General features: G+C 39.9%; 73 protein-coding genes and 2 pseudogenes (1 of these 75 cut by a window edge). 46 read left to right on the top strand and 29 right to left on the bottom strand.

The window, feature by feature from the left end:
• Positions 1–136: 136 nt before the first annotated feature.
• The 6 genes from def to mscL all read left to right on the top strand — a co-directional run bounded on the left by def (position 137) and on the right by mscL (position 5653).
• The gene (gene def / locus O3746_RS08615; RefSeq protein ID WP_049357210.1) at positions 137–646 is read left to right on the top strand and encodes a peptide deformylase; all 510 of its coding nucleotides are present in this window, start codon (positions 137–139) and stop codon (positions 644–646) included.
• Between the two features lie 59 nt (positions 647–705).
• Complete coding sequence (gene fmt, locus O3746_RS08610; RefSeq protein ID WP_371448639.1) at positions 706–1662, top strand: methionyl-tRNA formyltransferase; 957 nt, start codon at positions 706–708, stop codon at positions 1660–1662.
• On the top strand, positions 1662–2999 hold the full coding sequence (gene rsmB, locus O3746_RS08605; RefSeq protein ID WP_371448637.1) for a 16S rRNA (cytosine(967)-C(5))-methyltransferase RsmB: 1338 nt from the start codon (positions 1662–1664) through the stop codon (positions 2997–2999). Before fmt ends, rsmB begins: the two co-directional genes overlap by 1 nt.
• Positions 3000–3815, top strand: a complete 816-nt coding sequence (locus O3746_RS08600; RefSeq protein WP_197560799.1) for a glycosyltransferase family A protein — start codon at positions 3000–3002, stop codon at positions 3813–3815.
• Positions 3812–5188, top strand: a complete 1377-nt coding sequence (trkA, locus tag O3746_RS08595) for a Trk system potassium transporter TrkA (RefSeq protein WP_371448634.1) — start codon at positions 3812–3814, stop codon at positions 5186–5188. Before O3746_RS08600 ends, trkA begins: the two co-directional genes overlap by 4 nt.
• A gap of 78 nt (positions 5189–5266) precedes the next feature.
• Positions 5267–5653: a large-conductance mechanosensitive channel protein MscL gene (mscL, locus tag O3746_RS08590; protein WP_371448632.1), complete on the top strand. Its 387-nt coding sequence runs from the start codon at positions 5267–5269 to the stop codon at positions 5651–5653.
• 58 nt (positions 5654–5711) lie between these two features.
• Here the strand turns inward: mscL and ispF are convergent, their stop codons facing one another.
• From ispF to ftsB, 3 genes are read right to left on the bottom strand one after another with little or no spacing between them, the layout of a single operon-like run.
• Entirely contained in the window at positions 5712–6188 is a 477-nt protein-coding gene (ispF, locus tag O3746_RS08585) for a 2-C-methyl-D-erythritol 2,4-cyclodiphosphate synthase (protein ID WP_049369923.1), read from the bottom strand.
• On the bottom strand, positions 6185–6868 hold the full coding sequence (gene ispD / locus O3746_RS08580; protein ID WP_371448629.1) for a 2-C-methyl-D-erythritol 4-phosphate cytidylyltransferase: 684 nt from the start codon (positions 6866–6868) through the stop codon (positions 6185–6187). Before ispD ends, ispF begins: the two co-directional genes overlap by 4 nt.
• Positions 6868–7146: a cell division protein FtsB gene (gene ftsB, locus O3746_RS08575; protein ID WP_014064556.1), complete on the bottom strand. Its 279-nt coding sequence runs from the start codon at positions 7144–7146 to the stop codon at positions 6868–6870. Before ftsB ends, ispD begins: the two co-directional genes overlap by 1 nt.
• A 250-nt stretch (positions 7147–7396) precedes the next feature.
• Here ftsB and O3746_RS08570 point away from each other — a divergent pair, with 250 nt between their 5' ends.
• Complete coding sequence (locus O3746_RS08570; RefSeq protein WP_371448627.1) at positions 7397–8215, top strand: 5'-nucleotidase, lipoprotein e(P4) family; 819 nt, start codon at positions 7397–7399, stop codon at positions 8213–8215.
• Between the two features lie 67 nt (positions 8216–8282).
• Here the strand turns inward: O3746_RS08570 and fabR are convergent, their stop codons facing one another.
• Complete coding sequence (gene fabR, locus O3746_RS08565) at positions 8283–8906, bottom strand: HTH-type transcriptional repressor FabR (protein WP_014064558.1); 624 nt, start codon at positions 8904–8906, stop codon at positions 8283–8285.
• 25 nt (positions 8907–8931) lie between these two features.
• Positions 8932–9837 (bottom strand): DNA-binding transcriptional regulator OxyR, encoded by a 906-nt coding sequence (gene oxyR, locus O3746_RS08560; protein WP_049364684.1) that lies wholly within the window; start codon positions 9835–9837, stop codon positions 8932–8934.
• Positions 9838–9968: 131 nt separating this feature from the next.
• Here oxyR and pgdx point away from each other — a divergent pair, with 131 nt between their 5' ends.
• Positions 9969–10694, top strand: coding sequence for a hybrid peroxiredoxin PGdx (gene pgdx, locus O3746_RS08555; RefSeq protein WP_049364685.1), 726 nt, complete (start codon positions 9969–9971; stop codon positions 10692–10694).
• Between the two features lie 100 nt (positions 10695–10794).
• On the opposite strand, the gene O3746_RS08550 is transcribed toward pgdx, so the two are convergent.
• Positions 10795–11112: a DUF5389 domain-containing protein gene (locus O3746_RS08550; protein ID WP_371448623.1), complete on the bottom strand. Its 318-nt coding sequence runs from the start codon at positions 11110–11112 to the stop codon at positions 10795–10797.
• Between the two features lie 49 nt (positions 11113–11161).
• Here O3746_RS08550 and O3746_RS08545 point away from each other — a divergent pair, with 49 nt between their 5' ends.
• The gene (locus tag O3746_RS08545; RefSeq protein WP_371448621.1) at positions 11162–11788 is read left to right on the top strand and encodes a rhomboid family intramembrane serine protease; all 627 of its coding nucleotides are present in this window, start codon (positions 11162–11164) and stop codon (positions 11786–11788) included.
• Between the two features lie 21 nt (positions 11789–11809).
• On the top strand, positions 11810–12565 hold the full coding sequence (locus O3746_RS08540; protein ID WP_049373094.1) for a DeoR/GlpR family transcriptional regulator: 756 nt from the start codon (positions 11810–11812) through the stop codon (positions 12563–12565).
• 415 nt (positions 12566–12980) lie between these two features.
• Here the strand turns inward: O3746_RS08540 and trmL are convergent, their stop codons facing one another.
• Together trmL and rsmD are read right to left on the bottom strand one after the other, a co-directional pair.
• Positions 12981–13457, bottom strand: a complete 477-nt coding sequence (gene trmL / locus O3746_RS08535) for a tRNA (uridine(34)/cytosine(34)/5-carboxymethylaminomethyluridine(34)-2'-O)-methyltransferase TrmL (protein WP_005695079.1) — start codon at positions 13455–13457, stop codon at positions 12981–12983.
• Positions 13458–13466: 9 nt separating this feature from the next.
• On the bottom strand, positions 13467–14051 hold the full coding sequence (rsmD, locus tag O3746_RS08530; protein WP_371448617.1) for a 16S rRNA (guanine(966)-N(2))-methyltransferase RsmD: 585 nt from the start codon (positions 14049–14051) through the stop codon (positions 13467–13469).
• Between the two features lie 98 nt (positions 14052–14149).
• Here rsmD and ftsY point away from each other — a divergent pair, with 98 nt between their 5' ends.
• The 31 genes from ftsY to rplQ all read left to right on the top strand — a co-directional run bounded on the left by ftsY (position 14150) and on the right by rplQ (position 31258).
• The gene (gene ftsY / locus O3746_RS08525) at positions 14150–15607 is read left to right on the top strand and encodes a signal recognition particle-docking protein FtsY (protein WP_371448615.1); all 1458 of its coding nucleotides are present in this window, start codon (positions 14150–14152) and stop codon (positions 15605–15607) included.
• A gap of 14 nt (positions 15608–15621) precedes the next feature.
• Positions 15622–16278, top strand: a complete 657-nt coding sequence (gene ftsE, locus O3746_RS08520) for a cell division ATP-binding protein FtsE (protein ID WP_005695082.1) — start codon at positions 15622–15624, stop codon at positions 16276–16278.
• A 9-nt stretch (positions 16279–16287) separates the two neighbouring features.
• Positions 16288–17220: a permease-like cell division protein FtsX gene (ftsX, locus tag O3746_RS08515; RefSeq protein ID WP_371448613.1), complete on the top strand. Its 933-nt coding sequence runs from the start codon at positions 16288–16290 to the stop codon at positions 17218–17220.
• A 320-nt stretch (positions 17221–17540) separates the two neighbouring features.
• Positions 17541–17852, top strand: coding sequence for a 30S ribosomal protein S10 (gene rpsJ, locus O3746_RS08510; RefSeq protein WP_001181005.1), 312 nt, complete (start codon positions 17541–17543; stop codon positions 17850–17852).
• Positions 17853–17868: 16 nt separating this feature from the next.
• Positions 17869–18495: a 50S ribosomal protein L3 gene (rplC, locus tag O3746_RS08505; protein WP_005632753.1), complete on the top strand. Its 627-nt coding sequence runs from the start codon at positions 17869–17871 to the stop codon at positions 18493–18495.
• 15 nt (positions 18496–18510) lie between these two features.
• Positions 18511–19113, top strand: coding sequence for a 50S ribosomal protein L4 (gene rplD / locus O3746_RS08500; RefSeq protein WP_005695085.1), 603 nt, complete (start codon positions 18511–18513; stop codon positions 19111–19113).
• Entirely contained in the window at positions 19110–19409 is a 300-nt protein-coding gene (rplW, locus tag O3746_RS08495; RefSeq protein WP_005632756.1) for a 50S ribosomal protein L23, read from the top strand. Before rplD ends, rplW begins: the two co-directional genes overlap by 4 nt.
• A gap of 17 nt (positions 19410–19426) precedes the next feature.
• The gene (gene rplB, locus O3746_RS08490) at positions 19427–20248 is read left to right on the top strand and encodes a 50S ribosomal protein L2 (protein ID WP_005640979.1); all 822 of its coding nucleotides are present in this window, start codon (positions 19427–19429) and stop codon (positions 20246–20248) included.
• Positions 20249–20272: 24 nt separating this feature from the next.
• A complete protein-coding gene (gene rpsS / locus O3746_RS08485; RefSeq protein WP_005539416.1) occupies positions 20273–20548 on the top strand; it encodes a 30S ribosomal protein S19 in 276 nt (91 codons plus the stop codon).
• An 11-nt stretch (positions 20549–20559) separates the two neighbouring features.
• Positions 20560–20892, top strand: coding sequence for a 50S ribosomal protein L22 (gene rplV / locus O3746_RS08480; protein WP_005625897.1), 333 nt, complete (start codon positions 20560–20562; stop codon positions 20890–20892).
• 17 nt (positions 20893–20909) lie between these two features.
• Positions 20910–21617, top strand: a complete 708-nt coding sequence (gene rpsC, locus O3746_RS08475) for a 30S ribosomal protein S3 (protein WP_371448596.1) — start codon at positions 20910–20912, stop codon at positions 21615–21617.
• 13 nt (positions 21618–21630) lie between these two features.
• Complete coding sequence (gene rplP, locus O3746_RS08470; protein ID WP_005695088.1) at positions 21631–22041, top strand: 50S ribosomal protein L16; 411 nt, start codon at positions 21631–21633, stop codon at positions 22039–22041.
• On the top strand, positions 22041–22232 hold the full coding sequence (gene rpmC / locus O3746_RS08465; protein WP_014064571.1) for a 50S ribosomal protein L29: 192 nt from the start codon (positions 22041–22043) through the stop codon (positions 22230–22232). The genes rplP and rpmC overlap by 1 nt, the downstream gene beginning before the upstream one ends.
• Positions 22232–22489, top strand: a complete 258-nt coding sequence (gene rpsQ / locus O3746_RS08460) for a 30S ribosomal protein S17 (RefSeq protein ID WP_005695091.1) — start codon at positions 22232–22234, stop codon at positions 22487–22489. Before rpmC ends, rpsQ begins: the two co-directional genes overlap by 1 nt.
• 239 nt (positions 22490–22728) lie before the next feature.
• On the top strand, positions 22729–23100 hold the full coding sequence (rplN, locus tag O3746_RS08455; protein ID WP_005619403.1) for a 50S ribosomal protein L14: 372 nt from the start codon (positions 22729–22731) through the stop codon (positions 23098–23100).
• Positions 23101–23113: 13 nt separating this feature from the next.
• Complete coding sequence (rplX, locus tag O3746_RS08450; RefSeq protein WP_005695092.1) at positions 23114–23425, top strand: 50S ribosomal protein L24; 312 nt, start codon at positions 23114–23116, stop codon at positions 23423–23425.
• Positions 23426–23442: 17 nt separating this feature from the next.
• Positions 23443–23982, top strand: a complete 540-nt coding sequence (rplE, locus tag O3746_RS08445) for a 50S ribosomal protein L5 (protein ID WP_005695093.1) — start codon at positions 23443–23445, stop codon at positions 23980–23982.
• Between the two features lie 11 nt (positions 23983–23993).
• Positions 23994–24299 carry a 30S ribosomal protein S14 gene (gene rpsN / locus O3746_RS08440; protein WP_014064572.1) on the top strand — a complete coding sequence of 102 codons (306 nt, stop codon included), beginning with the start codon at positions 23994–23996 and terminating at the stop codon, positions 24297–24299.
• Positions 24300–24335: 36 nt separating this feature from the next.
• Entirely contained in the window at positions 24336–24728 is a 393-nt protein-coding gene (rpsH, locus tag O3746_RS08435; protein ID WP_288329324.1) for a 30S ribosomal protein S8, read from the top strand.
• 15 nt (positions 24729–24743) lie between these two features.
• The gene (gene rplF / locus O3746_RS08430; protein ID WP_054418440.1) at positions 24744–25277 is read left to right on the top strand and encodes a 50S ribosomal protein L6; all 534 of its coding nucleotides are present in this window, start codon (positions 24744–24746) and stop codon (positions 25275–25277) included.
• A 13-nt stretch (positions 25278–25290) separates the two neighbouring features.
• A complete protein-coding gene (gene rplR / locus O3746_RS08425) occupies positions 25291–25644 on the top strand; it encodes a 50S ribosomal protein L18 (RefSeq protein WP_005695097.1) in 354 nt (117 codons plus the stop codon).
• A 14-nt stretch (positions 25645–25658) separates the two neighbouring features.
• Positions 25659–26159, top strand: coding sequence for a 30S ribosomal protein S5 (rpsE, locus tag O3746_RS08420; protein ID WP_371448592.1), 501 nt, complete (start codon positions 25659–25661; stop codon positions 26157–26159).
• Between the two features lie 6 nt (positions 26160–26165).
• The gene (gene rpmD / locus O3746_RS08415) at positions 26166–26345 is read left to right on the top strand and encodes a 50S ribosomal protein L30 (RefSeq protein WP_046339253.1); all 180 of its coding nucleotides are present in this window, start codon (positions 26166–26168) and stop codon (positions 26343–26345) included.
• A gap of 4 nt (positions 26346–26349) precedes the next feature.
• Positions 26350–26784, top strand: a complete 435-nt coding sequence (rplO, locus tag O3746_RS08410; protein ID WP_005695100.1) for a 50S ribosomal protein L15 — start codon at positions 26350–26352, stop codon at positions 26782–26784.
• A 7-nt stretch (positions 26785–26791) separates the two neighbouring features.
• On the top strand, positions 26792–28117 hold the full coding sequence (gene secY, locus O3746_RS08405) for a preprotein translocase subunit SecY (protein ID WP_005695101.1): 1326 nt from the start codon (positions 26792–26794) through the stop codon (positions 28115–28117).
• Positions 28118–28145: 28 nt separating this feature from the next.
• A complete protein-coding gene (gene rpmJ, locus O3746_RS08400) occupies positions 28146–28259 on the top strand; it encodes a 50S ribosomal protein L36 (protein WP_005625868.1) in 114 nt (37 codons plus the stop codon).
• A 141-nt stretch (positions 28260–28400) separates the two neighbouring features.
• Positions 28401–28757 (top strand): 30S ribosomal protein S13, encoded by a 357-nt coding sequence (gene rpsM / locus O3746_RS08395; protein ID WP_005548758.1) that lies wholly within the window; start codon positions 28401–28403, stop codon positions 28755–28757.
• A 16-nt stretch (positions 28758–28773) separates the two neighbouring features.
• Positions 28774–29163, top strand: coding sequence for a 30S ribosomal protein S11 (gene rpsK, locus O3746_RS08390; protein WP_005543603.1), 390 nt, complete (start codon positions 28774–28776; stop codon positions 29161–29163).
• Positions 29164–29192: 29 nt separating this feature from the next.
• Complete coding sequence (gene rpsD, locus O3746_RS08385) at positions 29193–29813, top strand: 30S ribosomal protein S4 (protein WP_005625866.1); 621 nt, start codon at positions 29193–29195, stop codon at positions 29811–29813.
• Between the two features lie 31 nt (positions 29814–29844).
• On the top strand, positions 29845–30834 hold the full coding sequence (rpoA, locus tag O3746_RS08380; RefSeq protein ID WP_005695102.1) for a DNA-directed RNA polymerase subunit alpha: 990 nt from the start codon (positions 29845–29847) through the stop codon (positions 30832–30834).
• 40 nt (positions 30835–30874) lie between these two features.
• Positions 30875–31258 carry a 50S ribosomal protein L17 gene (gene rplQ / locus O3746_RS08375; RefSeq protein WP_005695104.1) on the top strand — a complete coding sequence of 128 codons (384 nt, stop codon included), beginning with the start codon at positions 30875–30877 and terminating at the stop codon, positions 31256–31258.
• A 57-nt stretch (positions 31259–31315) separates the two neighbouring features.
• Here the strand turns inward: rplQ and rluA are convergent, their stop codons facing one another.
• The gene (rluA, locus tag O3746_RS08370) at positions 31316–31975 is read right to left on the bottom strand and encodes a bifunctional tRNA pseudouridine(32) synthase/23S rRNA pseudouridine(746) synthase RluA (RefSeq protein ID WP_005695105.1); all 660 of its coding nucleotides are present in this window, start codon (positions 31973–31975) and stop codon (positions 31316–31318) included.
• Position 31976: 1 nt separating this feature from the next.
• The gene (gene rapA, locus O3746_RS08365; RefSeq protein WP_371448644.1) at positions 31977–34739 is read right to left on the bottom strand and encodes an RNA polymerase-associated protein RapA; all 2763 of its coding nucleotides are present in this window, start codon (positions 34737–34739) and stop codon (positions 31977–31979) included.
• Positions 34740–34937: 198 nt separating this feature from the next.
• Here rapA and pnuC point away from each other — a divergent pair, with 198 nt between their 5' ends.
• Complete coding sequence (pnuC, locus tag O3746_RS08360; protein ID WP_294792597.1) at positions 34938–35621, top strand: nicotinamide riboside transporter PnuC; 684 nt, start codon at positions 34938–34940, stop codon at positions 35619–35621.
• Between the two features lie 34 nt (positions 35622–35655).
• Here the strand turns inward: pnuC and O3746_RS08355 are convergent, their stop codons facing one another.
• Positions 35656–36354, bottom strand: a complete 699-nt coding sequence (locus O3746_RS08355) for a tRNA1(Val) (adenine(37)-N6)-methyltransferase (protein WP_371448581.1) — start codon at positions 36352–36354, stop codon at positions 35656–35658.
• 70 nt (positions 36355–36424) lie between these two features.
• Here O3746_RS08355 and srmB point away from each other — a divergent pair, with 70 nt between their 5' ends.
• Positions 36425–37753 (top strand): ATP-dependent RNA helicase SrmB, encoded by a 1329-nt coding sequence (srmB, locus tag O3746_RS08350; protein ID WP_371448579.1) that lies wholly within the window; start codon positions 36425–36427, stop codon positions 37751–37753.
• Between the two features lie 41 nt (positions 37754–37794).
• Here the strand turns inward: srmB and O3746_RS08345 are convergent, their stop codons facing one another.
• From O3746_RS08345 to nudE, 14 genes and pseudogenes are all read right to left on the bottom strand, one after another.
• Positions 37795–37998, bottom strand: coding sequence for a surface antigen (locus tag O3746_RS08345; protein WP_049373078.1), 204 nt, complete (start codon positions 37996–37998; stop codon positions 37795–37797).
• A 129-nt stretch (positions 37999–38127) separates the two neighbouring features.
• Entirely contained in the window at positions 38128–38448 is a 321-nt protein-coding gene (locus tag O3746_RS08340) for a DUF4298 domain-containing protein (protein WP_070712503.1), read from the bottom strand.
• Between the two features lie 79 nt (positions 38449–38527).
• Positions 38528–39982 carry a decarboxylating NADP(+)-dependent phosphogluconate dehydrogenase gene (gnd, locus tag O3746_RS08335; RefSeq protein ID WP_197560787.1) on the bottom strand — a complete coding sequence of 485 codons (1455 nt, stop codon included), beginning with the start codon at positions 39980–39982 and terminating at the stop codon, positions 38528–38530.
• Between the two features lie 85 nt (positions 39983–40067).
• Entirely contained in the window at positions 40068–40457 is a 390-nt protein-coding gene (locus tag O3746_RS08330; protein WP_197560786.1) for a hypothetical protein, read from the bottom strand.
• 24 nt (positions 40458–40481) lie between these two features.
• Positions 40482–40638: pseudogene (locus O3746_RS08325) on the bottom strand (GNAT family N-acetyltransferase); the annotation flags it as partial.
• A 16-nt stretch (positions 40639–40654) separates the two neighbouring features.
• Positions 40655–40987: a n-acetylglutamate synthase gene (locus O3746_RS08320; protein ID WP_197544995.1), complete on the bottom strand. Its 333-nt coding sequence runs from the start codon at positions 40985–40987 to the stop codon at positions 40655–40657.
• 32 nt (positions 40988–41019) lie between these two features.
• On the bottom strand, positions 41020–41436 hold the full coding sequence (locus tag O3746_RS08315; RefSeq protein ID WP_232086146.1) for a hypothetical protein: 417 nt from the start codon (positions 41434–41436) through the stop codon (positions 41020–41022).
• A gap of 26 nt (positions 41437–41462) precedes the next feature.
• Complete coding sequence (locus O3746_RS08310) at positions 41463–41855, bottom strand: GNAT family N-acetyltransferase (RefSeq protein ID WP_049373071.1); 393 nt, start codon at positions 41853–41855, stop codon at positions 41463–41465.
• A 33-nt stretch (positions 41856–41888) separates the two neighbouring features.
• Positions 41889–42587, bottom strand: a complete 699-nt coding sequence (gene pgl, locus O3746_RS08305; protein ID WP_371448574.1) for a 6-phosphogluconolactonase — start codon at positions 42585–42587, stop codon at positions 41889–41891.
• A 61-nt stretch (positions 42588–42648) separates the two neighbouring features.
• Complete coding sequence (gene zwf, locus O3746_RS08300) at positions 42649–44130, bottom strand: glucose-6-phosphate dehydrogenase (RefSeq protein ID WP_049364703.1); 1482 nt, start codon at positions 44128–44130, stop codon at positions 42649–42651.
• Positions 44131–44202: 72 nt separating this feature from the next.
• Positions 44203–45009 carry a 3'(2'),5'-bisphosphate nucleotidase CysQ gene (gene cysQ / locus O3746_RS08295; RefSeq protein ID WP_049364704.1) on the bottom strand — a complete coding sequence of 269 codons (807 nt, stop codon included), beginning with the start codon at positions 45007–45009 and terminating at the stop codon, positions 44203–44205.
• 9 nt (positions 45010–45018) lie between these two features.
• Positions 45019–45423 carry a hypothetical protein gene (locus tag O3746_RS08290; protein ID WP_049364705.1) on the bottom strand — a complete coding sequence of 135 codons (405 nt, stop codon included), beginning with the start codon at positions 45421–45423 and terminating at the stop codon, positions 45019–45021.
• A gap of 50 nt (positions 45424–45473) precedes the next feature.
• A complete protein-coding gene (locus tag O3746_RS08285) occupies positions 45474–47474 on the bottom strand; it encodes an OPT family oligopeptide transporter (RefSeq protein WP_080970223.1) in 2001 nt (666 codons plus the stop codon).
• Positions 47475–47589: 115 nt separating this feature from the next.
• Complete coding sequence (nudE, locus tag O3746_RS08280) at positions 47590–48138, bottom strand: ADP compounds hydrolase NudE (protein ID WP_049364706.1); 549 nt, start codon at positions 48136–48138, stop codon at positions 47590–47592.
• A 64-nt stretch (positions 48139–48202) separates the two neighbouring features.
• Between nudE and hslR the strand changes: the two genes are divergently transcribed.
• Positions 48203–48598 carry a ribosome-associated heat shock protein Hsp15 gene (gene hslR, locus O3746_RS08275; protein ID WP_049364707.1) on the top strand — a complete coding sequence of 132 codons (396 nt, stop codon included), beginning with the start codon at positions 48203–48205 and terminating at the stop codon, positions 48596–48598.
• A gap of 38 nt (positions 48599–48636) precedes the next feature.
• Here the strand turns inward: hslR and O3746_RS08270 are convergent.
• From O3746_RS08270 to aphA, 3 genes and pseudogenes are all read right to left on the bottom strand, one after another.
• Positions 48637–49194 (bottom strand): annotated as a pseudogene (locus O3746_RS08270) (TIGR00645 family protein).
• 82 nt (positions 49195–49276) lie between these two features.
• Positions 49277–50887 carry a DNA recombination protein RmuC gene (rmuC, locus tag O3746_RS08265; protein WP_049364708.1) on the bottom strand — a complete coding sequence of 537 codons (1611 nt, stop codon included), beginning with the start codon at positions 50885–50887 and terminating at the stop codon, positions 49277–49279.
• A gap of 115 nt (positions 50888–51002) precedes the next feature.
• Positions 51003–51710: an acid phosphatase AphA gene (aphA, locus tag O3746_RS08260; RefSeq protein WP_014064597.1), complete on the bottom strand. Its 708-nt coding sequence runs from the start codon at positions 51708–51710 to the stop codon at positions 51003–51005.
• A gap of 221 nt (positions 51711–51931) precedes the next feature.
• On the opposite strand from aphA, the gene hslV reads away from it, so the two are divergent.
• Together hslV and hslU are read left to right on the top strand one after the other, a co-directional pair.
• Positions 51932–52462: an ATP-dependent protease subunit HslV gene (gene hslV / locus O3746_RS08255; protein WP_049364709.1), complete on the top strand. Its 531-nt coding sequence runs from the start codon at positions 51932–51934 to the stop codon at positions 52460–52462.
• Between the two features lie 9 nt (positions 52463–52471).
• Positions 52472–53806 carry an HslU--HslV peptidase ATPase subunit gene (gene hslU, locus O3746_RS08250; RefSeq protein WP_049364710.1) on the top strand — a complete coding sequence of 445 codons (1335 nt, stop codon included), beginning with the start codon at positions 52472–52474 and terminating at the stop codon, positions 53804–53806.
• 78 nt (positions 53807–53884) lie between these two features.
• On the opposite strand, the gene slyD is transcribed toward hslU, so the two are convergent.
• Positions 53885–54351: the 3' portion of a peptidylprolyl isomerase gene (gene slyD, locus O3746_RS08245; protein WP_049364711.1), read on the bottom strand. The gene runs 172 nt beyond the window's last position; 467 of the gene's 639 nt are visible here — the last part of the coding sequence; the start codon falls outside the window, past its right edge; the stop codon is at positions 53885–53887.

Here is a 54351-nt window from a genome sequence, read left to right as displayed (position 1 = left end):
GGACACCGCCAGGTACTGAATGTGAACCCCGAGCTGAATGGCTTGGGGTTTTTGTTTATGGAATTTTCAATATTTTAGCAAAGCGTTGATTCTATGATACAATCACCGCTGTAATTTTAATAAAACAAGAGAAAATATGACCGCACTTAATGTATTAATTTATCCAGATGATCACCTTAAGGTTGTTTGTGAGCCAGTTGCAGAAGTCAATGATGACATTCGCAAAATTGTAGATGATATGTTTGATACGATGTACCAAGAAGAAGGCATTGGTCTTGCAGCACCGCAGGTAGATATCTTGCAGCGTATTATTACGATTGATATTGAAGGCGACAAACAAAATCAATTAGTGTTGATCAATCCAGAAATTTTAGCGTCTGAAGGTGAAACAGGTATTGAAGAGGGTTGTTTATCTATTCCTGGATTCCGTGCCTTAGTGCCCCGTAAAGAAAAAATCACGGTAAAAGCCTTAGATCGTCATGGAAAAGAATTTACGCTTGATGCAGATGGTTTATTAGCGATCTGTATTCAGCATGAAATCGATCATTTAAACGGTATTTTATTTGTGGATTATCTTTCACCGTTGAAACGTCAACGTATCAAAGAAAAATTAGTGAAATATAAAAAACAAATTGCAAAACAATAATCAAAAGTGCGGTATAAAATGACCGCACTTTTCCTATCAACGCCATAACGTAGAACATTATGAAATCATTGAATATCATCTTTGCCGGTACGCCGGACTTCGCAGCACAACATCTTGCTGCACTCTTAAACTCTCATCACAATATTATTGCTGTTTATACACAGCCTGATAAACCGGCTGGTCGCGGTAAAAAATTACAGGCGAGTCCTGTAAAGCAATTAGCTGAACAGCATCAAATCCCTGTTTATCAACCAAAATCCTTGCGTAAAGAAGAAGCACAAGCAGAGCTTAAAGCGTTAAATGCTGATGTAATGGTTGTTGTTGCTTATGGTTTGATTTTACCTCAAGCAGTGTTGGATATGCCTCGTTTAGGTTGTTTAAATGTGCATGGTTCTCTGTTGCCACGTTGGCGTGGCGCTGCACCTATTCAGCGGTCCATTTGGGCAGGGGATCAACAAACTGGTGTGACGATTATGCAAATGGATGCAGGCTTAGATACTGGCGATATGTTACACAAAGTGTATTGTGATATTGATGCACAAGAAACCTCAACCTCGCTTTACCATAAATTAGCTGAAATTGCGCCAGCTGCATTGATTGATGTTTTGGATCATTTGGAAGAAGGGAAATTCATTGCAGAAAAACAAGATGATAGCCAAAGTAACTATGCAGAGAAACTTTCCAAAGAAGAGGCTAAATTAGATTGGTCGCTATCGGCAGTCCAGCTTGAACGCAATATCCGCGCGTTTAATCCTTGGCCGATTAGTTTCCTACAGTTAACTGATGAGCAAGGTAATGAACAAACCTTAAAAATTTATGCTGCAGCGGTATTGCCACATGTGGATAAACCGGCAGGAACAATTTTAAGTGTCGATAAAAAAGGTATCCAAATTGCCACGAAAGAAGGCGTTTTAAATTTATTGCAACTTCAGCCCGCAGGCAAGAAACCTATGTCTGTGCAAGACTTCCTCAATGGTCGAGCAGATTGGTTCCAGGTTGGTAAGGTTCTAAACTAATGGTATTTCAACGCAAAAAAACGGGAAAATCGACCGCACTTTCGGTACGCGCTATTGCTGCTCAAGTGATTTTACAGGTTTTAGATCAGGGTAAGTCCTTATCAACGTTACTTCCAGAAGTGCAATCGCAAGTAAAACCACAGGATTTACCTTTATTACAGGAAATCACCTTTGGTATTTGTCGCGTATTGCCTCGTTTAGAAAATATTATAAAAAAACTATTAGATAAGCCATTGAAGGGCAAGCCCCGTATTGTACATTGCTTGTTATTAGTAGGGTTATACCAGTTACTTTATATGCGCGTGCCCGCTCATGCTGCAGTGGATGAAGTGGTGAACGCCACAAAATCATTAAAATCGGATAGTTTCCGTGGTTTGGTTAATGGTGTACTGCGTCGCTTCTTACGGGAACAAGATGATATTCTTGCTGTAGTAGATAAACATTGGCAAACGCTTCATCCTGAATGGTTTGTGAATAAACTCAAAAAAGCTTATCCGAATTGGCGTGAAATTATTGAGGCGAATAACCAAAAGCCACCAATGTGGTTGCGGGTCAATCAACAGCAAAATAACACGAAAACTTACCGCACTTTGTTGGAAGAGCAAGAGATAGCAGCGTTTGAATGTGATAATCCACATGCTTTGCGCTTAGCTCAACCACTTTCGGTCACAAAGTTGCCAAATTTTGCACAAGGTGCGGTGACAGTTCAGGATCTCAATGCACAATGGTCTGCTTTGTTGCTTGAGCCACAAAATGATGAATTAATTTTAGATGCTTGCGCGGCGCCAGGTGGGAAGACTACACATATTTTAGAGATGGCACCGCAAGCGAAAGTGATTGCGCTTGATGTCGAGGCTCATCGCTTAAAACGCGTCGAAGAAAATCTTGCCCGTTTGAATCAACAGGCGACGGTTGTTTGTGGTGATGCGACCGAGCCTGAAAAGTGGCTTTCAGAAATAGGTTTAAGTGGTGCATCCTTTGATCGTATTTTATTAGATGCACCTTGCTCAGCAACGGGCGTGATTCGTCGTCATCCAGATATTAAATGGTTACGTCAAGAAACGGATATTGCTCAATTGGTTGCTTTGCAAGGACAAATTCTAAAAGCGCTGTGGGCAAAATTAAAACCTAATGGTATTTTGCTTTATGCGACTTGCTCGGTGCTTCCTGATGAGAACAGTCAGCAAATACAGCATTTTTTAGCTGAAACACCCGATGCAGAATTAATGCCATTGCCGTTTGAACAAACGGAAAATACGATTGGAATCCAATTCCTGCCACAAGAGAATGGCGGTGATGGGTTCTATTATGCAAAATTGAGAAAACGGTCGGCTTAAATGAATTTGCCTTTAATTGATGTCGTCATTCCTTGCTATAACACTGAACACACGCTTGTTCGTGCAGTAGAGTCTGTGTTGCAGCAAAATAATCTTGGTCACCTTTGGCTGATTGATGATGCATCGACAGATAATACATTTGCATTAGCCTTACAGCTTGCAGAACAATATCCTGACAGAATCTCTATCGAGCAAATGCCGAAAAATAGTGGTGTTGCAATGGCTCGAAATTGGGGTGCGATGCTCTCGGCTAAAAGTGCGGTCGATTTTGTCGCGTTTTTAGATGCAGATGATGCATATGAACCTGGTGCATTAGAAGTAGCTGCGGCAACCTTTCATTTTCAGCCAGATACTTCAGTCGTGAGATTAGCATTAAAACCGATAAATTTAGCCCAACGTTATGCGGAACACCCTAATTTTGATCAGGCATGGCAATATATGCGCATGACCTGCGGGGGAAATATCGTTTTCAATAAAGCTTTTTTCTTAGCGTGTGGCGGATTTCCAACACATCAATTATTCCGAGAGCTCGGCGGTGAAGATGGAGCCTTGGGCATTGCAACCACTAAAACGGCAAAAGTGGCGACCTTATTTGAAGATGTGGGTGTGTTGCATTTTTGTCGTGAAGGCATGCATGCGGAGCGTTTACTCGATGGCCTGTTATTTAGTAAACAAGATCCAGCGATTACAGCCGAAAAAATGGCAGAAGCTGAACAAGTCACATCGACTATTTGTCGCCGTATTGAGGCATTAAAGTGCGGTCTAAATTCAGCTGAAATTGGCATCCGACCTTTGGTTGTGGAGAGAACAGAATGAAAATAATCATCTTAGGTGCAGGGCAAGTAGGCACAACACTTGCGGCAAATTTAGTGAGTGAAGATAACGACATCACACTGGTAGATAATGAATCTCAACATTTGCAGAATTTGCAAGATAAGCATGATTTACGCGTAGTTAAAGGTTCCCCTTCTTCACCCAAGGTTTTACGTGATGCGGGCGCCGCTGATGCAGATTTGATGATTGCCGTAACAGCATCAGATGAAATCAATATGATTGCTTGCCAGTTGGGATATACCCTTTTCAATACCCCAACACGTATTGCACGTATTCGTAATGCGGAATATTTGCGCGAGAAAGATAAATTATTTAATAATGAAAACGTGCCTATCGATCATCTGATTTCACCAGAAAATTTAGTTACGGATGAGATTACGCGTTTAATTGCTTATCCAGGCGCGTTGCAAGTGGCACATTTTGCCAATAATCGAATTAGCATTGTGGTTGTAAAAGCCTATTACGGTGGCCCGTTAGTGGGCTATGCACTATCTGCTTTTAAAGAGCATATGCCACACATTGATTGCCGAATCATTTCGATTTTACGTAATGATAGATTAATTCGTCCGCAAGGCTCGACCATTATTGAGGCAGGCGATGAAATTACCTTTATTTGTGCGACGGAACACATTAAAGCGGTGATGAGTGAGTTGCAACGCCTTGAGAAAATCTACAAACGTATCATGATCGTTGGCAGTGGGAATATTGCCTCAGGTGTAGCAAAACAGTTAGAAGATAAGTATCAAGTAAAACTCATTGAGCGCGATGGAGAAAAAGCGAAAGTTTTAGCTGAAAGACTCTCTAAAACCCTGGTTTTCCATGGGGATGCTTCTGACCAAAATTTGCTTTTTGAAGAGCATATTGAGAGCGTCGATGTCTTTTTATCTCTAAGTGCGGATGATGAAGCCAATATTATGTCGGCGTTACTGGCAAAACGCCTAGGGGCTAAAAAAGCCATGGTGCTTATTCAACGCATGGCGTATATCAATTTGATTCAAGGCGGAACCATTGATATTGCGGTTTCACCACAACAAGCGACAATCTCAGCTTTATTAGGACATGTGCGTAAAGGGGATATCAAAAATGTGGCCTCTTTGCGTCATGGTACTGCGGAAGCCATTGAACTTGTGGTACATGGAGATTCGACCACATCCAATGTGGTTGGAAGACAGATTGGCGATATTAAACTTCCAGTTGGTGCAATGATTGCGGCAATTTTACGTAAAAATGAGGTTATCATTGCACGTCGTCAGGTGACCATTGAAGAAGGTGATAGTGTCATTGTTTATATTAATGACAAGAAATCTGTGTCAGAAATAGAAAAATTATTCCAACCAAGTGCATTTTTTATTTAAATAACAGTTTACTTTTTAATCTAAAAATCTATAATACGCACTCTTTTAATTTTTTAAACCAACACAAAAGGAAATTTTATGAGCTTTCTTAAAGAATTCCGCGAATTCGCAGTACGCGGCAACGTAGTAGACATGGCAGTCGGTGTGATCATCGGTGGTGCTTTTGGTAAAATCGTAAGTTCACTTGTCGGCGACGTAGTAATGCCTGTATTAGGTATCTTAACTGGTGGCGTAGATTTCAAAGATTTAAAAATCACGTTAGCACAAGCAGTAGGTGACACTCCAGCAGTAACTTTAAACTACGGTGCATTTATTCAAAACGTATTTGACTTCATCATCATTGCATTCGCAATCTTCATGATGATCAAAGGTATCAACAAAGTGAAAAAACCAGTAGAAGAAGTAAAAGGTCCTTCACAAGAAGAATTACTTACTGAAATTCGCGATTTATTAAAAAAACAATAAGAATTTAATTCAAATAAAAAAGGTTGGTATTTTACCAACCTTTTTTTTTACCTAAAATTTAAGCTTTTAATAATAATGCGACGGCCTCGCAAGCAATGCCTTCACTTCGGCCTGTAAAGCCAAGTTTTTCTGTTGTGGTTGCTTTCACGTTGACTTGCTCAATATCACAATGTAAATCTTCCGCAATTTTCGCTCGCATTGCATCGATATGAGGACGCATTTTAGGGGCTTGAGCAATAATGGTTACATCCACATTACCGACCTTATAGCCTTTTGCTTGTACTTGGCGGAATGCTTCTCGTAATAAAACACGGCTATCTGCATTCTTGTATTGCATATCGGTATCAGGGAAGAGTTTACCAATATCACCTAATGCTACTGCACCTAATAAAGCATCTGTTAAGGCATGTAAGGCGACATCACCATCAGAATGGGCAATAAACCCAGTGTGGTAAGGCACTTCAACGCCACCAATAATTAAAGGGCGGTCTTCACCAAAGGCATGAACATCAAACCCATGTCCAATTCGTATCATAGAATTTTCCTTGTTAAATAAAATTCGGCTAAAGCTAAATCTTCTGGACGTGTCACTTTAATATTATCACTTCGTCCTGCAACTAAGTGCGGTTGAAATCCGGCAAGTTCCATCGCAGAGGCTTCATCTGTAATATTGGCGCCTTGAGAAAGCCCCTGTTTAAGTGCATTTCTTAATAAATCGCAACGGAAAAATTGAGGCGTTTGTGCAAGCCAAAGTTCGGAGCGATCTTCTGTTTTAATAATATTTTGTTGTTTATTCGCGCGTTTAATCGTATCGACCGCTGGAATAGCTAAAATAGCACCTTGCTCATCATCGATTTGGAGCAATTTATCTAAATCTTGATGTGTTAAACAAGGTCTGGCTGCATCATGCACCAACACCCAAGCATGGTCATTTTTGATCGCGTTGAGTCCATTTAGAACTGACTCAGCTCGTGTTTCACCACCTTCAACGAGGGTGATGTTTTGATGAGAGAATAAGGTAATTTCAGAAAGATAGGGATCATTTTTTCCCACCGCAAGGATAACGTGATTGATTGCAGGATGGGATAGAATGACTGAGAGCGTATGTTCCAGAATCGTCTTGTCTAGGATTTTCAGATATTGCTTCGGTTTGTTTGCTTGCATACGGCTTCCAACACCCGCAGCAGGAATGACGGCAATAATTTCGCGGTTCATTATTTATGCTCTTTGACGATGTGATAGAACACTTCGTTTGGTTTGACCATATCATGGCTCATGCGTGCACGCTCTTCAATAGATTCAAAGCCTTTTGTTAGTCCTTGAATTTCGGCGGAAATCATTTGATTTCTTTGTGAGAGCTTTTCATTTTCAGCTTTATTCTCTTTGATTTGAGCTTCGACATCTTTGTAGTCAAAATAGCCGTTTTTACCAAACCAAAGATCGTACTGAAATAGCACGAGAATACCCACTAAAATTCCAATGAAAAGACGCATAAATTACCTATTATTTCTGAAAACTAGGGATAGTTTACCGTGAAATACAGCGAAATGCGATGAAAAAGTGCGGTTAAAAAATAAGATGATTTTGAAATGATCTCATTGGGTTTGTTAGATAGCTTCAAAATGAAAAATGTGATCTATCTCACAAATTAGTTATAAAGTTTGATAAACCCATAGTCACTGCCCAAATAGGCTTGTTATACTTTTGTCTGTCATTATGACTTTTTAACAGAAGGAACAATCAATGAAAACAACATTAAAACTTACCGCTATTGCAGCGATGTCAGCATTTATTTTAACCGGTTGCGCGACTCAAAATAAAAGTGCAGAAGCGGATGCTCAGCTTCAACAACAAGCGGTATTAGGTCTTAACTGGATTCAACAATCAGGTGAATACCAAGCCCTTTCTTACCAAGCATACAATGCGGCAAAAGTGGCATTTGATCACGCTAAAGTGAAAAAAGGTAAGAAAAAAGCCGTTGTGGTGGATTTAGATGAAACCATGTTAGATAACAGCCCTTATGCAGGTTGGCAAGTTCAAAACAATAAACCATTTGATGGTAAAGACTGGACTCGTTGGGTAGATGCTCGTCAATCAGGTGTTGTACCAGGTGCAGTAGAATTCAATAACTATGTAAATACCCACGGCGGTAAAATGTTCTACGTTTCTAATCGTAAAGAAAGCAATGAAAAAGCAGGTACGATTGATGACATGAAACGTTTAGGTTTTCATGGTGTTGAAGACTCAGCATTTTACTTGAAAAAAGATAAATCACCAAAAGCAGCACGTTTTGAAGAAATTGAAAAACAAGGCTATGAAATCGTCGTTTATGTGGGTGATAACCTAGATGACTTCGGCGATGAAATCTACGGTAAACAAAATGCAGAACGTCGTGATTTCGTGGCACAAAACAAAGCGAAATTTGGTAAAACATTTATCGTTTTACCTAACCCGAACTACGGCGGTTTTGAAGGTGGTTTAGCGAAAGATTACTTCAAAGGTGATTCAAGCAGCAAAGTGAAAGCACGTTTAGATGCGATTAAAGCTTGGGATGGTAAATAATTCCCTATTTTAGATAAAACAACACCCGCAGAGATGCGGGTGTTTTGTTTTAGTTGAAAAGTGCGGTCTATTTTCGCATCATTTTTTCTTTATGAGCGGCGAAGTCGCCACCTTTAGCGAGCATACGGAGCTGTAAGATTACACGTTCTTTTAGCAAATCTTGTTCGGCCTTCGTCATATCTAAGGCATTGGAGCCAGCTGTGAATACGATGGTTACCATGCCTTCTGCCTGTACATAAGAGACATATTGAGAATAGTGATTTTTCTTCGCAATGTATTCAGCTAATTCATCCACAAAGTGTTTGATTTCGCGGGCCGCTGCAGTACGGAAAGCTTGAGAAGTCCCCGAACTTTCACGTAAGAGCAAACGGAACACGTTAGTGCTGTGAGTGATAAATTCAAAAAAGGTTTCAACAGAAACACGGATGACACTGCCGCCGGCATCAATGCGTTTACGCGCTTGGCGCATTAATTGGCGGAGAGTTAAACCTGCTTCATCAACCATTTCTAATCCGAGCTCATCCATATCGCTAAAGTGGCGATAGAAAGAAGTTGGTGCAATACCCGCTTCACGCGCAACTTCACGTAAGCTTAAATTAGAAAAGCTTTTTTCTGCACTCAACTGATTGAATGCGGCGTCAATTAAGGCCCGACGGGTTTTTTCTTTTTGAATTGCTCGAACACCAGCCATTTGGTTTTCCTCAGCTTATGATAAATTATTTTTTATTCGCTAAAATTGATTTAACTTGTTCACTGATCGCATTTGCAACTCGTTCATAACGATTACGTAACGGAGAGCCTGGACGGTAAACAAGCGCAATAGTACGAGCGGGTTCTGGTGAATGACAAGGAATATATTTTACGCCTTTACGTGTGCCTTCATTTAATACAGCAAGTTCTGGCATAAAGGTAATACCTGCATTAGCTGCCACCATATTGCGTAAAGTTTCTAGACTCGTCGCTTGGAAGTGAGAGTCTTCTTTCGCACCTGCTGTAAAACAATAATCCAGTGCTTGATTACGTAAGCAGTGCCCATCATCTAACATGAGCATTTCTTGCCCTTTTAGGGTATTCATGGCAATTTTGCTTTCTGAAGCCCATGGATGTTCTTCTGAAACAGCAAGTAACATTTTTTCATCAAAAATGGGTACTTCGATAAAGGCTTCTGTTTCGGGTACACGAGCCACAATTGCGCAATCTAAGCGACCTGTTTCTAATTGCTCTAATAGTTGATGCGTTTGAGCTTCGTAAAGAAAAACTTCTAAATCTGGGAAAGTTTCTTTTAATGTTGGTACAATGTAAGGAAGTAGATAAGGGCCAACAGTAGGGATGAGTCCAATGTGTAATGGACCGGTCATTTCTTTACCTTGATTGCTTGCCATTTCTTTAAGTAATTTTACTTCACGTAATACAGTGCGAGCTTGCTCAACAAGCAACATACCTGATTGCGTGAAAAGCACTTTACGGCTAGTACGTTCAAGTAAAATAATGCCTAACTCATCTTCGAGTTTGCGGATTTGACCACTTAAAGTTGGTTGGCTAACATTGCAAGAATCCGCTGCACGACGGAAGTGTTTGAATTCAGAAAGGGCAACTAAGTATTCTAAATCACGAATATTCATAGGGTTCTCACTTTATAGAATATGTCAATTAAAAGGATAGAATTAATTGATTGTAACTATATCACAAAACTTTCTATAATGCCTATCAAGTTTTTAAGGCAAATTCATTTAACTAACAGAGGAGACACATTATGTCTAATATGGAAGGAAAAAAAGTCCCACAAGTTACATTTCGTACTCGTCAAGGTGATCAATGGGTTGATGTGACTACATCTGAATTATTTGATAACAAAACAGTTGTTGTTTTCTCATTACCAGGTGCGTTCACACCAACTTGTTCATCATCTCACTTACCACGTTATAACGAACTTGCACCCGTTTTCAAACAACATGGTGTAGATGATATTTTAGTGGTATCAGTAAATGATACGTTTGTGATGAATGCGTGGAAAGAAGCTGAAGAAGCACATAACGTAAAATTCATTCCAGATGGTAACGGTACTTTCACTGAAGGTATGGGCATGTTAGTTGGAAAAGATGATTTAGGTTTTGGTAAACGTTCTTGGCGTTATTCTATGCTCGTGAAAAATGGCGTAGTGGAAAAAATGTTTATTGAACCAAATGAACCAGGCGATCCATTTAAAGTATCAGATGCAGATACCATGTTGAAATACATTGCACCAAATTACCAAGTGCAAGAATCAATCTCAATCTTCACTAAACCTGGTTGCCCATATTGTGCGAAAGCAAAACAGCTTTTACGCGATAAAGGTTTAAGCTTTGAAGAAATCGTATTAGGTCACGATGCAACAATCGTGAGTGTACGTGCAGTTTCTGGTCGTTCAACTGTGCCACAAGTATTCATTGGTGGTAAACACATCGGCGGTAGCGACGATTTAGAAAAATACTTTGCATAATTGATTGCAGGTAGGAATTTTTTATATTTTTGATTATTAGGAACATAATTTAAAAGGGAGCGAAAGCTCCCTTTTGTGTTTTTATCGTCTTGTTATGTTCTTAAGCGTTAAAACCAATGTAGCAAACTGAGATTAAAACTACGTAAAAAATAACCGCACTTAGTAGCAATAATTTTACGGCAAGTTTAGGTTTATGCTGATGTAATTTATAAACTAAACGCGCAATTAAGACTAAAACAAAGGGATAAACCCAAAAGATAATCGAGAAAAGATCGATCTGAAAATCGCTCAGTGTAGGGTTTTTCACAAAAGCAGTAGAAAGCAGAGAGGCCATAGGCCACAGTAAAATGGGTAAACAAAATGCCGCAAGTCCCCAAGCGAAGCCACTAAATCCTGTCGGCATAGTTTGTTTTTTCATAATGAACCTTATATGATGAACAAAATTAAATGAAAAAGGAATATAGCAAATGCAGTCTTTATTTGGTAGTGAAACTGATGCCGTTCAAGAGAGAAAATTGGTGAAACGTCTATTAAGAAAGAAAAAAATTACCTTCATTTTGACCGCACTTTGCGTATTGATTTATCTCTTACAGAGTATAGGGTTTGAAGAGTCGATTATGGATTTGTTCCATTATCCTGCTTATTCTTGGGAAGATCAGGAGATATGGCGTTATTTCACTCATGCTATTGTTCATTTGTCGGTACCGCATATTTTATTTAACCTTTCTTGGTTTTGGTTATTTGGTGGCGCGATTGAGCGCCGATTTGGTTCTCTCCATTTTTTATTATTAGTTTTAGTCTCTGCTGCAGTGAGTGGTGCTGTACAGAATTATTTTACCGGTCCCGACTTTTTCGGGCTATCAGGTGTGGTTTATGCCGTGTTAGGTTATGTGTTGGTGGTAGACAAATTGCACCCGCATAGTTTTGACTTGCCAGAAGGCTTTTTTACAATGTTACTGGTAGGGCTTGTATTTGGCTTTATTAGTCCGCTTTTTGGTATTAATATAGGGAACGCTGCTCACATTTCAGGCTTTATCTTAGGATTGGTTTGGGGATTTCTGCAGAGTAAAATTAGAGCTAAATCGTTTAGCTAATTCAAATTTATAGGCATTTATATGAAGCAATCATTACGCCATCAGAAAATAATTGAGCTTGTAAAGCTAAAAGGATATGCCAGCACAGAAGAGCTGGTTATCGAACTGGAAGTCAGCCCACAGACTATTAGACGAGATCTGAATATCCTTGCAGAACAAGATTTAATTCGTCGTCATCATGGTGGTGCCGCTCCTTCTTCTACCGCAGAAAATTCTGATTACATTGAACGTAAACAATTTTTCCCTTCCCAAAAAAGTGCCATTGCTCGTGAAGTGGCAAAACGTATTCCAAACGGTGCATCCTTATTTATTGATATTGGTACCACGCCTGAAGCTGTTGCAAGTGCCTTGTTAAACCATGAACGGTTACGCATTGTGACAAATAATATCAATGCCGCTCATTTATTACGCCAAAATGAAACTTTTGATATTACAATGGCGGGTGGCTCCTTACGTAAGGATGGTGGAATTATTGGTGAGGCAACGGTTAATTTTATTTCGCAATTCCGTTTAGATTTTGGAATTCTGGGCATTAGTGCAATTGACCTTGACGGTTCATTATTAGACTATGATTACCACGAAGTTCAAGTAAAACGCGCCATTATAGAAAGCTCTCGCCAAACGTTATTAGCGACCGACCATTCGAAATTCTCTCGACAAGCGATTGTGCGATTAGGGGAACTCAAAGATGTAGATTATCTTTTCACTGACGATGTGCCAAAACAAATTGCGGATTATTTAGAAAATAGCAACACAAAGCTAGTGATTTGCAAATAATAGAAATAGGAAGTGCGGCCAAAATTGACCGCACTTTTTTGGTAAGCATCCATGCCTAGCCACTGCTGTTTCGACCAATTCAAAATTAACTTCATTCACCCAACCTCCTTATTGATGTGAGATGAAACTAATTTTGCTGCAATAGTTGTTAAATTTTAGGGATACAAATGGAGGGCAAATCATTCGACTGCCAATTCTTTATTTAGGACAACGGGGAAGGTTTGCTTGAAGAGTCAAGAAAGACTAGAGCTTGATAGATCAAGTGGGTACATCGAGATCCCTCTCTAAATGTAATTTATTTATACTGCTGTTTTGGTAAAAAGGGAATCTTAAAATTATAAATATGTGATCGAGATCACAAATTAAATGCAAAAAGAAAGCTGCTTATTTTTGTGTATAAAATAAGCAGCTATTTTTATCGATTTAAATTCACCGCGCCTTCGTAACCAAGTTGTCGCCAAGCTTCATAAACTGCAACAGCTACCGAGTTAGATAAGTTCATACTGCGGCTATTTGCGGTCATTGGGATACGGATTTTTTGTTCCATTGGCATTTTATCCAAAATAGACATGGGAATACCACGGGTTTCTGGGCCAAACATTAAATAATCCCCTAATTCAAATTGCACTTCGCTATGCGCAGGGCCGCCTTTAGTGGTGAGGGCAAAAAGACGTTTTGGTTTTTCGCTTTCTAAAAAGGCTTCAAAGGTTTTATGTTTTTTGATTTCAGCAAATTCATGATAATCCAAGCCAGAACGACGTAATTTTTTATCATCCCATGTAAAGCCAAGTGGCTCGATTAAATGAAGTCGAAAGCCAGTGTTCGCACAAAGACGAATAATATTTCCCGTATTTTGCGGAATCTCAGGTTCGTATAACACAATATCTAACATAATGATTTCCTAATCTTTTTGATACAGGCGGTAACTCACCATACCTGTGGTTTTTTCTTTCAGTAATTGCCAATTTTCAGGCACACTAAGCGGTTTGTCTTTTTCTGTTTCTACATAAATCAATGCATGAGGTAAGAGCCAATTCTTTTCCTCTAATAGGGTAATTGCTTGTTCAGCTAAACCAAAATGAAAAGGGGGATCCAAAAAAACCACATCAAAGTGCGGTTGATTTTGTGCTTGTTTTAAAAATTCCAAGCTATTTTGATTGATTACTTGAGCTTGTTCATTCGTCGTTTTTAGCGTTTGCAAATTTTTCTTTAATTGATTTGCCACGGTTTTATCCAACTCTAAAAACGTCACCTGTTTCGCTTGACGAGAAAGAGCTTCAAAACCAAGTGAGCCACTGCCCGCAAAGCAATCAAGACAATAGCTATCCACAATATAAGGCATCAACCAATTGAATAAGGTTTCTTTTACACGATCACCTGTAGGACGCAAACCTTCCGCATTTAAAACCGGTAATTTTCGCCCTCGCCAAAGACCTGCGATGATTCGAACTTCGCCTTTGGCATTTTGAACTTGCATTTTTTTCATAAAGAAACAGATTTTTAGTGAAAATTGTGCTTAGTTTAGACGATTTTTTGCTAGAATAGGCAGTATTTTTTAAAGATTTGTGTTTAAGAGAAGAATTTATGTCAGAAGAAAAGAAAAAAGGCGGGTTTTGGGCCTCTCTTTTTGGTCGCAATAAAAAGCAAGAAGAACAAAAAATTGAGCCAACTATTGAAGAGTCATCTGTTGAATCTGCCGATGTTTCGCCTACGAAAGAGATTGTTCACAATAGCGAGAACGTTCAATTAGAACAAGTTGAACAGGAAGAATTACAGGAATTAGCTGAACAACTGCAAGAAGATAAAGCAGAAGAGGTCGTTGTTGAGCACCTTGAACCTATTGTCGAAGAAGTGATTTCACCTGAAAGTGCGGTCAATGTTGAACCTGTTTTAGATACACCGGTGATTGAAACAATTGACGAAGAAACGGTAAAAACAGAAGAAATTTCAACCGCACTTCCTACAGTAGAGCCAGCAGAAAGCATTATTGAACAAGATAATGTCATTGAAGATCTTCCTGTGGTTGAAGCTGAGATTGAGCCTGAAATTGTTGAAGATGTTAAAGACGAATTACGTTCAGATATCAATACTGAAACACAAGAAAAACCAAGTGAAGGTGGCTTTTTTAGTCGTTTAGTCAAAGGCTTACTCAAAACTAAACAAAATATTGGTGCAGGTTTCCGAGCGTTCTTTTTAGGTAAAAAGATTGACGATGATTTATTTGAAGAGTTGGAAGAGCAGCTTTTAATTGCCGATATTGGTGTGCCAACAACCAATAAAATCATTAAGAATTTAACGGAGCACGCAAGTCGTAAACAGTTACAAGATGCGGAATTGCTTTACCAACAACTTAAAGTTGAAATGGTAGAAATTCTAAAACCAGTTGCAAAACCATTGGTCATTGATACGACTAAAAAGCCTTATGTTATTTTGATGGTTGGCGTAAACGGTGTAGGTAAAACAACCACAATTGGTAAATTGGCTCGCAAATTCCAAAATGAAGGTAAATCAGTCATGTTAGCAGCAGGGGATACTTTCCGTGCTGCTGCAGTAGAACAACTTCAAGTATGGGGTGAACGTAACAATATCCCGGTTGTGGCACAAAGTACGGGTTCAGATTCTGCGTCGGTGATTTTTGATGCGATGCAATCTGCCGCAGCACGTAACATTGATATTTTAATTGCGGATACAGCAGGACGTTTACAAAATAAAAATAATCTCATGGATGAATTGAAGAAGATTGTTCGTGTCATGAGAAAATACGATGAAACCGCACCGCACGAAATCATGCTTACCTTAGATGCGGGTACAGGGCAGAATGCAATTAGCCAAGCCAAACTCTTTAATGAGGCGGTTGGGTTAACAGGTATTACATTAACCAAATTAGACGGAACAGCAAAAGGTGGGGTAATTTTCGCCATTGCAGATCAGTTTAATTTACCAATTCGTTATATTGGTGTGGGTGAAAAAATTGAAGATTTACGCGAATTTAATGCAGAAGAATTTATTGAAGCATTGTTTGTTCACGAAAATGAAGAATAAAAAGGAATAATAAAGTGATTCGATTTTCAAATGTCTCTAAAGCTTATCACGGTGCGACTCAGCCGGCCTTGCAAGGCTTGAATTTTCATCTTCCTGTTGGAAGTATGACTTATCTTGTTGGGCATTCTGGCGCGGGTAAAAGTACCTTGCTTAAATTAATCATGGGAATGGAAAAGGCGAATGCCGGTAATATTTGGTTTAATGGTCATGATATTACGCGTTTGTCTAAATATGAAATCCCATTTTTACGCCGCCAAATCGGTATGGTTCACCAAGATTACCGTCTATTAACGGATCGTAGCGTAGCAGAAAATGTGGCGTTGCCATTGATTATTGCTGGCATGAACCCGAAAGAAGCACATACACGCGCATTGGTTGCATTAGATCGTGTGGGCTTACGTAGTAAAGCGAATTATATGCCGCCACAAATTTCAGGTGGGGAGCAACAACGTGTGGATATCGCGCGTGCAATTGTGCATAAACCGCAACTTTTATTAGCCGATGAGCCAACAGGCAACTTAGATGGTGAACTTTCTTTAGGGATTTTCAATCTGTTTGAAGAGTTTAATCGTTTAGGCATGACGGTGTTAATTGCGACACACGATATCAATTTAATTCAACAAAAACCAAAACCATGTCTTGTACTTGAACAAGGCTACTTACGCTATTAAGGATAAAAAATGACAAGACGTATTGATGCTTCTTTTGGCGTGCAAACTGCTTATACTTTGCGTTCAGTTTTGAACGATTTAGTAAAACGTAAATTTGGTACATTGCTAACAATTTTAGTTATTGCCGTGTCTCTTACGATTCCAACGGTGAGCTATTTGTTATGGAAAAATTTACACTTAGCGACAACTCAATTTTATCCGGAAAGCGAGCTAACAATCTATTTACATAAAAATTTAAGTGAAGAAGATGCTAACTTGGTGGTGGAAAAAATCCGTCAGCAAGAAGGTGTGGAATCGTTAAATTATGTTTCTCGCCAAGACAGTTTGAAAGAATTTAAAAGTTGGTCTGGTTTTGGTGAAGAGTTAGACATTTTAGATGACAACCCATTACCGGCTGTGGTGATGGTGAAACCCTCTAAAGCGTTTAATGAATCAGAAAAACGAGCTGAGTTACGTGCAAATTTAAATAAAATTAAAGGCGTGCAAGAAGTTCGACTAGATAATGATTGGATGGAAAAATTGACCGCACTTTCGTGGCTTTTCGCACACGTGGCAATTTTCTGCACGGTGTTAATGACAATAGCCGTATTCCTTGTTATCGGAAATAGCATTCGTTCCGATGTTTATAGCAGTCGTGCAAGTATTGATGTGATGAAGCTATTAGGTGCAACGGATCAATTTATTCTTCGCCCTTATCTTTACACAGGTATGATTTATGCAGTGTTAGGTGGATTTGTCGCAGCCGTATTTAGTAGTCTTATTGTGGGTTACTTTACTTCAGCCGTGAAGTATGTGACGGATATCTTTGCGGTCACCTTTGAGCTCAATGGATTAGGTGTAGGCGAGCTGATCTTCTTATTAGTAAGTTGCTTGATTATGGGCTATGTTGGCGCTTGGATTGCTGCAACAAGACATATTGCAATGTTAGATAACAAGCTGTAGATTTCATTTTATAAAAGTGCGGTCATTTTTTCAGGTGAAAAATACTCGAGAAAATGATCGCACTTTTTTATTTATGGAAATTAATTGAACAAAAAGCTTGCATAATTAGGTGTTTTTGTGTAATATCCACAGGCTTTCAGATATTGAAAGCCGTTTAATGTAATCATTTATTAAACGAGTATTACGATATGTAATACTAACAATGTTTCCGATTTGGAGACTATATAACAGGTAACTTACACCTCCTTTTCTATTTTGAAGTTAGAATTGTGATTGGTGTTAGTTTTTTATTAGCTAAATTTTATTGGAGCTCTGGTCTAATGCAGAACCAAAGAATCCGTATCCGCTTAAAAGCTTTCGATCACCGTTTGATCGATCAATCTACTGCGGAGATCGTAGAAACAGCTAAACGTACTGGTGCACAAGTTCGTGGTCCAATCCCTTTACCAACTCGTAAAGAGCGTTTCACCGTGTTGATTTCTCCACACGTGAACAAAGACGCGCGTGACCAATACGAAATTCGTACACACAAACGTTTAGTAGATATCGTAGAGCCAACAGAAAAAACTGTTGATGCATTAATGCGTTTAGATTTGGCTGCCGGCGTGGACGTGCAGATCAGCCTAGGTTAATTAAGAGGTTATTACAATGATTGGTTTAGTCGGTCGTAAAGTTGGTATGACCCGTATCTTCAATGAAGACGGTGTTTCTGTACCAGTTACCGTTATCGAAATCGAAGCCAACCGCGTAACTCAAGTTAAAACTCTTGAAAACGATGGCTATACTGCAGTTCAAGTTACTACTGGTTCTAAAAAAGCGAATCGTGTAACTAAACCTGAAGCAGGCCATTTCGTGAAAGCAGGTGTTGAAGCTGGTCGCGGTTTATGGGAATTTCGTACTGAAGGTGAAGAATTCACTTTAGGTCAAGAAATCAATGTTGACATCTTTGCAGATGTTAAAAAAGTAGATGTTACTGGTACTTCTAAAGGTAAAGGTTTCCAAGGTGGTGTTAAACGTTGGAACTTCCGTACTCAAGATGCTACACACGGTAACTCTTTATCACATCGTGTACTTGGTTCTATTGGTCAAAACCAAACTCCAGGTCGTGTGTTTAAAGGTAAAAAAATGGCAGGACATTTAGGTGCTGAGCGTGTAACCGTTCAATCACTTGAAGTTGTTCGTGTAGATGCTGAGCGTAAATTGCTATTAGTAAAAGGTTCTGTACCTGGTGCTATCAATGGCGATGTTATCGTTAAGCCGGCAGTTAAAGCATAAGTCTAGGAGATAGAGATGGAATTACAAGTTGTAGGTGCAAACGCACTAACTGTTTCTGAAACTACCTTCGGACGTGAGTTTAACGAAGCTTTGATTCACCAAGTTGTTGTTGCTTATGCAGCAGGTGCTCGTCAAGGTACTCGTGCGCAAAAAACTCGTGCTGAAGTGTCTGGTTCAGGTAAAAAACCTTGGCGTCAAAAAGGTACAGGTCGTGCTCGTTCTGGTGATATCAAATCACCAATCTGGCGTTCTGGTGGTACAACCTTCGCGGCTAAACCACAAGATCACAGCCAAAAAGTGAACAAGAAAATGTACCGTGGTGCTATCAAAAGCATTCTTTCTGAATTAGTTCGTCAAGACCGTTTGGTTGTTGTTGAAAAATTCGAATTAGATGCACCAAAAACTAAAGTATTAGTACAAAAATTAAAAGATTTAGCAGTTGAAGATGCGTTAATTATCACAGCAAGTTTAGATGAAAATCTATTCTTAGCAGCACGTAACTTATATAAAGTTGATGTACGTGATGTTCAAGGTATCGATCCAGTTAGCTTAATCGCTTTCGATAAAGTGATTGTTACTGTTGACGCTGTGAAACAAATTGAGGAGATCCTAGCATGAGTCAAGAACGTTTGCTAAGCGTGCTACGTGCACCGCACATCTCTGAAAAAGCAACTAACAATGCTGAAAAATCTAACACTGTTGTACTTAAAGTTGCTTTAGATGCGAACAAAGCTGAAATTGCTGCTGCTGTTGCTCAATTATTTGAAGTAAAAGTTGACTCAGTTCGTACTGTGGTTGTTAAAGGTAAAACTAAACGCCGTGGTAACAAAATGGGTCGTCGCAGCGACTGGAAAAAAGCTTATGTAACTTTAGCCGAAGGCCAAAACTTGGACTTCGTGGACAGTGCAGAGTAATCGGAGGAAATTAGAGAATGGCTATCGTTAAATGTAAGCCGACCTCCGCTGGTCGTCGTCACGTTGTTAAAATCGTGAACCCTGAATTATACAAGGGTAAACCTTACGCGCCTCTTCTAGATACTAAATCTAAAACTGGTGGTCGTAACAATTATGGTCGTATTACCACTCGCCACATTGGTGGTGGTCATAAACAACATTACCGTTTAATCGATTTCAAACGTAACAAGTTAGATATCCCAGCGGTTGTTGAACGTTTAGAATATGATCCAAACCGTTCAGCTAACATTGCTTTAGTGCTTTATAAAGATGGTGAACGCCGTTATATCTTAGCACCTAAAGGTTTGTCAGTTGGCGATCAAATCCAATCTGGCGTTAACTCACCAATTAAAGTGGGTAATTCATTACCAATGCGTAATATCCCAGTTGGTTCAACAGTACATAACGTTGAATTAAAACCAGGTAAAGGCGGTCAAATCGCTCGTTCTGCTGGTGCTTATGTACAAATCATCGCTCGTGAAGGCAACTACGTAACTTTACGTTTACGTTCAGGCGAAATGCGTAAAGTATTAGCTGAATGTGTTGCTACAATCGGTGAAGTTGGTAACTCAGAACATATGCTTCGCGTATTGGGTAAAGCTGGTGCTAACCGCTGGAGAGGCATTCGCCCTACAGTTCGTGGTACTGCAATGAACCCAGTAGATCACCCACACGGTGGTGGTGAAGGTCGTAACTTTGGTAAACACCCAGTAACTCCTTGGGGCGTTCAAACTAAAGGTAAGAAAACTCGTCACAACAAACGTACTGATAAATATATCGTACGTCGTCGTGGCAAATAATTTAAATTAATAAGAGGATAAGCCATGCCACGTTCTCTCAAGAAAGGTCCTTTCCTTGACCTACACTTGTTGAAGAAGGTAGAGAAGGCGGTGGAAAGCGGGGATAAAAAACCAATCAAAACTTGGTCCCGTCGTTCAATGATCATTCCTTCAATGATCGGATTGACCATCGCAGTCCATAATGGTCGTCAGCACGTTCCTGTTTATGTATCTGATGAAATGATCGGCCATAAATTAGGTGAATTTGCACCGACTCGTACATACCGCGGTCACGCGGCAGATAAGAAAGCTAAGAAATAAGAGGTAAATAGATGGAAACTATCGCAAAACATCGTTACGCTCGCACTTCTGCCCAAAAAGCTCGCTTAGTTGCCGATTTAATTCGTGGTAAAAAAGTTGCGCAAGCATTAGAAATCTTAACTTTTACTAACAAAAAAGCTGCGGCTTTAGTGAAAAAAGTATTAGAGTCTGCTATTGCTAACGCAGAGCATAATGATGGTGCAGATATCGATGATCTTAAAGTTGCTAAAATCTTCGTTGACGAAGGTCCTAGCATGAAACGTGTTATGCCACGTGCTAAAGGTCGTGCAGATCGTATTTTAAAACGTACTAGCCACATCACTGTGGTTGTGTCAGATCGTTAATAAGTAGAGGAATAGCAATGGGTCAAAAAGTAAATCCAAATGGTATTCGCCTAGGTATTGTAAAACCTTGGAACTCTACTTGGTTCGCGAATACACAAGATTTCGCCGACAATCTTGACGGTGACTTCAAAGTACGCAAATTCTTAAATAAAGAATTAGCAAACGCTTCGGTTTCACGTATTACTATTGAGCGTCCAGCTAAAAGTATTCGTGTAACAATTCACACAGCTCGCCCTGGTATCGTTATCGGTAAAAAAGGTGAAGATGTTGAAAAATTACGTAACACAGTGTCTAAAATCGCTGGCGTTCCGGCTCAAATCAACATTGCTGAAGTGAAAAAACCGGAATTAGATGCAAAATTAGTTGCAGACAGCATCGCTTCTCAATTAGAACGTCGTGTAATGTTCCGTCGTGCTATGAAACGTGCGGTACAAAGCGCAATGCGTTTAGGTGCTAAAGGTATCAAAGTTGAAGTTAGCGGTCGTTTAGGTGGTGCAGAAATCGCACGTTCTGAATGGTATCGTGAAGGTCGTGTACCTCTACATACTCTTCGTGCGGACATCGATTATAACACTGCAGAAGCTCATACTACATACGGCGTAATCGGCGTTAAAGTATGGATCTTCAAAGGTGAAATTTTGGGTGGAATGGCTGCAGTTGCGCAATCAGAACAACAACCTGCCGACAAGCCTAAAAAGGCTCCGCGTGGCAAAGGTCGTAAGTAAGGAGAAACGCTAAATGTTGCAACCAAAACGTACAAAATTCCGTAAAGTTCACAAAGGCCGTAACCGTGGTATCGCGGGTGGTACTGAAGTTAGCTTCGGTACATTCGGGTTAAAAGCAGTTGGTCGTGGTCGTTTAACCGCTCGTCAAATTGAAGCGGCTCGTCGTGCAATGACACGTGCAGTTAAACGTCAAGGTAAAATCTGGATCCGTGTTTTCCCAGATAAACCAATTACTGAAAAACCATTAGAAGTCCGTATGGGTAAAGGTAAAGGTAACGTTGAGTACTGGGTAGCCTTAATCCAACCGGGTAAAGTACTTTATGAAATGGATGGTGTGTCTGAAGAGATCGCAAGACAAGCATTTGCATTAGCAGCTGCTAAATTGCCAATCAAGACTACCTTCGTAACTAAGACGGTGATGTAATGAAAGCTCAAGATTTACGTACAAAAAGTGTTGAAGAGCTGAATGATGAATTAGTGAACCTTTTAGGTGAACAATTCAAATTGCGTATGCAAACAGCCACCGGTCAGCTTCAACAAACCCATCAGGCTAAACAAGTGCGTCGTGATATCGCACGCGTTAAAACCATTTTAACTGAGAAGGCGGGTGAGTAATGACTGATAAAATTCGTAGCGTACAAGGTAAAGTTGTTAGCGACAAAATGGAAAAATCTTTCGTTGTTGCTATTGAACGTAAGGTAAAACATCCGTTATACGGTAAATTTATCCGTCGTACAACTAAATTACACGTACACGATGAGAACAACGAAGCCAAATTAGGTGATGTAGTAGAGATTCGCGAATGTCGCCCTCTCTCTAAAACCAAATCTTGGACTTTAGTTCGTGTTGTTGAGAAAGCAGTTATTGCTTAATTAACAAGTTAAAAAATAAAAGCCAATGGTTTATACCGTTGGCTTTTTTCTTTCTAAGACTTGCTAAAAAATAATGAAAATTTGACCGCACTTTAAACACTGTGATTTAAGTATAAAATTTTGATTGCGTTTCTAGCTTGATTTTGGTAAACTCCGCCACCTATCCGCCATATATCTTTATAAGGTATGGATAGGTTCGTCCCGCAAGGGTGTATTATTAACTTAACGGAGCATAAAATATGATCCAAGAACAGACTATGCTGGATGTTGCCGATAACTCTGGTGCTCGCAGCGTAATGTGTATCAAGGTTCTAGGTGGATCGCACCGTCGTTATGCTGCTATTGGTGATATCATCAAAGTTACTGTGAAAGAAGCAATTCCACGCGGTAAAGTTAAAAAAGGTGATGTATTAAAAGCAGTTGTTGTGCGCACCAAGAAGGGTGTTCGTCGCCCAGACGGATCAGTCATTCGCTTCGATGGTAACGCTTGTGTAATTTTAAACAATAACACAGAGCAACCAATCGGTACTCGTATTTTTGGACCGGTGACTCGTGAACTTCGTTCTGAGAAATTCATGAAGATCATTTCTTTGGCACCAGAAGTACTGTAAGGAGAAGTGAGAAATGGCTGCAAAAATTCGTCAAAACGATGAAGTAATCGTACTTGCCGGTAAAGACAAAGGCAAGCGTGGCAAGGTAACTAAAGTGTTACCAAACGGTAAAGTGTTTGTTGAAGGTATCAACATCATCACTAAACATGAAAAACCAGTTCCTGCTTTAGGACAAGCTGGTGGTTTAGTGAAAAAAGAAGCGGCTATCGATGCTTCTAACGTTGCGATTTTCAATCCAAAAACAAACAAAGCTGACCGTGTAGGTTTTAGATTCGAAGACGGCAAAAAAGTACGTTTCTTCAAATCTAACAATGAAATTATCTAACAAACTGGAGTAATGCGATGGCGAAACTGCATGATTACTACAGAGATCAAGTAGTAAACGAGTTAAAAAATAAATTCGGCTACAAATCTGTCATGCAAGTCCCACGAATCGAAAAGATTACCCTGAATATGGGTGTGGGTGAAGCATTGACCGATAAGAAATTGCTAGACAACGCAGTAGCGGACTTAGCAGCAATTAGCGGTCAGAAACCTTTAGTAACTAAAGCTCGTAAATCTGTTGCTGGCTTTAAAATCCGTCAGGGATATCCAATCGGTTGTAAAGTAACACTACGCGGTGAGCGTATGTGGGAGTTCTTTGAACGTTTAATTACAATTGCTGTTCCACGTATTCGTGACTTCCGCGGTTTAAGCGCGAAATCATTTGATGGTCGTGGTAACTACAGCATGGGTGTGCGTGAACAAATCATCTTCCCTGAAATCGATTACGATAAAGTAGATCGTGTACGTGGTTTAGATATCACTATCACAACTACCGCTAAGAATGATGAAGAAGGTCAAGCACTACTTGCTGCCTTTAATTTCCCATTCCGTAAATAAGGCAGGTTATAATGGCAAAACAATCAATGAAAGCACGCGATGTAAAACGCGTTAAATTGGCTGAAAAATTCTTCGCTAAACGTGCAGAATTAAAGAAAATCATTTCTGATGTCAATGCCTCTGACGAAGATCGTTGGGATGCAGTGTTAAAGTTGCAAACTTTACCACGTGATTCTAGCCCTAGTCGTCAACGTAACCGTTGCCGCCAAACTGGACGTCCTCACGGCGTTTTACGTAAGTTTGGTTTAAGCCGTATTAAGGTTCGTGAAGCTGCTATGCGCGGTGAGATCCCTGGCCTTAAAAAAGCGAGCTGGTAATATACCACTTTATTTTGGAATCGGAGAAAAAGTACAATGAGTATGCAAGATCCAATCGCAGATATGTTGACTCGTATTCGTAACGGTCAAGCTGCGAACAAAGTTGCAATCAATATGCCTTCTTCCAAGCTAAAAGTGGCAATTGCCAACGTATTAGCTGCTGAAGGTTATATCGAAAGCGTTAAAGTTTTAGAAGGTGCAAAACCTGAATTGGAAATTACTTTAAAATATTTCCAAGGCAAACCGGTTGTAGAAAGCATCCAACGTGTAAGCCGTCCAGGTCTTCGTATTTACAAACGTAAAGACGAATTACCAAAAGTTATGGGTGGTTTAGGTGTTGCTGTAATTTCTACATCTAAAGGTATTATGACTGACCGTGCAGCTCGTCAAGCGGGCTTAGGCGGTGAGATCATCTGTTACGTAGCTTAATAGAGAGGTAGGAAAATGTCTCGTGTTGCAAAGGCACCTGTTAATATTCCTGCCGGCGTTGAAGTTAAACTCGACGGTCAGCTATTAACAGTAAAAGGTAAAAATGGCGAGTTATCTCGCACAATTCATAACTCAGTTGAAGTTAAACAAGATAATGGTCAATTTACTTTCACTCCACGTGAAGGTTTTGTTGGAGCGAATGCTCAATCGGGTACAGCTCGTGCATTAGTTAATGCAATGGTTATCGGTGTTACTGAAGGCTTCACTAAGAAATTACAACTAGTGGGTGTTGGTTACAGAGCTCAAATTAAAGGCAACGCAGTTGCATTAAGTTTAGGTTTCTCTCACCCCGTGGAGCACACTTTACCAGCAGGTATTACTGCAGAATGCCCTTCACAAACGGAAATCGTTTTAAAAGGTGCAGACAAGCAGTTAATTGGTCAAGTTGCAGCAGATATTCGCGCTTATCGCCGTCCTGAACCTTATAAAGGTAAAGGTGTACGTTACTCTGATGAAGTAGTACGTATGAAAGAGGCTAAGAAGAAATAATTAAGGTAACACTATGGATAAGAAATCAGCTCGTATCCGTCGTGCAGCTCGTGCACGTCATATGATGAGAGAGCAAGGTGTAACTCGTCTAGTTATTCACCGTACTCCGCGTCATATCTACGCACAAGTTATTGCACCAAACGGTTCAGAAGTGCTTGCCGCTGCTTCAACTGTTGAAAAAGCAATTCGTGAGCAAGTTAAATATACCGGTAATAAAGATGCCGCAGCAGTAGTAGGTAAACTTGTTGCTGAGCGCGCATTAGCAAAAGGCGTTAAAGACGTTGCTTTTGACCGTTCCGGTTTTAAATATCATGGTCGTGTCCAAACTTTAGCGGACGCTGCACGTGAAGCTGGTCTACAGTTCTAATGAGGTAAATTGAGATGTCAAACATCGAAAAACAAGCTGGTGAACTGCAAGAGAAGCTAATCGCAGTAAACCGTGTATCAAAAACTGTAAAAGGTGGTCGTATTATGAGCTTTACTGCTTTAACGGTAGTAGGCGATGGTAACGGTCGCGTAGGTTTTGGTTATGGTAAAGCTCGTGAAGTTCCGGCAGCGATCCAAAAAGCGATGGAAAAAGCACGTCGCAATATGATTAATGTCGCTTTAAATGAAGGTACATTACAACACCCAGTTAAAGGTGTTCACACTGGTTCTCGCGTATTCATGCAACCAGCTAGCGAAGGTACAGGTATCATCGCTGGTGGTGCAATGCGTTCAGTGTTAGAAGTTGCTGGTGTACGTAACGTTCTTTCTAAAGCGTATGGTTCAACCAACCCAATCAACGTTGTTCGTGCAACTATTGATGCATTAGCAAATATGAAATCACCAGAAATGATTGCTGCTAAACGTGGCAAAACCGTTGATGAAATTTTGGGGTAATTGATAATGGCTAAAACTATTAAAGTAACTCAAGTTCGTAGCGCAATTGCTCGTTTACCGAAGCACAAAGCTACCTTGCGTGGTCTTGGTCTTCGCCATATGCACCATACTGTTGAGTTAATCGATACTCCGGCAGTACGTGGTATGATTAACCAAGTTTCATACATGGTTAAAGTGGAGGAGTAAGAGAATGCGTTTAAATACTCTATCTCCGGCTGAAGGTGCTAAGCACAGTGCAAAACGCCTTGGTCGTGGTATTGGTTCAGGTTTAGGAAAAACTGGTGGTCGTGGTCATAAAGGTCAAAAATCTCGTACTGGCGGCGGTGTTCGTCGTGGTTTCGAGGGTGGTCAAATGCCATTATACCGTCGTTTACCAAAATTTGGTTTCACTTCAATGAAATCAGCTGTAACTGCTGAAGTTCGTTTAAACGAATTAACAAAAGTTGAAGGAAATGTTGTCACTTTAGAAGCGTTAAAAGCTGCAAACATTTTAACTAAAGATATTCAATTCGCTAAAGTTATCTTAGCTGGTGAAGTGAAATCTGCAGTTACTGTACGTGGTTTACGTGTAACTAAAGGTGCAAAAGCAGCGATCGAAGCTGCTGGCGGTTCAGTTGAGGAATAATTAGCAAATGGCTAAACAACCAGGTTATCAAAGCAGAAGTACTAATAGTGGTACTGGTGAACTAAAAAGCAGATTGCTTTTTGTATTAGGTGCACTTATCGTTTATCGTATTGGTTCTTTTATTCCGCTTCCTGGTATTGATGCCGCCGTGCTAGCTCAATTAGTTGAACAACAAAAAGGCACCATCATTGATATGTTAAACATGTTCTCTGGTGGTGCATTGAGCCGAGCATCAATTTTAGCATTAGGTATTATGCCGTATATTTCGGCATCTATCGTGATGCAATTGCTTGCTACGGTTTCACCTGCTTTAGCAGAATTGAAGAAAGAAGGTGCAGCAGGACAAAGAAAAATCACCAAGTATACTCGTTATGCAACGGTGGTTTTTGCTACTATCCAAGCTATCGCAATTTCTACCGGTTTACCGAATATGTTGCCACAGTTAGTGCCAAATATCGGTTTTACTTTTTACTTCACTGCAGTAGTGAGTCTTGTGACCGGAACCATGTTCTTAATGTGGTTAGGTGAGCAAATTACTGAAAGAGGTATTGGTAACGGTATCTCAATTCTTGTTTTTGGTGGTATTGTTGCAGGGTTGCCACATGCAATCATCGAAACAGTTGAGCAAGCTCGTCAAGGACAAATGCATCCTTTAGTTCTTCTACTAATCGCTGCTATTGTTTTTGCAGTAACTTATTTTGTTGTCTTCGTAGAACGTGGACAACGTAGAATTCGTGTTGAATATGCTAAGCGTCAACAAGGACGTCAAATTTTAGGTGGTCATTCAACTCACTTACCATTAAAAGTTAATATGGCAAACGTAATGCCAGCAATTTTTGCTTCAAGCATTATTTTATTCCCTGCCACATTGACACAATGGTTTGGTCAAAATGATAAGTTTGAGTGGTTAAATGACTTATCAATGTTGTTGAATCCTGGACAACCTTTATATCTTCTTGTTTATGCGGTAGCGATTATTTTCTTCAGTTTCTTCTATACTGCAATGCAATATAATCCACGTGATACAGCAGATAATCTAAAAAAATCTGGTGCATTTATCCCAGGAATTAGACCAGGTGAACAAACATCTCGTTACATTGATAAAGTAATGACTCGCTTAACATTAATCGGCGGTCTTTATGTAACGTTCGTATGTTTAGTCCCTTACATTATGACATCAGCATGGGATGTTAAATTCTACTTCGGTGGTACTTCCTTATTAATCGTTGTTGTTGTAATTATGGATTTTATCGTGCAAGTTCAGAGTCACTTAATGTCGTCTCAATATGAATCTGCGTTAAAAAAAGCAAACCTTAAAGGTTTTGGACAGTAATTGTTCATTTAAGTAAAAAGGATAAGCAATGAAAGTTCGTGCTTCCGTTAAGAAGATGTGTCGTAACTGTAAAATTGTTAAACGTGAAGGTGTTGTTCGCGTATTATGCAGCGACCCTAAACATAAACAACGTCAAGGTTAATTAACATTTCTTCTTGCAAAGAACCGGTTGAGTAGTTATACTACTCAACTCATTTATGTCCTTGGTGTTCTGTTTGAGTATCCTGAAAACGGGCTTTTCAAGATCAGAATACCAAATTAGTTAAAATAATAGGAGTGCATAGTGGCCCGTATTGCAGGCATTAACATTCCTGATCACAAACACGCTGTAATCGCTTTAACTGCAATTTACGGTATCGGTAAAACTCGTTCTAAAAGCATTTGTGCTGCAGCGGGTATTGCTGAAGATGTTAAGATCAGCGAATTGTCTGAAGAGCAGATTGACAAACTGCGTGACGAAGTTGGTAAATTTACCGTTGAAGGTGACTTACGTCGTGAAGTAACACTAAACATCAAACGTCTTTTAGACTTAGGTTGTTACCGTGGTTTACGTCATCGTCGTAGTTTACCGGTACGTGGTCAACGTACTAAAACTAATGCGCGTACCCGTAAGGGTCCACGTAAGCCGATCAAAAAATAGTCGGGGTAAATAAAGAATGGCTAAAACACCAGTTCGTGCACGTAAACGTGTAAAAAAACAAGTTGTAGATGGCGTAGCACACATTCACGCATCTTTCAATAATACAATCGTTACCATTACTGACCGTCAAGGTAATGCTTTAGCTTGGGCTACAGCAGGTGGTTCAGGTTTCCGTGGTTCTCGTAAATCTACCCCGTTCGCTGCACAAGTTGCTGCAGAACGTTGTGCTGAAATCGTTAAAGAATTCGGCTTAAAGAACTTGGAAGTTATGGTTAAAGGTCCGGGTCCGGGTCGTGAATCAACAATCCGTGCATTAAATGCAGCGGGTTTCCGTATCACGAACATCACTGATGTGACTCCGATTCCTCATAACGGTTGTCGTCCACCGAAAAAACGTCGTGTTTAATGGCGTAATAGGATAGTTGGAGAAAGAAAATGGCAAGATATTTGGGCCCTAAACTCAAGCTCAGCCGTCGTGAAGGCACTGATTTATTCCTTAAATCAGGTGTGCGTGCGATTGATTCAAAATGTAAAATTGATACAGCACCAGGTCAACACGGTGCTCGTAAACCGCGTTTGTCTGACTATGGTAGTCAATTACGTGAAAAACAAAAAGTTCGTCGTATCTATGGTATTTTAGAACGTCAATTCCGTAACTACTATAAAGAAGCAAACCGTTTAAAAGGTAATACTGGTGAAAACTTACTAGTATTATTAGAAGGTAGATTGGATAACGTTGTTTATCGCATGGGATTTGCTGCAACTCGCGCAGAAGCTCGTCAATTAGTGAGCCACAAAGCGATTGTCGTAAATGGTCGTGTTGTAAATATCCCATCTTTCCAAGTTTCTGTAAATGATGTCGTTGCTGTTCGTGAGAAATCTAAAAAACAAGCACGTATTAAAGCATCATTAGAATTAGCAGAACAAAGAGAAAAACCAACTTGGTTAGAAGTTGATTCTGCAAAAATGGAAGGTGTGTTCAAACGTGTTCCTGAACGTTCTGATTTATCAGCAGACATTAACGAACATCTGATCGTTGAGCTTTACTCTAAATAATAGTTAAGCTTAAAAGCAAAGAGAGGATAAAATGCAGGGTTCTGTTACAGAATTTTTAAAGCCACGCTTAGTAGATATCGAGCAAATTAGCTCTACTCATGCTAAGGTGATCTTAGAACCGTTAGAGCGTGGCTTTGGTCATACTCTAGGGAATGCATTACGTCGTATCCTTCTGTCTTCAATGCCAGGTTGTGCTGTAACTGAAGTAGAAATTGATGGCGTACTGCACGAATATAGTAGTAAAGAAGGTGTTCAGGAAGATATTCTTGAAGTTCTTTTAAACCTTAAAGGTCTAGCGGTTAAAGTACAGAATAAAGATGATGTTATTCTGACATTAAATAAATCTGGAATTGGCCCTGTTGTTGCAGCAGATATCACCCACGATGGTGATGTTGAGATTGTTAATCCATCACATGTAATCTGTCACTTAACAGACGAAAACGCATCTATTAATATGCGTATTCGTGTTCAACGTGGTAGAGGTTATGTACCTGCATCTGCTCGTACTCATTCACAAAATGAAGATCGTCCAATTGGTCGTTTATTAGTAGACGCTTGTTATAGCCCGGTTGACCGTATTGCTTACAATGTTGAAGCAGCACGTGTTGAACAACGTACTGACTTAGATAAACTAGTTATCGAGTTAGAAACTAACGGGACTATTGATCCGGAAGAAGCAATTCGTCGTGCAGCAACAATTTTAGCAGAGCAACTCGATGCATTCGTTGATTTGCGTGATGTTCGTCAACCTGAAGTCAAGGAAGAAAAACCGGAATTTGATCCGATTTTATTACGTCCTGTTGATGACTTAGAGTTGACAGTTCGTTCTGCTAACTGTTTGAAAGCAGAAACAATTCACTATATCGGTGACTTAGTACAACGTACAGAAGTTGAGTTATTAAAAACGCCTAATCTTGGTAAGAAATCTCTTACTGAAATTAAAGACGTTCTCGCTTCACGTGGCTTGTCACTTGGTATGCGCCTTGAGAATTGGCCACCAGCAAGTATTGCTGAAGACTAGTTTGGTCATAGGTTAAGATTTTTCTGAGAAGGATAAGATCATGCGCCATCGTAAGAGTGGTCGTCAACTAAACCGTAATAGCAGCCATCGCCAAGCGATGTTCCGTAACTTAGCAAGTGCTTTAGTTAGTCATGAAATCATCAAGACAACTTTACCAAAAGCTAAAGAATTACGTCGTGTAGTTGAACCGTTAATTACATTAGCAAAAGAAGATAGCGTTGCAAACCGTCGTTTAGCATTCGCTCGTACTCGTAACATCGAAACTGTTGCGAAATTATTCAATGAATTAGGTCCACGTTTTGCTCAACGTGCAGGTGGTTACACCCGTATCTTAAAATGTGGTTTCCGTGCAGGTGACAACGCTCCAATGGCATACATTGAGTTAGTTGATCGTCCAGAAGTTGCAGAAGCAGCAGCGGAATAATAATTTGTTATAAAATGAAAAGGCTCACTAATGTGAGCCTTTTTTATATTTCTTTTTCTAGAATTCAGCTTCAGCTCTGAATGTCATTTTTTCACCTGTAATAGGATGAGTAATCGTAAGTTCTTCTGCATGTAAGCATAGGCGAGGCGACATCGCTTTAGCTTGTGGGTGAGAATAAAACTTGTCTCCTAAAATTGGATGTCCTAGTGCAAGCGTATGCAAACGTAGTTGGTGCGAACGTCCTGTGATTGGTGTTAGTTTAACTCGAGTGCAGTTAGTCGGTAACCGTTCTAAAACTTCATAAAACGTGACCGCTCTTTTGCCGAAAACAAAATCAATGCGTTGGCGTGGGCGATTTTCCCAATCACAAATCATTGGAAGATTAATTTCCCCACTATCTTGTTCTAAGTGTCCCCATACTAAAGCTTGATAATATTTCTTTGGCTCACGTTCACGAAATTGACGTTTCAACTCTTTATCTGCCGCTTTACTTAATGCAAATAGAATAATCCCACTTGTGGCCATATCTAAACGGTGTGCAGGTTCACAAAATCCAAATTTCTCTTTTACCCGACTCATTGCACTATCGTAGTATTCAGGTTGATTGCCAGGAACTGAAAGTAAACCGCTTGGTTTATTTACCACGCAGATATGATTATCTTGGTAGATAATATCTAAATACGGTTCTAAAGGGGGATGGTATTCAATAAGTGCCATATTATTCCTTGTTTGTCACTATTACCCGAAGGCTATCTAATCGCCAGCTTGCTTTACTTAACTCTTCCAAAGAAACTAAACGTTGTTGTTCTAATAAATTAATCTCTGCTTGGCGGATATTTTTATTTACTGCCTTTAAGGCAATAAGACGATTGAGCTCAGTGCTCAATGTTTGATCGGCTAATTTACTGGCTTCTCGAATTTTAGCTTGTGCAATTTCAGTCATTTTGTGATCGCCTAGTTTAATTAATTGCTCAATATTTGGACGAGCCATTTTGACCATTTTATTCGCAATGTCTTTGCTTAGCGGCTTAAGTTTATTTTGCAACGTATCAAAATTAACTTGTCCGGCTAGATCATTTCCTTTGCTATCCAGCAATAATCGAACTGGTGTAGGTGGAAGAAAACGATTCAGTTGCAAACCTTTTGGTGATTGGCTTTCAATCATATAAATCAATTCAACCAACAGCGTGCCAGCAGGTAGCTGTTTATTGATTAATAATGCCATCGCAGCTTTACCAATGTCACCAGAAGCGATTAAATCGATGCCTTGGCGTATCATTGGATGATCCCAGGTAAGAAATTCTAATTCCTCACGAGCAAGGGCAAGTTGTCGGTCAAAGGTTACTGTGACACCTTCTTCTTTTAGGCCTGGAAAATCAGGAACAAGCATGGTGCCCGTTGGCGTGATGACAATGCAGTTTTCACCTAAATCATCTTGTTCTACACCAATAATATCAAATAAATTCAGTGCAAAATCGACTAATTGGGGTGAATTATCAGTTTGAGAGATTTCTGCCGCAAGTCGTTGTGCCTTTTCTCCACCATTCGAGTTTAACTCTAACAAACGATCACGACCTTTCTCTAAGGCTAAGCGCAATGTTTTTGCTTGTTTTTGCGTTTGGAGGATGAGTTGTTCAAAATCTGCTTTATTTTCTGACCGCACTTTTAATAAAGTTTCATATTGTTCAAACAATGCCATACCTATAGGGCAAGTTTGTTCAAAAGCATTTAATCCCTCATGATACCAACGTGCTAAATCTTGCTGCGCAGAATTTGCTAGGCAAGGTACATAAATTTGTACGTCTCGTGTTTGTCCGATACGATCTAAACGGCCAATACATTGCTCAAGTAAGTCAGGATTTTCTGGTAAATCGAAGAGTACGAGATGACAAGCAAATTGGAAATTTCTGCCTTCAGAACCAATGCTAGAACTCAGTAAAACTTGAGCACCATTTTCGGTATCAGAAAAATAAGCCGCCGCGCGATCTCGTTCAATGATTGACATTCTTTCATGGAAAACAGCACTGCGAATGGCTTCTTTTTCTCGTAAGATTTGCTCAAGTTGAATTGCCGTTTGTGCTGTTTTACAAATGACTAAGATTTTTTCATTTCGGTGTGATTTTAAGAAATCAATTAACCAATGAATTTTTTCATCAGCCTCAGTCGCATCAATCGTTACTTGGTGATAAACCCTGTGCGGGAAACCTTTTACACCTTGGCGTGTATTGCGAAATAAAATACGGCTTGTGCCATGCCTGTCGATGAGATTTTGAATGAGCTCTTGTCGCGCAGCTTGCTTCTCCTCATCATTATGACAGGCTAAGGCTTTAAATAATGGTTCGACATCCTGCTCATGAAGTAAATCAGAAATATGATTTTTTTCGACCGCACTTAGTGGCTTCTCTGAGAGTAAAGATTGCACGGCATCGGCAACAGGTTGATAATTTTCCTGTTCCTTCAAGAACGCTTGGTAATTATAAAAACGCTCAGGATCAAGCAAGCGTAGGCGTGCAAAATGGCTTTCCAAACCCAGTTGTTCTGGTGTTGCGGTGAGTAATAAAACAGACGGAATAGCATTTGCTAATTGTTCCACCAATAAATAGGCGGTACTTGGCGCGTTTTCGGACCAAGCCAAATGATGCGCTTCATCGACAATTAAACAGTCAAATTCAGCTTCAATAGCTTGTTGTACGCGATTGGGATGGACTTTTAACCAATCTAATGCACAGATAATTAAGCTTTCCGTGCAAAATGGATTGATGGCTTGTTCGGCAAAATCTTCACAACGTTCTTCATCAAATAATGAAAAATGTAAATTAAAACGACGAAGCATTTCGATAAGCCATTGATGCTGCAAGGTTTCCGGTACAATAATTAATACACGTTGTACTTTTTCAGCAAAAAGCTGGTTTTGCAAAATCATCCCTGCTTCAATAGTTTTACCTAAACCCACTTCATCCGCTAAGAGTACGCGAGGATTCACACGATTTCCTACCTCTTGTGCAATATGAAGCTGGTGAGGAATTAAACCCGCACGATTGCCTCGTAAGCCACGCAAAGGCGATTGAAATTGAGCTTGTTGATGCAGAAGGGTTTGATAGCGCAATGCAAAATGTTCATTGCGATCAATTTGTGATGAAAAGAGGCGATCTTTTGCTTGGCTAAAGGAAATTATCGGAGAAAGTTCTTTTTCATTGACGATAATCTCTTCGCCTTGCGCATTTTTGACCAAATAAAATAAGAGACCATTCATTTCTTGAACATCAAGGACTTCTCCTTGCCAACCTGTTTGGTGATGAAGTTGTTCTCCTTTATTCAACACAATTCGGGTTAATGGCGCTTGTGCCACCGCATAAATTCGGGTTTCATCTGTAGCAGGAAAGTGAAGAGTAACCGAGCGGAAATCTAAGGCGGTTATCATCCCTAATCCGAGGTTATTTTCAGTTTCACTAATCCAGCGTTGACCGATTGCAAATGACATCATCTTCCTCTTAATGAATCTCTTAAAATGGGGCGATATTGTAGTCTGATTATAAGGGAAAGCAAGGTATGGGCATCTAAAAGTATGAAAAATAAAGTGTGATTTATCTCACAATAATCAAATTAAATATCCGCTATGCTTTACTTTAAAAAAGTGCGGTGTAAAAATGGCGTACTTTTTATAAAACAGGAGTGTTCCATGAATTGGACAGAACGACTTAAAGAGGAATTTTTATCCGGTTGGAAGCCTTTTGAAGTGGCATGGGTAGTTATTTTCCTTGCCGCGCAAATTATTGCTTATGTTCTTTCACCAGATAGCCCATTAGGCATGATTTCGGGTATTGCAGGTATTCTCTGTGTAGTATTGGTGAGTAAAGGGAAAATTAGTAACTATTTCTTTGGGCTTATTTTTGCTTATACCTATTTTTATGTCGCATGGGGAAACAATTTCCTGGGTGAAATGAATACGGTGCTCTATGTGTATATTCCATCACAATTTATCGGTTATTTTATGTGGAAACAACACATGCAAAACGATAATGGCGGTGAAAGTGTAATTGCAAAAGCTTTAACTCCAAAAGGTTGGGCTATTTTACTCGTGAGTGTGGGAATTGGTACATTCTGTTTTGTACAGGCTTTAAAAGCAGCAGGTGGGAGTTCTACAGGATTAGATGGTTTAACCACGATTATCACCGTAGCGGCGCAATTATTGATGATTTTGCGTTATCGTGAGCAATGGTTATTGTGGATTGTCTTAAATGTGCTTTCCATTTTACTTTGGGCAGAGCAGCCAGCGATGTACTTAATGTATAGTGCTTACTTACTTAACTCATTATATGGTTATTACAACTGGACGAAACTCGTCAAAGCAGAAAGCCACTAATCACATCAATAAAAAAGGGCATAGTAATATGCCCTTACATTTTCAAATAAAATGCCTTCGTTAACGCAATAAATTCCTCTGTGTACTGATTGTTTTCATCATAAATCACTAAGCTATCTTTTACTTGTGGCAAATTCTCTCGGCTAAACGTGAGTAACATCCGCTGTGGATCTTTTCCTATTTTTGTAATAACATCAGTCTGTTTGATGCAATAAAGTGCGGTTGAATTTATCAATATTTTCCCCGCCTCATAAGGCAAGACAAAACTGATTTTTCCTTTTCCGGATAAACAACTCGCCGCCCAATTTAACCAATCTAAATGGCTTTGTTGAACATAACGGGCAAGTGCTCGTTCGTCATTTTTACATTCCACACCTTGCGCAAAATAAGGCGGATTAGCCACAATTAAATCAAATTGATGTGCTGTTTGTTGGCAATAAGTTTGCACATCTTGGTGTATTAAATGAAGGCGATTGTGCCATGGCGAAGCCTGGAAGTTTTCTTGTGCTTGTTGTGCTGCAAGGGCATCAAGTTCAACGGCTTCAATTTGGCAATACTCATGACTTCGTTGGGCGAGCATTAATGCAACCAAGCCTGTGCCAGTCCCCATATCAAGAATACGCTGACAATCAGACACATCCGCCCAAGCGCCAAGTAAAATGCCATCCGTACCGACTTTCATCGCGCAATGTTGTTGATTAATATGGAATTGTTTGAAGGTAAAGCTGCTCATAAAATCTTGCGGAAAATGACCGCACTTTCAGGTATAATCAGCCCCAATTTTAACAAATTAACGCAAAATAATGAATTTATCCCCATTCGAAGAATTCGATCTTTCCCCCGAATTATTAAAAGCCTTAGAAAAGAAAGGCTACACCCGTCCAACCGCCATCCAATTAGAAGCGATTCCTGCTGCTATGGAAGAACGTGACGTGCTCGGTTCTGCACCAACAGGTACTGGTAAAACGGCCGCATTTTTATTGCCGGCAATTCAGCATTTATTAGATTATCCACGTCGTAAACCAGGGGCACCTCGCATTTTAATTTTAACGCCAACCCGTGAGTTAGCGATGCAGGTTGCAAAGCAAGCGGAAGAGTTGGCGCAATTCACGCATTTGAAGATTGCAACCATTACTGGCGGTGTGGCGTATCAAAATCATGGGGAAGTATTTAATTCAAATCAGGATATCGTGGTGGCAACACCGGGGCGTTTATTGCAATACATCAAAGAAGAAAACTTTGATTGTCGCGCAGTAGAAATGCTGATTTTTGATGAAGCAGATCGCATGTTGCAAATGGGCTTTGGCCAAGATGCGGAGAAAATTGCTGCTGAAACGCGTTGGCGTAAACAAACCCTTCTTTTCTCTGCCACATTAGAAGGGGAGCTATTAGTTGATTTCGCAGAACGTTTATTGAATGATCCAGTAAAAATTGATGCCGAGCCAAGTCGTCGCGAGCGTAAGAAAATCAACCAATGGTATTATCACGCCGACAGCAATGAACATAAAATCAAGTTGCTTGCGCGTTTTATCGAAACCGAGAAAGTTAGTCGTGGTATTGTGTTTGTCCGTCGTAGAGAAGATGTGCGTGACCTTTCTGAAACTTTGCGTAAACGTGGCATTCGCTCTACTTATCTAGAAGGCGATATGGCACAAACGCAACGTAATAATGCCATTGATAAATTGAAATCGGGAGTTGTTACTGTGTTAGTGGCCACTGATGTGGCTGCTCGCGGAATTGATATTGATGATGTGACGCACGTCATGAACTTCGATTTACCTTACAGTGCAGATACCTATTTACATCGTATTGGTCGTACTGCTCGCGCAGGGAAAAAGGGTACAGCAGTTTCTTTTGTTGAAGCCCATGATTATAAATTGCTCGGTAAAATAAAACGTTATACGGAAGAGCTTTTGAAAGCACGGATTTTGGAAGGCTTAGAACCTCGCACTAAACCACCGAAAGATGGGGAAGTAAAATCCATGTCTAAAAAACAAAAAGCACGTATTAAAGAAAAGCGTGAAGAAAAGAAAAAATCAGAGGTGAAGAAGAAAGCTAAACTGCGTCATAAAGATACAAAAAACATTGGTAAACGCCGTAAACCAAGCACAGAAAAAACAGCTGAGAAATAATAAAAAAAACCGCACTTAATTAAGTGCGGTTATTTTTTTGACTATTTATTGACTTGGCTACCGATTACACCACCTAATGCGGCACCACCTAATGTGGTCGCGGTATTACCACCAAGCATATAGCCTGCTGCACCACCAATAGCTGCGCCAGCTGTTGTATTTTTTTGTGTACGGTTCATATTTCCACATGCAGCAAGGGAAATAATAGTCATCGCGATAACAAGTGATTTTCCAATTAATTTCATAGGATCTCTCCGTGTTTAACATATAAAACTATCCATATTGATAGTACTCCATAAGACAAACGGAGATGAATGAAAGTTCAAAAATATGCGTTTTTCGATGTTTTTTTGAACAATTGAATATATTGAATGTTAATCTTTAGCTTGATCTAATACTTTCGCAACCACTTTCAAATATTCAATCGCCAATCCATGGTGTCCTGTACTCGCATTAAATACTAAATCTTCACTTAATACACCACAAGGCATATCCTCTGGGATTTTACCGTCCTCATAAGCTTGATAATCGTCTCGCCAGTCACCATCAAAATAATAGTGTTCTAAGGTTTTCATTTTTGGTAAGAAAGCTTGCCATTTTTCAAGAAATTGTTCCGCGTCAGCTAAGAAACTCTCCGCTTCATTGAGAAGGTTTTCCATTTCTGAAATTTTATCTAAGCGTGATTGAGGTAACATAGGTTTCTCCAAAATAAGGTAAAAATAAACCGCACTTTATTCGAACAAAGTGCGGTGAGTTTATCATGAGTTTTTAGACTTACACATCATAAGTGGTAGATGCTGTGTTGCCACCGCGACCTGTCCAGTTGGTGTGGAAGAATTCACCACGTGGTTTATCAGTACGTTCATAAGTGTGAGCACCGAAGTAGTCACGTTGTGCTTGCAATAAGTTTGCTGGTAAGCGTGCTGATGTGTAGCCATCTAAGAACGTAATCGCAGATGCCATACATGGCATTGGAATGCCCACTTCGATAGATTTTGCCACCACTTTACGCCAGTCGCTTAATGCGTTTTCTAAAATGCCTTTGAAGTAGCTATCTGAACCCAAGAAGATTAAATCTGGATTTGCTTCATATGCATCCCGAATGTTGCCTAAGAAACGGCTACGGATAATACAACCTTCACGCCATAATAATGCCGTTGCGCCGTAGTTGATGTTCCAGTCAAATTGTTCAGAGGCTTCACGAATCAGCATAAAGCCTTGTGCATAAGAAATAATTTTAGACGCCAATAAGGCTTTACGCACCGCCTCAATCCAAACTTTTTTATCGCCTTCAACCGGTTGAATTGTTTTGCCGAATAATTGATTAGCGGCAACACGTTGATCTTTAAATGAAGATACGCAACGAGCAAAGACAGATTCAGTGATTAAGGTTAATGGAATACCAAAATCTAATGCATTGATACCTGTCCATTTACCAGTCCCTTTTTGGCCAGCTGTATCTAAGATTTTTTCAACTAATGGTTCACCATCAGCATCTTTATAACCAAGAATATCGGTAGTGATATCAATTAAATAGCTATCAAGTTCAGTTTTTTTCCATTCTGCGAAGATAGCTTGCATTTCTTCATAGCTTAAGCCTAAACCTTCTTTTAAGAATTGGTAAGCTTCACAGATTAATTGCATATCGCCATATTCGATACCATTGTGAACCATTTTTACAAAGTGGCCAGCACCTTCTCCACCAACCCAGTCACAGCAAGGTTCACCTTGTTCTGTTTTAGCAGAGATTGCTTGGAAGATTGGCTTAACATATGGCCATGCTTCGTGGTTACCACCAGGCATAATAGATGGCCCATGACGAGCGCCTTCTTCACCACCAGAAACACCCGAGCCGATAAAGCGAATGCCTTTTTCAGCCAATGCTTTTACACGACGGTTAGTATCAGGATAGTTTGAGTTACCACCATCAATAATGATGTCACCTTCTTCTAAATGTGGCAGTAATGCCTCAATGAATTGGTCCACTACATCACCCGCACGCACCATTAACATCACTTTACGTGGTTTTTCTAATTTAGAAGCTAAATCTTCTAAAGAGTATGCGCCGATAATATTCGTGCCTTTTGCTGCACCTTGTAGAAATTCATCCACTTTTGAAGTGGTGCGGTTATATGCTACGACTTTAAAGCCATGATCGTTCATATTTAAAATGAGGTTTTGCCCCATTACGGCTAAGCCGATAACACCGATGTCGCCTTTTACTGACATTGTTTTCTCCTGTTGTAGTGTGGGGATGCCCACCGTGATTTTGGAAATGGTTAATAGTGGGACAAATCCCACTCTAAAATATAAATTATTTATTTTTTATAATATAATCAAAAACATCTCTATTAAAAAATCCTGAGTTATAGCTATTTGTTCTTTCCCGTAAAGGAGTAATAATTCCTTCATTTATATATTCAGGTAAGTTTTCAATAAAAATAACATCTGAAGGATCTTTATGATATCCAAGATAAATTAGAATTTGAGCTTGTATATCATTTATCTGAACTAACTTTACTCTATCAAATTTATATCTTTGATAATCAACAGCAATCAGATAGCCGATAGCATCTAAATATTCTTCGAATTTTTCTCTGCTAAAAAAAGAATTGTGACAAAAGTCGTGTAAAAAACTATTAGGATTTTCTTCATAATTATCATCAATAATTTTTTTCGCATTTTCAATCTGTGTTGTAGACATCAAGGTTTCCCTTATACAATTAAATTAACTCTTTGCCCACGCACTCATATGTTGCATAAATCTAATGCGGATAATAATCTACAGCTTACGTAGCAGATAAAAGCACAATTTTAGCTTGTGGATGTAAGACTTGTTTAGTGTGTTCAATCAATTGCAAGATGATACCTTGTTTCAGATATTCTATAGAAAAACTTCTTTTAAATTTCTTTAATTAAAGAGCTGCCTTGCTCTAACGTGTCTAGCCACTGCCATTTTTCATGACCGATGAGTTTGCTTTCTTCTAAAGAAAATGTTGTACAGCAACGCCCCAAACGATTTTCTAGAGATTGATTTAAATGTTGATACGTAAATTCAATTTGAGTATCGTTAATCCACTTCCCAATTAAAAAGCCTTTTAAAATTTCACCACCACAATATTCGGCCCAAATCATTTTACCTTGTTGATGGTAATGAAATTCTGTTTGGCTACTCACCTCACCATTTTCGGTGTTTTCAACAGCAATAAATTTTTTATTATCTAAATTCAACATTAAAGTCACTCTGCATCTGATGTATCTATATCTTATTTTTGCATAATGTAATGCATTTCTACATTTTTCGCTTTTGCGGCTTTTTCTAGATCTGTTTTATCACTTTGACTATCTCCAACAAGGTATAAAGATACATCCTTGCCGACCTTTTCTGCATTATTTAGTCCATACATAGCAACTGCTTTATTCACAGATTGACTGTTTCCTGCAATTCCAATGTGTAAATTATCTGTAGCTAAAAGAGATACGAGTCGTTTTCCTGAAGTACCACCTGCGGTTCTAATCGTTGCTACTAGCATTCCATTTGAAACTGGGTTTCCTGCTTCCGGAACTTGAAGCATTACTGAGCGATTATCTTTTGGCATTTGTGCCGCTAACTGATCTAAAGATGGACCAGATGAACAAGCAAATAACAAAGTTGAAGTAAGTAGTACAAACAGTTTTTTCATTTTTGTCACCATATCATTCTAATAAATTAACTCTTCGTCCATGCACTCATATGTTGAGTAAATCCAATATGCGGATAATAATCCACTGCTTGTGGAGCGGATAAAAGCACAATTTTGGCTTGTGGATGTAAGGCTTGTTTAGTGTGTTCAATTAACTGCAAGCCGATACCTTGTTTTTGATATTGTTCATCAACCGCTAAATCAGATAAATAACAGCAGTAGGCAAAATCTGTCACGGAACGTGCCACACCCACTAATCGTTCACCATCCCAAGCGGTCACTAATAAATCTGCATGGTGTAACATTGCCGCGACACGCTTTTCATCCTCTAATGGACGGCGCGCCCCAAGCGTTGTCTTATTTAGCAATTCAATAAATTGTTTAACTGAAATTGGTTCATTCACTTTGTAGTCTATCATTTTGCAAACCTATGATATTTGATACTCAACTTGTTATAGCAATTTAGCCGCCGCTTTATCCAAATACCATTCCGTCACGCCGTTTTTCGCCTGAATTTTGGCAGCAGGGTAAGGCAGATTTTCTGCAGGAGTCGTTTGGATTTCTTTTAAAATATCCGCTTTGCTTTCGCCAGTGACCAAATAGGTAATGCGTTTGGCTTGTTCAATCAGTTTGGCTGTTTTAGAAATGCGGATTTGACCGCTTTCAGGGTGTTTTGCAATAACAGCAAGGTTTTCATCATCAAAATTGGTTTGATGTGGGAAAAGAGAAGCGGTATGACCATCAGTTCCCATACCTAAAATGATCCAATCAAAAATACCGTTTGGAATGACCGCACTTAATTCTTCTTCGAAGCGTTTTAACTCAAAGTGCGGTTCATTTTCGCCACGAATTCGGTGGATATTTTCTGCGGGAATTTGAATATGATCGAATAAGAGTTTTTGCACTTCACCGTAGTTGCTTTCTGAATCTGTTGGTGGAACCATGCGATCATCACCCCACCAAAAATGCAGATTCTTCCAGTTGATTTGTTCGGTATAAGGCGCTTTGGCTAAAGTTTTGAATAACAGCTTAGGTGTTGAACCGCCAGAAAGAGAAATATGCACAGGGTGACTTAATTGACTATAAATCACAAATTCTTGGGCAATCTTTTCAACAGCGTGTTGAGCCGTTGGGAAGGTAATGGTGTTCATGTTTGTTTCTCTCTATTCGGTGATAAGCCTTCTTCTATTGAAGAAGGCGAGATATTAATGATTAAACCTTTTTCTTCATTTTACCGCTTGGTTTACGCCATACGCGACCACTTTTCGCAATGAGTTTTTCGGCTGCAACAGGTCCCCAAGTGCCCGCTTCATATTCGTAGATTCGACCACCCGATTCTTTGTAATCCAAAATCGGTTGCACAAATTTCCATGCAGCGTGCACCGCATCCGTACGCGCAAAGAGTGTGGCATCGCCTTTCATCGCATCAAGCAATAAGCGTTCATAAGCCGTGAGTACTTGCTCATCGGCCAAATCGGCATAACGGAAATCCATTGAGACTTCTTTCGCTTCAAAGCCCGCACCTGGCTTTTTCAAACCGAAGCGCATTGAAATGGCTTCATCAGGTTGAATACGGATGATCAATTTATTCTCAGGCGCATTTTGACTGAATACCGGATGTGGCGTAGTTTTGAAATGAATCACAATTTCTGTCACACGTGCCGGTAAGCGTTTACCTGTACGCACATAGAAAGGTACGCCAGCCCAACGCCAGTTTTCGATTTCGCAACGTAATGCCATAAAGGTTTCAGTGCGAGAGTTAGCCGGCACGCCTTTTTCTTGTAAATAACCTTTAACTTCTTTGCCATCAATTTCCGCAGCAGTATATTGACCAAGCACTAAGTTGTGCTCAACGTCATCTTGCGTTAATGGACGTAAAGAGTGCATGACTTTGGCCACTTCATCACGCATTGAGTTCGCATTGATGATTGCCGGTGGTTCCATGGCAACCATGGCGAGAACTTGTAATAAGTGGTTTTGGAACATATCACGCATTGCACCAGAGCCATCATAATAGCCACCACGTTCTTCTACGCCAATGGCTTCTGCCCCCGTAATTTCGACATAATCAATGTAATTACGGTTCCAAAGCGGTTCGAATAAGCCATTTGAGAAGCGTAAAACAAGTAGGTTTTGAACGGTTTCTTTACCTAGATAATGGTCGATACGATAGATTTGATGCTCTTCAAAGAAACGATGAATTTGGACGTCGAGTTCTTGTGCGGTTTTTTCATCGTAACCAAAAGGTTTTTCGACAATAATACGTTTCCAACCCTCGTCTTCTGTATTTAAACCATGAGCCGCAAGACATTCTGGAATCACACCATATAAGCTTGGTGGCGTGGACATATAGTAAAGGGTGTTGCCATTCGTTTGATATTTAGTATGTAATTCTTCTAAACGAGGGACTAATTTACCGTAATCGGCCGCATCTGATGTGTTTACCGCTTGGTAATAGAGATGACTACAAAAAGCGTCTAGCGTTTCTGGAGTGGTTTCTTCTGTTTCAAGTAACGCTTCGCGCATTTTTTCACGGAAAGTCTCATCGTTTAATTCTGAACGCGCGACACCTAATACAGAAAATTTGTTTAAACGACCAAATTTGAAGAGATTATAAAGTGCTGGAATGAGTTTACGGTGAGTTAAATCACCGGAAGCACCAAAAATCACGATACAGTTATTATTAGTTTGCATATTATTCCTTATTGTTCCGAGTAGTATTTTTAAATAATGCAATATATTACTGCACTTTACCAATCGAACCAATCAATTAAATTGAAAGACAGATGCCCAATTTTGTGTATTATCTGCCACCATCACAAAGGAGGGATTAATTAAACTTTCACGCTGATTATAGGTGAGCGGTTGATAGTGCGGATCGAAAATCATTCCATTGATTTCAGCTAATAAAATTTCAGCGCCTGCCGTATCCCATTCGCCAGTTTTACCGAGTCGAACATAGCAATCAACAGCTCCCTCAGCAACCAAACCGCTTTTCAAACTGCTCGAACCCACCACCGTAAATTCGCATGCCAAATTCTTTGCTAAAATTGACCGCACTTTTTCTTGTGAGGTAGTGGCGCCTACGGCGATTTTTAGCGGTTTTGTGAGATCGATTTTTTTGGGTTGTAAGATTTTTATTTCTTTGTTGCTTTGCTTGAATGCCCCAAAACCTTTCATTGCGTAATAGGTGATATTCAAAATAGGGAAGTGGATAACACCCAGTACAGGTTGATGGTTTTGTACGAGTGTAATCAATACGGAGAATTGATCTGTGCGATCAATAAATTGTTGCGTGCCATCAAGGGGATCGATTAGCCAATAAGTTTGCCAAGTTTGGCGTTGTTCAAAGGGAATATTGCAGTTTTCCTCTGAAAGAACAGGAATGTCAGGGAAAAGTGCGGTCAGTTTTTTGATTAAAAATTGGCTGACAAATAAATCTGCTTCCGTGACAGGGGTGTTATCCGATTTAGTTTGTATTTTTACATCCTGTTGGTAAAAATGAGCTAAATGTTTTCCCGCTTCATTAGCGAGTGCACGGACTTGATCGAGAAGAGATTGAGATAATTGCATGTTTATTTCCTACTTTGATTTCGGTAATAACAAGGAGAGGAAAATTGTTGTATAGATTGCCAGGATGACAGAACCCTCTAAGACAAATAATACACGGTCAGTCAGATATTGAGTATTTTGTGCGATGAGAAGGTTGCCGATACTCCAATAACAAAAAAGAATGATGAATGAAAAAATGAGAATTTTATTCCACTGATGACGTAGATAGCCGCGGTATTTAGCAAAGTAAGCATTGATTATTGCTGGCACGGTGAGAGGCCAAAATGTTAGAAAGAAACCAAATAATACGGCATCGAAGTTGCCTTCTTTGCAGTAGTCCATTCCGAAAGCGACATAAGCAATAATGCTACCGATTAGCTGTGTAACCAATGGGAAGATGATAATTGCTTTTAGATAAGGGGATTGCGTTGACACCTTAAGCTCCTAGAAAAATAGGCTATCCGAGGACAGCCTATTTAAATCCATTATTTCGATTTCTTCGCACGTAATACACGAGAAACGAAAATAAAGATACCAAAGATAAATACGGCAAGACCAAGTAATTCGCCAATATTATCCCAATTTTCTAATCCTAAGGCTAATGGATCTTCAGAACCACCTGAGGTGACAGATGCCGCAATAATGAAGGCTAAGATGACGCCCATCAAGCTTTCACCCACAATTAAACCCGCAGCGAAAAGTGTGCCGAAACGTTCTGCTTTTTTCTCCACTTCAGTATCGTTAGTGCGTTTTGCATAGTTTTTAATATGACGGGTGATAAACCATGCCATTACCGCACCGACCACAACCGGCATATTGATTGATGGTGGAAGGTAGATACCAATCCCAACCGCTAATACTGGTAAGGCAAAGCGGCTGTCACTGGTTTTACGCATGAATGCATCCACAATGATCAATACAATACCTAAACCAACACCAGTTAAAATGTAGGTCCATTCTAAATGGTCGGTGAAAATACCTTGTGAAATGGTGGTCATAAGGGTTGCTTGTGGTGCTGAAAGCGCTTGTGCTGGATCCATATCTGGACGTGGTAATGCGCCAGTGAAACCATAAGCGTGGTATAAAATTTCTAATACCGGTGCAATCACTAATGCACCAACGAAACAACCGATAATCAATGCAACCTGTTGTCTCCAAGGGGTCGCTTCAACTAGAAGACCGGTTTTTAAGTCTTGTAAGTTATCGTTTGAAATAGTCGCGGTGGTTAAAACGATAGATGCCGTGAATAAGGTCAATGCGGTTAAGAATTTTTGACCGTCCGCTGTTTCAAATAAACCACTGCTTTTACCAATAGTCACTAAAACAAGTGAAATCACGATAACAGAAATAATCCCGATACCAGAAATAGGGCTAGAAGATGAGCCCACAAGTCCAGCCATATAACCCGATGCTGCTGCAACGAAGAAACCAATTAACACCGCAAGTAGCGTACAAACCACCACTAATAATACGGCAAGCTCGGCAGAAATAGGCGCTGCGGCAACGAAGTGATATAAAGAAATCACGATTAACACGACTGTCGCCAATAAAATGTAAATGATGGTTTTTGGTGATAAGTCGATATCAATACGATGTTCTGATTCCTCTTGGGAACCTTTTAACATACGGAAAGAATGAATCATCCCTTCGATCATTGGTTTGAGAAGGATTAATAATGTCCAAATCGCTGCGATACCGATAGTCCCGACACCAATAAAGCGAACTTTGGTTTTCCATTCGGTCATCGCATAGCTCACGATTGACGCATCGGTTGGCATATCGCCTGTTGCAGTGAAATAAGGTACTGCGACACCCCAAGCAAGGAATGTGCCGAATAACATGGCCAGACCGCCCACGATACCAATTAAGTAACCCGCTCCCACTAAGGCAAGAGAGAAGCCCATTGGTAATTGGAAAATCGCTTTACCGTTAGAGAACCATGCGCTCGCGCTATCAGACATGACACGTAATGCATTGGTGAAGAATGCAACGGTTCCTGCAAAAATACCGCCGTAAGCAATATCTTTTACACCGCTGTCGCTTTCGCTATTGTTACCCGCTTTTAAGATTTCAGCCGCAGCCACACCTTCAGGGTAAGGTAAGTCGCTGTTTACCACCATTGCACGACGTAATGGAATGGTAAATAGTACGCCTAGAGTACCACCAGAGGCACAGATAAGCACCGTTTGCCAAAATGGGAATTCTTGCCAGTAGCCCATCATTAATAGGCCTGGAAGCACGAAAATAACAGAAGATAACGTCCCTGCTGATGAAGCTTGGGTTTGTACCATGTTATTTTCTAAGATACTGGAATCCTTGAAGAATTTTAAAATTGCCATTGAAATTACGGCAGCTGGAATGGAGGAGGCGAAAGTCATCCCCACTTTAAGACCTAAATAAACGTTAGATGCAGTGAAGATCACTGTAATTAACGCCCCAAGGAACATTCCTCGGAAGGTCAATTCTTTTAAATTATCATGAGACATAAATTTTCCTATTTATTTTTGAAAAATGACTATACATTCTCAAAAAAAGAATAATTATTCAAGTTTTATTTAAAGTTAATCGTTTGTGATTAGAATTTATCTAAATTTCTTCGATTTATTTACGTTTTTTTAAATAATCTCGTAAGATATAAAGTGCGGTTAAGTTTCTTGCCTCATTAAATTCATCACTCACCAACAGGGCATCAAGTTGAGATAAAGGGTAGCGTACGATTTCTAATGGTTCGGGCTCATCCCCTTCCAGTTGATTTGGGTATAGATCTTCACCTAGTAAAACGTGCATTTTATGACCCATGATTTGTGGATTGATCTTCATGGTGCGTAAAAACGTCCATTTTTTTGCGCCAAAAGCAATTTCTTCCTGCAATTCACGATTTGCACTTTGTTCGGGCGTTTCTCCTGTATCCATTCCACCTTTTACAAAACCTAGTTCATATTGTTCCGTTCCAACAGCATATTCGCGAACCAGGAGAAGATCCTCTCCATCAATTGCAATCACCATGACAGAATCGCGATTAAAAGGGCGGAAACGTTCGTAAGTGCGGTCAATGCCATTAGAGAATTTGAGATCGACGGCTTGAATTTCAAACAAGCGGGATTTTGCCACGGTAGAAAGGGAGAGAATGTGTGGAAGTTGTTTTTTCATAATATTAGCCCTATTATCTTGTTATTGGCTCATCATACGCAAAGTGAGAGAAATAGGAAGAGTTATGGCTGAAAATAATGAAGTACGATTAGATAAATGGCTTTGGGCGGCGCGTTTTTATAAAACCCGTAGCATTGCGAAAGCAATGATTGAAGGGGGTAAAGTCCATTACAACGGCCAACGTACAAAAGTGAGTAAAACCGTCGAAGTTGGTGCGATGATTAAACTTCGCCAAGGTAGCGACGAAAAAGAAATTGAAGTGATTGCTTTAAGTGATCAACGCCGTGGCGCCCCTGAGGCCCAATTACTTTACCAAGAAACGGCACAGAGTGTGAAAAAACGCGAAGAAATGGCATGGGCAAGAAAAAATAATGCACTGTCTATGCCACATCCTGATCGTCGTCCAAACAAAAAAGAACGTCGAGATTTATTGAAATTTAAACACCAAGATGAGTTCTAGAAAATAAAAGTGCGGTCAATTTGACCGCACTTTGTGTATTAATGGTTTTTGTGGCTTGTACTGTAGAGGATTTTGTCGGTATAAGCCATCGCAATCGCTGAAATCAAGAAAGCAAAATGAATAATCACTTCCCACATAATCGTTTTTTCAGGAATTTTTGAGGCATTCACAAAGGTTTGCAATAAGTGAATAGACGAAATGCTGATAATTGACATAGAAAGTTTAACTTTCAGCACGGTCGCATTCACATGGCTCATCCATTCAGGTTGATCCGGATGATTTTTCGTGCGTAGTTTTGAGACGAAAATCTCATAACCGCCTAATGTCACCATCACCAATAAGTTCGCAATCATCACTACATCAATGAGATTGAGTACGGCGAGCATAATGGTGTCTGCATCCATTTCATTAACATTGGTGATGAGATACCACAAGTTTTTCATAAACTTGTAGGCATAGATACCTTGTACGACAATTAAACCTAAGTAAATAGGCACTTGTAGCCAACGACTCGCAAAAATTGTTTTGCTTAGAAAACTGGTTTATTCGTTATATTTTGCACATGGATCCGTGATTTCTTTTTGTTCTGTCGCCATAAAATTCCCCACAAATAAAAAATTTAAATAAAAAAGCGGCAAGAAAATAGCCGCTTTTAAAGAAAAATTCAACAGGGATGCTTTATTTTACCCCGTTCTCGGTAGTGATAAGGGATAGGCGCGTTAAGTCCACGTCATTATTGAGTAATTCAACGTTTGGCATGCTCTTGTTAGCTTTCGCTGACAAGTCTTTAAAGCGTTCCACTTTCCCCACTAAACCTTGTTGCCCCACAAGGGCGGTGACGGTGCTGTTGTATTGATTGCTCACAGTGGAAAGGGTATTCCCCAGTTTGTTTAAACGTTCTGCCACCAGGCAAATCTGGTTGTAAATTTCCCCCGCTTTTTCTGCGATTTCTTTCGCTTCGGCGTTGCCTCGTTCGATACGCCATAAATTCGCCACTGTGCGTAAAATTGGCATGAGGGTCGTGTGCGAAACCATAATCACATTTTTCTCGTAGCCATAATTAAATAGACTTGGATCTAATTTTAAGGCTTCAATATAAGCGGGTTCCACTGCAATGAACATCAAGACAAAATTAGGACTGCGCATGCCAATCAAATTGCTGTAATCCTTGCGGTGCAAGTCATCAATGTGATTTTTCAGGGCTTTAATATGCTCCCTTAGTAAACGCTCACGTTCGAATTCATCCTCAGAATTGACCGCACTTTCGTAAGCATTCAATGACATTTTGCTATCGATGATAATATTTTTCTCATCAGGTAAATTGAGCACAAAATCAGGATAGTTTCGACCGCCTTGTTCATCTTTAAAATGGGCCTGCGCACTGTAATGCACGTTTTCAATGAGTCCCGCAAGTTGAAGTGCGCGTTCAAGTTGCACTTCTCCCCAGTTGCCTAAGGTTTTCTTTTCCCCTTTTAGCGCAGAAGTTAAATTATTGGCCTCTTGCGACATATTTAAGCCAATTTCCAACACCTTTTTAATTTCCGCTTCTAAGCCCGCATTACCTTTCACCGATTCCGAATGGATTTCATTGACCCGTTTTTGAAAGCCTTCGATTTGTTCTCGGAAAGGCTTCAACAAGGTTTCCAATGCCGTTTGATTGGTTTGATTAAAGGATTGGCTTTTTTCTTCCAAAATGCGGTTGGCCAGATTTTGGAATTCTACGCCTAGTTGTTGTTTGGATTGTTCAATATGCTGTTGCTGTTCGGCAAAATGCTTTTCTTTTTCGGAAAGGGTGGTTTTCAACTCCGTTAATTCTTGTGAAAGTGCGGTCAATTTTTCCTGCGTTTTTTGCTGCTCTTGTTCTTTTCTAAGCACATTTTCTTGCGCTTGTTGTAATTGACCTTGTAAGCTTTCGGCTTGTGCTGACGCGATCCCAAAGCGTTCTTTTAATGCGGTAATTTGTCCGCCAATTTGATCGTGTCGGAGCTGTTCTTCATCCAATTCTTTTTCTAAATATTGGATTTTTTCATCACGTTCATTAAGGCGAGTTTGCAATCCTTCCGCATGAGTTTGTGCTTTAACGGCTTGTTGTTCTAATTGATTTTTGACCACACTTAAGGAATCAAAACGCTCAGCCAATTGATTGTAATCGTCGATGGTTTTATTGAGATCTTGTTGTAATTCTTGCGTATCTCGTTTGCTACGGCTTAATAGAAAAAGCATCACAATACTGATAAAAACCAGCACGGCAATGATAATTAAATATTGATTAGACGTGAGTTCTGACATAAATAGGCTCCTAGAAACGCAAAAATTTTAGCATATTCCTAGAAACTTTTTAAAAATTAAGATGGTTAATCAGATAAGAAAAGTGCGGTCAAAATAACCGCACTTTTTAGGAAGATTAGTAGTTTGAGTTAATCAATACTTCTTCACCGTAGCCACCAAGGGTTGGCATTGGTTGATAAGTGGAGTTAGCAGCACGCATTAAACGAATACCACGAATACCCGCTTCTTTTGCTGCGAGGATATCGTCATCGCTGTCACCATAGTGAATACTCACTTTGTGCTCAATAATACCTGGTGTTTTGTTATATTTAGTTGGAAGTTTGCGACCGCCCATGAATTCTACAGGGTGCATGTCTTTAATATTAAAGGCTTTTTGTAGCACTGGTGTCACACCATCTTTATCGCCCGCTGTACGACCGGTAATGAAATAAATTTGGTCACCACGTGCTTGGTGCATATTAATTAAATCCACCGCAATTTGTTTTGGAATAGAATATTGGTCACAACCTGCATTCACTTCATTCCAGAAATCTTGATTTTTTAAATAATCATTTTTACCTGGAGAGTATTTTTCTTGGCCGTGATAGAAACAAGGGCTACTGAAAAGTACAGTATCGTCAATGTCGAAGCTCACATTAATGGGTGCTTTACCTTCCAATTCTTTTTTCAACTGCTCAACAGAGATCCAGTGAATCGGTTTTTGCTCTGTCATTTCACGAGCATTCGTACCTTGTTCAGTGTAAGGTTCTTTGTTTGATGCAAAAGTAGAGACTGCGCTTGCCGCTAAAATTGCAATGGCAGAAAGTTTAAGTAAATTTTTCATGTTTTCCTCATTAAGTAGTTTGTTTTACTTGTAACAAATCATATTCCTTTAAAATAAAGGTGTAAAATAATAGCAATCGTTTGCTATTTAAAAAGGTGATCTTTGTCACATTTTTTTTGAGATGGTTGTTTAATAAAACATCAAAGAAAAATTTCCCCTTGAATTTGGTGGAATCGATCGCCATATAACGAGTAACTTTTCTTAAAAGAAGGATAAAAAGAATGACAACAATTGTAAGCGTACGTCGTAATGGCCAAGTAGTTGTTGGGGGCGATGGACAGGTTTCACTAGGCAATACAGTGATGAAGGGGAATGCCCGCAAAGTACGCCGTTTATATAATGGCAAAGTTCTAGCCGGTTTCGCAGGCGGCACAGCTGATGCGTTCACTTTATTTGAATTATTTGAGCGTAAATTAGAAATGCATCAAGGGCATTTGTTAAAAGCCGCGGTGGAATTAGCCAAAGATTGGCGAACCGATCGTGCGTTACGCAAGTTAGAAGCGATGCTGATTGTGGCGGATGAAAAAGAAAGTTTAATCATTACCGGTATTGGTGATGTGGTACAACCGGAAGAAGATCAAATTCTTGCTATCGGTTCCGGCGGTAATTATGCGTTGTCGGCCGCTCGTGCATTGGTGGAAAATACCGATTTATCAGCACGCGAAATTGTGGAAAAATCTTTAAAAATTGCCGGTGATATTTGCGTGTTTACCAATACAAATTTCACTATTGAAGAATTACCGAATAAATAAGGAAAAATTATGTCTGAAATGACCCCTCGTGAAATTGTTTCCGAATTAGATCAACATATTATCGGCCAAAAAGAGGCGAAAAGAGCAGTTGCGATCGCGTTGCGTAACCGTTGGAGAAGAATGCAGTTGCAAGAACCACTTCGCCATGAAGTCACCCCTAAAAATATTTTAATGATTGGACCAACGGGCGTGGGTAAAACCGAGATTGCGCGTCGTCTTGCAAAATTAGCTAATGCACCATTCATTAAAGTGGAAGCAACCAAGTTCACCGAAGTGGGCTATGTGGGGAAAGAAGTGGATTCCATTATCCGTGATTTAACGGACAGTGCGATGAAATTGGTTCGCCAACAAGAAATTGCGAAAAATCGTGCGAAAGCAGAAGATGCGGCGGAAGATCGTATTTTAGATGCATTATTGCCCCCACCGAAAAATCAATGGGGTGAAGTCGAAAACCACGACACCAACAGCAGCACTCGCCAAGCGTTCCGTAAAAAATTACGTGAAGGACAATTAGACGATAAAGAAATCGAAATTGATGTGTCTGCAGGCGTTTCAATGGGTGTGGAAATCATGGCACCTCCAGGCATGGAAGAAATGACTAATCAGTTGCAATCCATGTTCCAAAGCCTGGGTTCGGATAAAACCAAAAAACGCAAAATGAAAATTAAGGATGCATTAAAAACCTTAATTGACGATGAAGCGGCCAAATTGATTAATCCGGAAGAATTGAAACAAAAAGCCATCGATGCCGTTGAGCAAAATGGTATCGTGTTTATTGATGAGATCGACAAGATCTGTAAAAAAGGCGAATACAGTGGTGCCGATGTTTCTCGTGAAGGTGTGCAACGTGACTTATTGCCATTAGTGGAAGGTTCAACTGTTAATACGAAACACGGGATGGTGAAAACCGATCATATTCTCTTTATTGCATCGGGCGCATTCCAAGTGGCGCGTCCATCGGATTTAATCCCAGAGTTGCAAGGTCGTTTGCCGATTCGTGTTGAATTATCAGCATTAACGGCAGAGGATTTTGAGCGTATTCTAACTGAGCCAAATGCGTCTTTAACGGAGCAATATAAAGCGCTTATGGCGACAGAAGGCGTGAGCATTGAATTTACACAAGATGCCATTAAGAAGATTGCCGAAGCTGCATTCCGAGTGAATGAGAAAACGGAGAATATCGGTGCAAGACGTTTACATACCGTTATGGAACGTTTAATGGATAAAATCTCATTTGATGCGAGCGATATGAACGGACAAACCGTGAATATTGATGCGGCTTATGTGAGTGAGGCATTAGGCGAAGTGATTGAGAATGAAGATTTAAGTCGATTCATTCTGTAATGAAAGTTTAGATAAAGAAAAAGTGCGGTTATTTTTAACCGCACTTTTTCTATCTCTAGTTTTATCTCTAGATTAAGATTAGTGACCGCCGCAACCACAGCCTCCATGACCGTGTCCGTGATCATGATCGTGTTTATGACCACCGCCACAGCAACCACCGTGTCCATGATCGTGATCATGGTGATGATGACCGTGACCGCCGCAACCACAACCGTGACCATCTTCGTCATCATGATGGTGGTGGTGATCATGTGCGCCATGTACGTGACCGTGAGCAATTTCTTCTAATGTTGCTTCACGAGTGCCAACAACTTCCACAGTGAAGTGTAATTCTTGACCCGCTAACATATGGTTACCATCAACTACCACTTCATCGCCATCCACTTCCGTGATCACAACAGGAACCGGGCCAATATCTGTGTCAGCTAAGAAACGCATACCAACAACGACTTCATCAACGCCTTGGAATACATCTTTTGGTACACGTTGAACCATATTTTCATTGTATTCGCCGTAGCCTTCTTCAGGTTGAACACGCACTTCAA

This window comes from Haemophilus sp. 27098_8_127 (assembly GCF_041433495.1).
Lineage (GTDB): Bacteria > Pseudomonadota > Gammaproteobacteria > Enterobacterales > Pasteurellaceae > Haemophilus_D.
Note: the sequence above shows the minus strand (reverse complement) of the source record. Positions and strands in the feature narration are given on the sequence as shown.

Excerpts from the sequence above, each read along its gene's own strand:
- cysQ (WP_049364704.1), bottom strand. The coding sequence starts at position 45,009 with ATGCAATTATCTCAATCTCTTCTCGATCAAGTCCGTGCACTCGCTAAT.
- rluA (WP_005695105.1), bottom strand. The coding sequence starts at position 31,975 with ATGGCACTTATTGAATACCATCCCCCTTTAGAACCGTATTTAGATATT.
- O3746_RS08330 (WP_197560786.1), bottom strand. The coding sequence starts at position 40,457 with ATGTCTACAACACAGATTGAAAATGCGAAAAAAATTATTGATGATAAT.
- rplR (WP_005695097.1), top strand. The coding sequence starts at position 25,291 with ATGGATAAGAAATCAGCTCGTATCCGTCGTGCAGCTCGTGCACGTCAT.
- rmuC (WP_049364708.1), bottom strand. The coding sequence starts at position 50,887 with ATGTCAGAACTCACGTCTAATCAATATTTAATTATCATTGCCGTGCTG.
- rplX (WP_005695092.1), top strand. The coding sequence starts at position 23,114 with ATGGCTGCAAAAATTCGTCAAAACGATGAAGTAATCGTACTTGCCGGT.
- mscL (WP_371448632.1), top strand. The coding sequence starts at position 5,267 with ATGAGCTTTCTTAAAGAATTCCGCGAATTCGCAGTACGCGGCAACGTA.
- secY (WP_005695101.1), top strand. The coding sequence starts at position 26,792 with ATGGCTAAACAACCAGGTTATCAAAGCAGAAGTACTAATAGTGGTACT.
- nudE (WP_049364706.1), bottom strand. The coding sequence starts at position 48,138 with ATGAAAAAACAACTTCCACACATTCTCTCCCTTTCTACCGTGGCAAAA.
- rpmD (WP_046339253.1), top strand. The coding sequence starts at position 26,166 with ATGGCTAAAACTATTAAAGTAACTCAAGTTCGTAGCGCAATTGCTCGT.
- ispF (WP_049369923.1), bottom strand. The coding sequence starts at position 6,188 with ATGATACGAATTGGACATGGGTTTGATGTTCATGCCTTTGGTGAAGAC.
- aphA (WP_014064597.1), bottom strand. The coding sequence starts at position 51,710 with ATGAAAAATTTACTTAAACTTTCTGCCATTGCAATTTTAGCGGCAAGC.
- hslV (WP_049364709.1), top strand. The coding sequence starts at position 51,932 with ATGACAACAATTGTAAGCGTACGTCGTAATGGCCAAGTAGTTGTTGGG.
- ftsY (WP_371448615.1), top strand. The coding sequence starts at position 14,150 with ATGTCAGAAGAAAAGAAAAAAGGCGGGTTTTGGGCCTCTCTTTTTGGT.
- O3746_RS08320 (WP_197544995.1), bottom strand. The coding sequence starts at position 40,987 with ATGTTGAATTTAGATAATAAAAAATTTATTGCTGTTGAAAACACCGAA.
- rplF (WP_054418440.1), top strand. The coding sequence starts at position 24,744 with ATGTCTCGTGTTGCAAAGGCACCTGTTAATATTCCTGCCGGCGTTGAA.
- hslU (WP_049364710.1), top strand. The coding sequence starts at position 52,472 with ATGTCTGAAATGACCCCTCGTGAAATTGTTTCCGAATTAGATCAACAT.
- fabR (WP_014064558.1), bottom strand. The coding sequence starts at position 8,906 with ATGGCTGGTGTTCGAGCAATTCAAAAAGAAAAAACCCGTCGGGCCTTA.
- rapA (WP_371448644.1), bottom strand. The coding sequence starts at position 34,739 with ATGTCATTTGCAATCGGTCAACGCTGGATTAGTGAAACTGAAAATAAC.
- rplV (WP_005625897.1), top strand. The coding sequence starts at position 20,560 with ATGGAAACTATCGCAAAACATCGTTACGCTCGCACTTCTGCCCAAAAA.
- def (WP_049357210.1), top strand. The coding sequence starts at position 137 with ATGACCGCACTTAATGTATTAATTTATCCAGATGATCACCTTAAGGTT.
- rpsN (WP_014064572.1), top strand. The coding sequence starts at position 23,994 with ATGGCAAAACAATCAATGAAAGCACGCGATGTAAAACGCGTTAAATTG.
- O3746_RS08315 (WP_232086146.1), bottom strand. The coding sequence starts at position 41,436 with ATGAAAAAACTGTTTGTACTACTTACTTCAACTTTGTTATTTGCTTGT.
- trkA (WP_371448634.1), top strand. The coding sequence starts at position 3,812 with ATGAAAATAATCATCTTAGGTGCAGGGCAAGTAGGCACAACACTTGCG.
- rpsK (WP_005543603.1), top strand. The coding sequence starts at position 28,774 with ATGGCTAAAACACCAGTTCGTGCACGTAAACGTGTAAAAAAACAAGTT.
- rplC (WP_005632753.1), top strand. The coding sequence starts at position 17,869 with ATGATTGGTTTAGTCGGTCGTAAAGTTGGTATGACCCGTATCTTCAAT.
- rpsH (WP_288329324.1), top strand. The coding sequence starts at position 24,336 with ATGAGTATGCAAGATCCAATCGCAGATATGTTGACTCGTATTCGTAAC.
- pgdx (WP_049364685.1), top strand. The coding sequence starts at position 9,969 with ATGTCTAATATGGAAGGAAAAAAAGTCCCACAAGTTACATTTCGTACT.
- O3746_RS08550 (WP_371448623.1), bottom strand. The coding sequence starts at position 11,112 with ATGAAAAAACAAACTATGCCGACAGGATTTAGTGGCTTCGCTTGGGGA.
- rplB (WP_005640979.1), top strand. The coding sequence starts at position 19,427 with ATGGCTATCGTTAAATGTAAGCCGACCTCCGCTGGTCGTCGTCACGTT.
- O3746_RS08570 (WP_371448627.1), top strand. The coding sequence starts at position 7,397 with ATGAAAACAACATTAAAACTTACCGCTATTGCAGCGATGTCAGCATTT.
- O3746_RS08540 (WP_049373094.1), top strand. The coding sequence starts at position 11,810 with ATGAAGCAATCATTACGCCATCAGAAAATAATTGAGCTTGTAAAGCTA.
- rpsS (WP_005539416.1), top strand. The coding sequence starts at position 20,273 with ATGCCACGTTCTCTCAAGAAAGGTCCTTTCCTTGACCTACACTTGTTG.
- O3746_RS08600 (WP_197560799.1), top strand. The coding sequence starts at position 3,000 with ATGAATTTGCCTTTAATTGATGTCGTCATTCCTTGCTATAACACTGAA.
- srmB (WP_371448579.1), top strand. The coding sequence starts at position 36,425 with ATGAATTTATCCCCATTCGAAGAATTCGATCTTTCCCCCGAATTATTA.
- O3746_RS08355 (WP_371448581.1), bottom strand. The coding sequence starts at position 36,354 with ATGAGCAGCTTTACCTTCAAACAATTCCATATTAATCAACAACATTGC.
- rplP (WP_005695088.1), top strand. The coding sequence starts at position 21,631 with ATGTTGCAACCAAAACGTACAAAATTCCGTAAAGTTCACAAAGGCCGT.
- zwf (WP_049364703.1), bottom strand. The coding sequence starts at position 44,130 with ATGCAAACTAATAATAACTGTATCGTGATTTTTGGTGCTTCCGGTGAT.
- rpsC (WP_371448596.1), top strand. The coding sequence starts at position 20,910 with ATGGGTCAAAAAGTAAATCCAAATGGTATTCGCCTAGGTATTGTAAAA.
- O3746_RS08345 (WP_049373078.1), bottom strand. The coding sequence starts at position 37,998 with ATGAAATTAATTGGAAAATCACTTGTTATCGCGATGACTATTATTTCC.
- hslR (WP_049364707.1), top strand. The coding sequence starts at position 48,203 with ATGGCTGAAAATAATGAAGTACGATTAGATAAATGGCTTTGGGCGGCG.
- pgl (WP_371448574.1), bottom strand. The coding sequence starts at position 42,587 with ATGAACACCATTACCTTCCCAACGGCTCAACACGCTGTTGAAAAGATT.
- ftsX (WP_371448613.1), top strand. The coding sequence starts at position 16,288 with ATGACAAGACGTATTGATGCTTCTTTTGGCGTGCAAACTGCTTATACT.
- rsmB (WP_371448637.1), top strand. The coding sequence starts at position 1,662 with ATGGTATTTCAACGCAAAAAAACGGGAAAATCGACCGCACTTTCGGTA.
- O3746_RS08285 (WP_080970223.1), bottom strand. The coding sequence starts at position 47,474 with ATGTCTCATGATAATTTAAAAGAATTGACCTTCCGAGGAATGTTCCTT.
- trmL (WP_005695079.1), bottom strand. The coding sequence starts at position 13,457 with ATGTTAGATATTGTGTTATACGAACCTGAGATTCCGCAAAATACGGGA.
- rplQ (WP_005695104.1), top strand. The coding sequence starts at position 30,875 with ATGCGCCATCGTAAGAGTGGTCGTCAACTAAACCGTAATAGCAGCCAT.
- rpoA (WP_005695102.1), top strand. The coding sequence starts at position 29,845 with ATGCAGGGTTCTGTTACAGAATTTTTAAAGCCACGCTTAGTAGATATC.
- rpsJ (WP_001181005.1), top strand. The coding sequence starts at position 17,541 with ATGCAGAACCAAAGAATCCGTATCCGCTTAAAAGCTTTCGATCACCGT.
- oxyR (WP_049364684.1), bottom strand. The coding sequence starts at position 9,837 with ATGAATATTCGTGATTTAGAATACTTAGTTGCCCTTTCTGAATTCAAA.
- rplO (WP_005695100.1), top strand. The coding sequence starts at position 26,350 with ATGCGTTTAAATACTCTATCTCCGGCTGAAGGTGCTAAGCACAGTGCA.
- rpsE (WP_371448592.1), top strand. The coding sequence starts at position 25,659 with ATGTCAAACATCGAAAAACAAGCTGGTGAACTGCAAGAGAAGCTAATC.
- ftsB (WP_014064556.1), bottom strand. The coding sequence starts at position 7,146 with ATGCGTCTTTTCATTGGAATTTTAGTGGGTATTCTCGTGCTATTTCAG.
- gnd (WP_197560787.1), bottom strand. The coding sequence starts at position 39,982 with ATGTCAGTAAAAGGCGACATCGGTGTTATCGGCTTAGCCGTAATGGGG.
- O3746_RS08310 (WP_049373071.1), bottom strand. The coding sequence starts at position 41,855 with ATGATAGACTACAAAGTGAATGAACCAATTTCAGTTAAACAATTTATT.
- rplW (WP_005632756.1), top strand. The coding sequence starts at position 19,110 with ATGAGTCAAGAACGTTTGCTAAGCGTGCTACGTGCACCGCACATCTCT.
- rpsQ (WP_005695091.1), top strand. The coding sequence starts at position 22,232 with ATGACTGATAAAATTCGTAGCGTACAAGGTAAAGTTGTTAGCGACAAA.
- pnuC (WP_294792597.1), top strand. The coding sequence starts at position 34,938 with ATGAATTGGACAGAACGACTTAAAGAGGAATTTTTATCCGGTTGGAAG.
- rplE (WP_005695093.1), top strand. The coding sequence starts at position 23,443 with ATGGCGAAACTGCATGATTACTACAGAGATCAAGTAGTAAACGAGTTA.
- rpmJ (WP_005625868.1), top strand. The coding sequence starts at position 28,146 with ATGAAAGTTCGTGCTTCCGTTAAGAAGATGTGTCGTAACTGTAAAATT.
- O3746_RS08545 (WP_371448621.1), top strand. The coding sequence starts at position 11,162 with ATGCAGTCTTTATTTGGTAGTGAAACTGATGCCGTTCAAGAGAGAAAA.
- ispD (WP_371448629.1), bottom strand. The coding sequence starts at position 6,868 with ATGAACCGCGAAATTATTGCCGTCATTCCTGCTGCGGGTGTTGGAAGC.
- O3746_RS08340 (WP_070712503.1), bottom strand. The coding sequence starts at position 38,448 with ATGTTACCTCAATCACGCTTAGATAAAATTTCAGAAATGGAAAACCTT.
- rpmC (WP_014064571.1), top strand. The coding sequence starts at position 22,041 with ATGAAAGCTCAAGATTTACGTACAAAAAGTGTTGAAGAGCTGAATGAT.
- rplN (WP_005619403.1), top strand. The coding sequence starts at position 22,729 with ATGATCCAAGAACAGACTATGCTGGATGTTGCCGATAACTCTGGTGCT.
- fmt (WP_371448639.1), top strand. The coding sequence starts at position 706 with ATGAAATCATTGAATATCATCTTTGCCGGTACGCCGGACTTCGCAGCA.
- rpsD (WP_005625866.1), top strand. The coding sequence starts at position 29,193 with ATGGCAAGATATTTGGGCCCTAAACTCAAGCTCAGCCGTCGTGAAGGC.
- rsmD (WP_371448617.1), bottom strand. The coding sequence starts at position 14,051 with ATGAAAAAAATGCAAGTTCAAAATGCCAAAGGCGAAGTTCGAATCATC.
- rplD (WP_005695085.1), top strand. The coding sequence starts at position 18,511 with ATGGAATTACAAGTTGTAGGTGCAAACGCACTAACTGTTTCTGAAACT.